This is a genomic window from Kangiella aquimarina DSM 16071, from assembly GCF_000374105.1.
Lineage (GTDB): Bacteria > Pseudomonadota > Gammaproteobacteria > Enterobacterales > Kangiellaceae > Kangiella > Kangiella aquimarina.
Map to the genome: position 1 here is coordinate 358,204 of NZ_KB893650.1, position 57,671 is coordinate 415,874.

A 57,671-nucleotide genomic window follows, 5' to 3' on the forward strand; every position below is an offset into this window, starting at 1 on the left:
TCTTCGGAAGTATCTTTACCTCGAATTACTTCGACCAATGGCATCTTGTGTACAGGGTTGAAGAAATGCATACCGCAGAATTTTTCAGGACGTTTCAGCGCGCCCGCTAATCTGTCAATGGAAATAGTCGAGGTGTTAGAGCAGATGATGGCATCCTCCGGCATCATTTCTTCGACTTCTTTTAAAACTGCTTCTTTTACTTTTGGGTTTTCCACCACTGCTTCAACGACGATATTGGTATGCTTTATTTCATCATAGCTCAGTGTTGGTTTAATGCTGGCAATGCCTTGGGCCATTTTTTCGGTACTGATTTTGCCGTATTTAACACCTTTACCGAATAGCTGGATTGCTTCATTCATACCCTGCTCAAGTGCTTCCTGACGAATGTCTTTCATAATCGCTGGAACGCCGCGTGATGCTGACTGATAGGCAATGCCGCCACCCATGATGCCTGCACCCAGTACCGTTGCTGCTTTTACATCAACATTCTTCGCTTTGGAAGCCTGTTTGGCTTTTTTCTTTAATACCTGATCGTTGAGGAATAACTGAATCAAAGAAGATGCCTGTGGGCTTTGCGCTACGTCAGCAAATGCTTCATGTTCAAACTTAATCGCTTCCGCCAATGGCATTGCTGCACCTTTTTCAATTGCCTCCACGGCCTTAACCGGTGCTGGGTAATGCGGTCCAGCCTGGCCAGCGATGTAAGCTTTTGAGGTCATAAAGGACATCGATGCTTCAATCTTATTGAGTTTTAGTGGGCCAGTTTTTTCTTTACGACGCCCTTTCCAATCTATTTTGTTCTCGATGGCTTCAATCAGCATACGCTCAGTGGCTTCGAACAGACTATCGCCATCAACTACCGCATCTACCGCCCCAACCTTCAGTGCAGCATCTGGCTTGCTTGGCTTTCCACCGGCGATCCATTCAAAGGCATTGTCTGCACCAATTACTCGTGGTAGTCGGGTTGTACCCCCGAAACCTGGAATCAAGCCAAGTTTGGTTTCCGGCAAACCAACCTGAGCATTGGTTGAAGCTACACGCAGGTCGCAGCTTAAGCACATTTCCATACCACCACCCAGCGACACACCATTAATGGCTGCTGCTGTTGGGAAAGGCAGATTTTCAAAACCTGAGAAAATGGCATTTGCCTCCACGATCCACTTCATAAGCTCTTCACGTGGTAAAGCGAATAAACTTAAGAACTCAGTGATATCAGCACCGACAATAAAAACCGGCTTACCACTGGTAACCATAGCGGCTTTAACATCTGAGTTGTCTTTTAACAGGCTAATGACTTTATTGAGTTCTTCTAAGGTATCGCGGTCAAATTTATTGACCGACTCTTTCTGATTATCAAAACAGACTTCGGCAATCCCGGTTGGGTGCAATCTGCATTGAATCGATTGACCTTCAAATATCATTCTTAATCTCCATTGCTGGCTGCCATTCATTAGCAGGAAATGCTTTGGCGGTAATTGTCTGGCAGCATAGTTGTTTAACTTAACTAAGTGCCAAAATAAAGAAAACCAGTGTACTGCTGCAGGTCAGCAGACACAATTGAAACTTCTGGTCTGACCAATCATAACGAAGTTTGCCGCCAAACGAAAGCCCCCGACTACCCTTCTGATCGGGCGTGATTTCTGGAATAATGGTGCCACTATTGATTAACCACAATCGGATACTTTATGCACGATTCTTCGTTGGCCCCTTTATTCAAGCAACATATTGATGTCGTTACTAAGCGCTATCAGAAAGCCATGGAAAACCATGACTTTGATCACCTGGTGATCCCGGCCGGCTCACAACATGGCATTTTCCTGGATGACATGTCCTATCCGTTTAAATCGAATTTCCACTTTAACAGTTTTGTGCCATTAGATGACTTGCACGATAGCGTCTTGATCATCTCAGCTGATGGCAGCCGCAAGTTATGCTACTACCAGCCTGTCGATTTCTGGCACTATGTGGCAGGCGACCCAGAAGGTTTCTGGGTAGAGCATTTTGATATTGTTATGACCCGCACCAAAGACGAAGTTCTTTCTCATATCCCTACTACAGGTAATGTTGCCTATATTGGAGAGATGGGGCGTCCGTTTGATGAAGACAATTTCGCAGCGGTCAATCCCGGTTACTTCATGAATGAGATTAACTGGCATCGTGCCATCAAGTCTGACTATGAAGTTGAGTGTGTTTCACGTGCTAATAAAAGAGCAGCATTAGGCCATATGGCCGCTCGCGACATGTTCTTTAAACAAGGCTCAGAGCTTGAAATCCACCTTGCCTACCAGTTGGCTACCGGTCATACCGAACACCAGTTACCCTACGGCAGTATTGTTGCCCTCAATGAGCACGCAGCTATTTTGCACTACACCTTATATAACAATCAGGCACCTGAGCAACACCGAACTTTCCTGATTGATGCCGGTGCTCGTTACAATAACTATGCAGCTGATATTACGCGTACTTACGCTTATGAGCAGAATGAGTTTGCTGAGCTGATTGGTGATATGGATGCTCTCGAGCAACGTATCTGCGGCAAAGTTGCTATCGGCCAGTCTTATGTCGACCTACACATCGAAACTCATCACGAAATTGCCAAGCTACTTAACAAGTACAAGTTCTGCGATATGACACCCGAGTCTATGGTAGAAGCTGGTGTCACTTCGACCTTCTTCCCTCATGGCCTTGGACACCATATTGGTCTTCAGGTACACGATGTTGGTGGTCACCAGGCCAATGTGGAAGGTGATCCAGCACCGCCACCGAAAGCACACCCATTCCTGCGTAACACTCGCGACATTGAAGTGGGTAACATCCTCACTATTGAGCCGGGTCTGTATTTCATTGACTCTCTACTAGGTGACTTGAAGCAAACCGAACATGCTAAATCGATTAACTGGGATAGAATCGAACAGTTTAAGCCTTTTGGCGGCATTCGCATCGAGGATGAAGTGCTGGTTACTGCAACAGGACCACGTAACTTAACCCGTGAACATCTGGATTAATTTCACTTGATGTCAGACACCACAAAGCAGCAACTTGCTGGTTACCGGGTGCCTCAACATAGTGTTGAGCACCCTTTTTCTTTTGAGGAAGTAATAAAAGGCAGTCGCTTCATTGCCAGGGTAGCCTTTACCCCTACGGTTGAAGACGCCAAGGCATTTATAAACCATTTTAACCAGACTGAACCGGACGCTACTCACCATTGTTGGGCCTATATTGTCGGTAATCCCGCCAGCACAACTTTAATTGCCTGCTCGGATGATGGTGAGCCAAGCGGAACCGCAGGCATGCCAATGCTTAATGTTCTACAACACAGTGATGTTGGTGACATTACTGCCGTGGTAACTCGTTATTATGGCGGCACCAAGCTAGGCACCGGAGGTCTGGCACGAGCCTATGGCGGATCGGTCAAGCAGGCTATGGAACAGATTACCCTCGGTTCTCGCATCTACACCGAGAAACTTGATCTAACCTGTGCTTATGAGCTACAAAAACAGGTAGAATACCTGCTCAAGGAAGCTCAGGCCGAAATAGTTGAAACCAATTTTTCGGAACAGGTGACTATCAGAGCAGAGGTACCATTAAACACACTGCCTGATTTAGAATCAGCCTTAGAAGCTTATATCAACCGTAATCAAATAGAGGTAACCAAAGTTACATGTTAGCGTTAAAACACTTTCACATGAGTTTGGCAGCATTGACCGTGCTTGGTTTTTTGATCCGTAGCGTCTGGTTATTCAGAGGCAGTCAACTACTACAGAAAAAAGTTGTTAAAATCCTGCCTCATATAATTGATACTTTTTTATTAGCCAGCGGTATTGTTTTGATGGTGCAAACCAAAATGTATCCTCAACACCAGCCATGGCTCACGGTTAAGATTCTGTTGATCGTTACCTATATTCTTTTCGGTATTAAAATGTTCCATGCCACCGAAAGTAAAAAGCGTTTAATATTTTTCCTTTTAGCAATCGCCAGTATTTTTGCGGTTCTGTATCTCGCTCGATTTAAACCATTGCTTTGGTAATTTAGGAGCTCACCATGATTGATCCTAAAGTTCTTGATGACATAGCCAGTAAATTGTCTGATGCCATTCCACCGTCCGTTAAAAATACCGGCGATGAATTTGCTAAACAGGCTAAACAGATACTACAAAGCCAACTAGCCAAACTAGACCTGGTCACGCGTGAAGAGTTTGATGCACAAACAAAAGTACTGCAAAGAACTCGTTTAATGCTGGCAGAGCTGGAAAAGAAACTGGCTGATATTGAGGCTAAACTTTAAGATTTTCTCAGTAGTAAAAAAGGAGCCGATTGGCTCCTTTTTTGCTTTCTATTCTTCTTCCAGTGTTTTTATCTGGCTGGCATTGGCTCTGATTTTGTAAACTTCTAATGCAGAAATTTCTTTTTTACGGGCTAATTCAAGGGCCATCTCTGCCAGGGTTACCATTCCCTGTTTTTTTGCTATTTCATTAAGCTTATTGATATCCAATGTGTCGTTAATTTCTCTTGCAACTTCCGGAGTAATGCTCAGCAACTCATACACTGAACGTCTTCCAGCAATTCCGGTATTAAAGCATTCAGCACAACCGGCACCTTTATAGAATTTGTCGTTCTTTGTAGCTTGGATTTCCTTACGAATGGATTCGGGTATTTTTTCTTCTTCCAGACAATGCGCACAATTTTTCTTAACCAGTCTCTGCGCCAGTATTCCCACTAAAGCATCTTTTAGTAAATATGGTTCAACCCCCATTTCTATCAGACGTGTGATGGTGCTTACCGCACTATTGGTATGTAGGGTACTTAATACCAGGTGTCCCGTCAGAGAACTTTCTACTGCTATTTTAGCGGTTTCGCCATCACGTATTTCCCCTACCATTATTACATCTGGATCGTGCCTTAAGATATTTCTAAGTGCTCTAGCAAATGTATAACCAATTTTGTGATTTACCGGTATTTGAGTTACCCCCTCCATTTTGTATTCAACGGGTTCTTCAACTGTGATGATATGCGGACCTTCTTTTACTTTCTCGTTAATCGCGGCATAAAGTGTCGTCGATTTACCTGAGCCAGTTGGCCCTGTCACCAGGAACATTCCATAACTAGAATGCAATAAATTGACGAATCGCTCAGTGTCCTTTTCATTAAAACCAAGCTCGGTAATATCTCGCAATCCCTGTGAGCTATCCAAGATACGAATAACAACACTTTCACCGTACACGGTTGGCATTACCGAAATTCGCATATCAATACTTTTGCCATTACCGGCATATTCTATTCGTCCATCCTGAGGTAATCTTCTTTCTGAAATATCCATCCCACCAATTATTTTGATTCGACTAACCAAAGCCTGATGTAGTGATAAGTTCAGTTTTCGAATGGGTGTTAAGGTTCCATCCATTCTATATAAAAGTTGTAGATACTTTGCTCTTGGATGAAGATGAATGTCCGAGGCTCCCTTTTCAATCGCATCAGTAATAATCGATGCCATTAAATTGATTACGCCTTTTTTCTTGCCTAGACTTTCTATTTCATTGGTGGCTAAACTTTTATTAGCATCTATACCCACACGCTCCAATTCACTTAATGCTTCCTTTTCATTTTGAAACTGTACTATGCCACTTAAATATTCTAAAAGGTCACGTTTATTTGCTTTTAATGGCTCAATATTACATCCGGCAATGAAACTCAGAACCTGCATTGCATCGATTTGCTGTGGATTGGTAAATGCTACTTCTAAATAATTATTTTTCTTAAATAATGGTAATGCCTGGTATTTAAAAAGTAGTTCCGGTGGAAATTTCCGCACCCACTTTTCGTCTATTTCTATGGTACTTAAATCAATATCCTTAATTTCACCGGTGTATCGATCTTCTTCTTTGCCAAACGTCGATCGACCATTACCCTGCAGTATATCCATATTTGTTATGTTGGCTTCTGATATGAGAATAATGAAAATATGGTTATGATGCAGACGCAGTACCTTCCAGAGTCCTTTTTCTTTTTCACAAAAAACACACTGTCCGGTTATTGTAAATTTATCACTCATCTCAACGCGATAGTTTGAGTAGTTTTGATTGCCTGTTTCTTTCTGGTATTCCTCTAGACTTTCAAAAACAGGTTTCTGGATGACAATATATTGAATCTCAGAGAATGGTGTTTTGTTATTTTCGGTTATAAATAACTGGTTTTCAAAATCAACCTGTTCTAGCTTTACATCCTGGAGTTTATTTTTCTTATCACATAAAACACTGTTGGTAGTTTGTCCATTTGTTTCAGTTAATGCATTTTCTAGCAACTGATCAAAGTTCATGCCCTTCCCCTATTTTCTTACCATTTTCCGTACTTAATTTACGCTACTTTAGCTTCCATTTCCTGATTAATATCAATATTTCTCTGTTGATCCAGCAAAATCTTTTGCTTGCGTTTTGATTGTGATTATTTATTCTGAACGAATAATTATGCATGGACTGACATTATGATACTCATTGGCGGTAATAAAGAACAACAGCATATCCAATTAAACCCCAAGATGGCTAACCGTCATGGTCTGATTGCTGGTGCTACCGGAACCGGCAAAACCGTTACTCTACAAGTCCTAGCAGAGGCCTTTTCTAATATAGGTGTTACTGTCTTTGCCGCAGACATTAAAGGTGATCTCAGCGGCATTGCTAAAGCAGCAAGTCCCCACCCTAAGATTTCAGAAAGAATAGATGCAATCCGAATACCTGAATATCAAGCTAGAGCTAATCCTGTTCTTTTCTGGGATGTCTATGGCCAACATGGCCATCCAGTACGTACTACTATTTCTGAAATGGGTCCACTTTTATTAGCTAACTTACTTGAGCTTAATGATACCCAGAGTGGTGTGTTGCACATTGCCTTTGATATTGCTGATGAACAGGGGCTGTTACTGCTTGATATCAAAGACCTCCGTTCCATGCTTAACTGGCTAAGTGATAATCGTCAGGAAGTTAGCAGGCATTATGGAAATGTGGCCGTCCAATCCGTTGCAGCTATTATTCGTAAGCTACTAGTCCTTGAGAATTCTGGAGGTGACCATTTTTTTGGCGAGCCTGCGCTTAACATCAATGACATGATGCGTTTAGACCAAAATGGTAAGGGCTATATTAATTTACTTTACAGCCGCGAGTTGATGCTAAATCCCAAGATCTATTCCACCTTCCTTCTGTGGTTGCTTTCAGAACTGTTCGAAGAGCTGGATGAAGTTGGTGATCCTGAAAAACCTCGTCTGGTTTTCTTTTTCGACGAAGCCCACCTTTTATTTGATCATGCCCCAAAAATTCTTTTGCAGCGTATTGAGCAGGTGGTTCGCCTGATTCGTTCAAAAGGGGTTGGTGTCTATTTTGTCACCCAAAACCCCACCGATATTCCAGACTCGGTGCTTGGACAACTGGGTAATCGAATTCAGCATGCTCTTCGTGCTTTTACACCTAAGGATCAAAAAGCCATTCGTGTGGCCGCAGAAACCTTCAGACCTAATCCTAAACTTAACACTGAAAATGTTATTACTCAGTTATCTGTGGGCGAAGCTTTGGTTTCAGTTCTCGATGAGAAGGGCCGACCTACACCTGTAGAACAGACCTTGATATGCCCGCCCTGTTCCAAGATAGGTCCACTTAGTGATGATGACTGGAAGTCTCTATTCAACCAATCTGTAATTAAAGGTATTTACGATACTCCCATTGATAGACAATCAGCTTATGAAGTATTACTGCAAAGGGAACAAGAGCTCGCACAGCGTCAAGCTAATGAAATGAAAGAAGCTGAAAAAATTCGTAAACAGTCTAAACCTGCCAGACGATCAAACCGTCAATCAATTGGCGAAGCCTTCACCAAAACTCTGGTTCGAACAATCAGCTCAGGGCTTGGTCGTAAAATCGTCCGTGGACTACTTGGTTCCATCCTTGGTACTAAGTAACGATTATCCTTTAGCCTCCTGATAGCAAAAAGCCCATGAAATATCATGGGCTTTTAGTTTGATAGGGCTAGGTTAATCTTTTAACAGGAAGGTTACCTTCATTACAACTCGAAAGCTTTCTACCTCCCCATCTTTAATAACAACCTGCTGCTCTTTAACCCAGGCTGCTTTAACTTGATCGAGGGTTTTATTTGCTCTGCGGATCCCTTTCCTCACCGCATCTTCGAAACTCTCAGCTGAGTCAGCAATTATTTCTGTAACCTTTGCGACTGACATAAGTACTCCTTTTTGTTTTTGATTCCTCAGTTATCTTACTCTTGCTGACCGCTATATCAATGATTTACAGCTCATTTTTGAAGGTTTAACAATTGTGCCTTGTTATTTTTTTTAATTTAATGGATCTTGTAATTATGGTTTATAAGGTACCGACCAATATGGCTGACACACTTCAAGCAAGTTCATCTTTGTTTCATTGTGTTGATTCTCCCTTTCTAATGCCGTTTGATGGTCATTTAGCTATCAATGAACTACAAACAACTCCCTCGCCAGCTTTAACAAAGGATGAATATAAGGCTCAGTTACAGAAAAACTCTGATGCCCTTTATCATCTGCAACATAAAATGTTTGCTGATAATCGTTTCTCTGTTCTTTTAATTTTTCAAGCATTGGACGCTGCTGGTAAAGATAGCACTATCAGAAAAGTCTTCAGTGGCGTAAATCCCGCAGGATTCCAGGTTCACAACTTTAAACAACCTTCAAGTCAGGAGCTGGATCACGACTTTTTATGGCGTACTTGCAAGGCTCTTCCTGAGCGAGGCAGAATTGGTATCTTCAATCGCAGTTATTATGAAGAAGTTTTAGTAGTTCGTGTACATCCTAACTTTCTTCTGCATCAACGCCTGCCTAATTTCACTACTGATAACTTGTTGCAGATTGACCAGCATACCCAGCTTTGGACCGACAGGTTTCAGTCAATAAATGATCACGAGGCGCACCTTGCCCGAAATGGCACCATTATTCTTAAGTTTTTCCTAAACGTTTCACAACAGGAGCAACACCGACGGTTTTTATCTCGTATCCACAACCCCGAGAAAAACTGGAAGTTTTCTAGTTCGGATATAGAAGAAAGTCAGCTGTGGGACAAGTATCAACACGCCTACCAAGAAGCACTATCTAATACTTCTCGACCCTGGGCACCCTGGTATGTTATTCCCGCCGACAATAAACCAGCTATGCGGGCCATAGTATCGCAGCTTGTATTAGACAATATGCAACAACTCCCCTTAAAATTCCCTGCGCTATCCGACGAGGATAGAGAGGCATTGCCAATCTACGAGATTGCTTTAAATAAACACATTTGTAATAAGTAAGTATTCACTATTGTTATGAAGTCAAAAAAAAGCCGCTAATAAGCGGCCTTTTGTTTCTGCTTTTAAATCACTCTGCTGTTAGACATCAAGGTTCGATACTGACAGTGCGTTACTTTCGATAAACTCACGTCGAGGCTCAACCTGATCCCCCATTAGTGTGGTAAACAGTTGATCGGCCGCAACGGCGTCTTCGATGGTAACCTGCAGCATGCGTCGGCTTTCAGGGTCCATGGTAGTTTCCCACAACTGTCCTGGATTCATCTCTCCCAGACCTTTGTAGCGCTGAATCGCCTGACCACGTCGCGCTTCACCCATTAACCAATCAAGAGCATCCTTGAATGACTCGATTTCCTGGATTTTTTCACCCCGTTTTACGAAGGCACCTTCTTCAATCAAGGTCTCTAGTTTTTCACCAAGTAGTGATATCTTTTTGTAATCGCTAGAGGCAAAGAACTCTGTTGAGAGTAAGTATTCACTTTCCACACCATGATGGAACATGGTGAAATGCGGAAGGTAATGCTCCAGCTCATTGTCTTTACGTATGTTAAAGATGAACCTGACCGCCCCACTTTTCTGGTCTTTATTAAGTTTAACCGACAAAGTTTCCATCCAATCTTTAACTTTGGATTCATCTTTTAGATCATCCGTTTTCAGAGTTGGATGGTAGATCATGCTGTTAAGTATGTTTGACGGATATAAGCGACCCAATCGGCGAATCGTTGTCTGTACGTCCCTATACTCGTTAACCAGGCGTTCAAGGCCTTCACCAGTAATTGGCGGCGCATCTTTACTAACATAAAGCTCTGTGTTGTTCAGTGCCAATTGAGTTAAGTAGTTTTCTAACGCCTCGTCATCTTTCAGATACTGTTCCTGCTTACCTTTTTTAACCTTATATAAAGGTGGCTGCGCAATATAAATATAGCCACGCTCAATAAGTTGTGGCACCTGACGGTAGAAGAAAGTTAATAATAGGGTTCGAATGTGCGCACCATCTACGTCCGCATCAGTCATGATGATGATTCGATGATAGCGGGTTTTATCGGCATCAAACTCTTCACGACCAATTCCGCAACCCAACGCAGTAATCAGAGTACCAACTTCCTGAGAGGATAGCATTTTATCGAAACGGGCTTTCTCTACATTTAGAATCTTACCTTTCAGCGGTAGAATCGCCTGATTCTTACGATCTCGACCCTGCTTGGCCGAACCGCCCGCAGAATCACCCTCCACAATATACAGTTCTGATAATGCAGGATCCTTTTCCTGACAGTCAGCAAGCTTTCCTGGTAAACCAGCGATATCCAGAGCCCCTTTGCGACGGGTCATTTCACGCGCTTTTCTGGCTGCCTCACGAGCTCTAGCTGCATCAATCATCTTATTCACGACAGACTTAGCTTCACCTGGGTTTTCCAAAAGGAAATCTTTCAGATGTTCACCCATTGCCTGCTCTACTGCTGTCTTTACTTCACTGGAAACCAGCTTATCCTTAGTCTGTGAGCTGAACTTAGGATCTGGAACCTTCACTGAAATAACCGCTGTTAAGCCCTCTCGAGCATCATCACCAGTGGTGTTAACCTTACCTTTCTTGTTGTAGCCTTCGTTTTCCATAAAGTTATTAAGGCCACGGGTCAAAGCTGCGCGGAATCCTGCAAGGTGAGTACCACCATCGCGTTGTGGGATATTATTGGTAAAGCAGAAAATACTTTCCTGGAAGCCATCATTCCACTGCATGGCTACTTCTACGGTAATCCCGTCTTCTTCACGCTCATGTGTGAAGTGAAAAACCTTTTCATGGATTGGTGTTTTCTTGCTATTTAAATACTCTACAAATGCCTTGATACCACCTTCATACATAAAGTGGTCCTGTTTGCCAGAGCGCTCATCAGCCAGACGTATACTAACTCCGGAGTTAAGGAAAGATAATTCACGCAGGCGTTTGGCTAGAATATCGTAGTGATACTCTGTGTTTGTGAATGTTTTATTGCTGGGTTTAAAGCGTATTTCAGTACCGGTTGTTTCAGCATCACCCACCACTTCTAATGGGGCTTGTGGCTCACCATGAACATAAGTCTGCTCATAACGCTTACCGGCGCGACGGATAGTCAGTTTTAGTTCTTCTGACAGGGCGTTAACTACCGATACACCAACGCCATGCAGACCGCCTGATACCTTGTATGAGTTATCATCGAACTTACCGCCAGCATGGAGTACCGTCAGAATAACTTGAGCGGCGGAAACCCCTTCTTCCTCGTGGATTTCAGTAGGAATACCACGCCCATTATCTTTTACTGATACTGAGTTATCGCTATGAATAGTGACATAAATATCTGTACAGTGACCGGCCAAGGCCTCATCGATAGAGTTATCCACTACCTCAAACACCATGTGATGCAAGCCGGTACCATCATCTGTGTCACCAATATACATACCTGGACGCTTACGAACAGCATCCAAGCCTTTCAATACCTTAATACTGGACGAATCGTAACTGTTATTTTCCGACATACGGATTCCTTATGATTGTTCTATTGAGCTTATTGCACATTCTTCTCTGAGGCCGTATCTATCACAGTAACAGCCCCATGTTCCACGTGGAACAACCTGACGTTATTATACCTGTTTATGAGGCTTTTGAGAGGATCTAAATGCACACAAGTAATAAATATCTGTTGGCTTGAGGGTTGTTGAGCAAGAAAATCTAGCAACATCTGTTGATGCTCTTGATCCAGCTCGGCGCCTATATCATCAAGCAAAAAAACAGGATACTGTTGCCCTCTTTCTTGTGCAAGACTTAATTGAGCAAGCTTCAAAGCAGTGGTTACCAACTTCTGTTGCCCACGGGAAAGATAGTCTGCAGCAAGCCTTTTTCCAGACATAATCTTTAGATCAGCCTTTTGAATGGTTGAGTGGGTGTAACCATGCTTTGCATCTTTTGGGTACTGTTCAATCAGTAACTGCTCTAGGTCATGGCCCTGCCAACCTTGATAAAAATGCAAGGATACATCAACGTCAGGAAGAAATGACTTGATAATGCTATTGAAAAAAGGTTGTAGGAGTTGACAGTAATCCTCGCGGTATTGATTTACCTTAATAGAAAGAGGCACCAACTGACTGTCCCATACTGCTAACTCTCGATAGCTTTTACTGGTTTTAAGTAACTTGTTTCTTTGTAATATCAGTCTTTGGCAATCTTGCCAGCGTTTAAGGAAAGAATGTTCCACGTGGAACACTCCCCAATCCAACATTTTCCTGCGACCGCTGGAACCTTTTGTTAATAACTCATAGTGTTCTGGAGCTAGAACCTGAACCGGGGCGAGAGATACTAGATCACTCAATTTGGATAATGGCTCCTGGTTCAATCGCATGTGAACATCATTATTACGAAAACGCTGTATTCCTAACTTATGACCGGAACCATGGGCAGTCAGCTCAGCGAAAAGAGTAAAAGAGTCATGATCATGATTAACAAGCTTGTTATGCCGACTGGTTCTGAATGAACGACCGTGGCCGAGAATGTAGAGGGATTCAAGAATGCTAGTTTTGCCGGCGGCATTATTGCCGTAGATAATGTTTAGCTGAGGGGAAAAATGCAGCCTCGTGGGCTGCAGATTTCGAAAGTTTTCGATAGAAAGAGATTGGATGTGCATCAAAGATGCTTACTGTTTAGCGGTAAAGAGTTATTAAAGACGCATCGGCATGACAACATATAGACTCTCGCCGCCATCAACTTCTTCTATTAATGTACTGCTATTAGCGTCTATGAAGGTTAGCTTGACCTGCGGAGTTTTTATCGTATTCATTACATCGATCATGTAACTGACATTAAAGCCAATCTCGAGATCTGTGCCCTGGTATTCGACGCCAAATTCTACTTCTGCTTCTTCTTGTTCTGGGTTGTTCGCATGCAAGCGAACCTGCTCGTTAGATAGCATAAAACGAACGCCGCGGAATTTTTCATTACAAAGAATAGAGGCTCGAGATAGGGATTCTTTAAATAACTCACGATCAGCTATAACGATTTTATCGCCATTACGAGGTAAAACCTTGTCGTATTCTGGGAAACGACCATCAACCAGCTTGGATGTAAATGAGTAATCTTCACCAATAACTTTAATATGATTAGAACCAAGATTAAGGGTGATTTTTTCTTCACTATGCTCAAGCAAGCGGGCTAATTCAGTAACACCCTTGCGAGGAATGATAGCGCTTATTTTATCTTCTGTATCAATAGAAACCTTAGCACGAGAAAGTGCAAGGCGGTGTCCATCGGTAGCTACAGTGGTTAAGCGGTCATTATCGAACTCAAACAGCATGCCGTTAAGATAATATCGGACATCTTGCTGCGCCATAGCAAACTGCGTTTTTTCTATCAGGGTTTTAAGAATTTCCTGAGTCAGCTCCAGGGAGGCAAGACTAGCGGTTTCATCCAGGTTAGGAAACTCATTAGCAGACATGGTAGAAAGACTAAAACGACTGCTTGGTGTAATTAACTTAAGACGTGTTTCTGATTGCTCAACCTTAACATTTTCACCATCACCCAGACTGCGTACGATATCTAGCAGTTTACGTGCCGGAACCGTTATTTCACCAGGCTCAAATTCCCCTTCAAGTTCAACCTGTGCTTTAAGCTCTACTTCAAGATCTGTCGCGGTTAGTGATAACTTACTATCATCAACAACCATTAGAACATTGGATAAAACAGGAAGAGTTTGTCGCTTTTCTACAGCACCACTAACTAATTGAAGTGGCGCCAGCAATTGATCCCGGCTTATGGTAAAACGCATAGAGACACCTTGTTATTAGCTGGACAGAGTCCTTAGTAAATTGGAAAAGTCTTCTTCAATATCGATGCTTTCGCCTTTAAGCTGCTCTATCTTACGACAGGCATGTAAAACCGTTGTATGGTCCTTTCCCCCAAAAGCATCGCCGATTTCGGGCAGACTATGATTGGTGAGGTTTTTCGCCAAGGCCATAGCCATTTGTCGCGGTCGGGCTATAGACCGACTGCGTCTTTGAGATAATAGATCAGAAACCTTGATCTTGTAATAGCTGGCAACAGTTTTTTGTATGTTTTCAATAGAAATCAGTTTGTCCTGAGCAGCAATCAAATCTTTAAGAGCATCTTTAACAAAATCCAGGGTGATAGCCCGCCCAGTAAACTGAGCATTTGCAATAACGCGTTTTAGTGCACCTTCAAGCTCTCGAACATTAGAACGTATCCGTTTGGCTATGAAGAAAGCAACTTCATTAGGTAGCTCAATTTTAGATGAATGAGCCTTGCTCATTAAAATTGCCACACGAGTTTCTAACTCTGGTGGCTCGACAGCAACTGTCAGGCCCCAACCAAATCGAGACTTCAGGCGCTCTTCAAGGCCTTCTACCTCTTTAGGAAATCTATCACAGGTGATAATAACCTGTTTATTCTTTTCGATCAGGTTATTGAAGGTGTGAAAGAACTCTTCCTGTGTTCGCCCTTTGTTGGCAAAAAACTGAATATCGTCAATCAGTAAGGCGTCAACGGAGCGATAAAAATTCTTAAATTTATCCATCGTGCCGGTCTGCAGTGCTTTCACCATATTGGCCATAAACCGCTCAGAATGCAGATAAACGACCCTTGCATTAGGATTTTGCTCCAAAATAGCATTACCAACAGAATGCATCAGGTGGGTTTTACCCAAACCTACACCACCATAGATAAACAAGGGATTATAAGCTTCGCCTGGATTTTCAGTAACCTGTTGCGCAGCTGCACGAGCTAACTGGTTTGACTTACCTTCAACAAAGTTACTAAAGATAAAATTAGGATTGAGGTTGTTTTGCTGAAAACCAGAGGGTGCTTGTTCAGACTTAGCAAATGATGTTGAGCGAACCTGATTAACGTTCTCAACAGCAGAACCATTAGAAGTTGAGGATACGGTTGAAGCAGAACTGCTTTGCTCAGCAGCCTGGTTTAAATTACCGACATGTAGAGAAATTTGCTTTTGCGAAGCAGAATCTTTTTGCTCAATGTATTCATTGATACGATCCAGGTATTGCTGACGAATCCAGTCAACGAAAAAAGGATTCGGTGCATACAAAGCCATCTCTGAATCTGTTTCCTTGACTTGAAGGGGCTTGATCCAAGTGTTGAATTCAGTAGCAGATAACTCTGACTGCAATTTCTGTAAACAACTCCGCCACACATTACCCATCATTATTATTAGAATCCTGAAAGTTTGCTTGTTAGTTATCGCCTCTACAATAAGAGAGACTTTTTAATCACTTCTCTTACCTGTTAGAACATATCTCCTGGGAAAAGAAATACGCTAAACAGATTAACGGTAAGTGTAGATCCAGAGAAAAAAATAATCCACAACTTTACCTATATATTTTTACTATAAAGACAAACAAGGTAATAAATATAGATAGACTTAAAACTATACAGAAAAAGCTTAACTAATAAATAAAAGGATGAAATGTGGGTATATCTTGTATAAAAAACCTTTAAATCTGTTAATACAAGTCGAATAAAGCCATTTTTGATACTTATGCAGTTTTTGATCACCGAGTTAAAGACAACTTATACAGTAAGTTATCATTTCAATAACCTGATGAAAAACAATAAAAAAAGAGACTTATCAACAACCTTAGGTAAGACTAATAATAATAATAAGATCTTTTTAAATAACTTTATTAATATTACAGGCTTAATAACTTGGTAAAAGCAAAATACGGGCAGATAATTGCTTAAAAGACCATAAAAAAAGAAAAACTAATAAAAAACCATAAAAACATGAAGTAAAGCAGTTTAAAGAAAATGAATGGTTTGATTAAAATATCCACAGAAGCCTCCAGAAAAACACAAAGTCAGCCTATCTTGTGGTTTTACTGGTTAATAAACACTAAATAGATACAACTGTATGAAAAAGGTACAGGTATGGCTTAACCTAACGACACCAGAAACAAGAATAATACTGCTAAAAGATTGTTAAATAACCTATAATAACGTTGCACAAAGGCCATAAATCCTATAGAATCTCGCGTCCTTGTAGTAAGGCTGTGTCATTTTTTTGCGGTCACCAATGTGGGTGACACGAAAAATCAGCTTAAATTTTATTGGCTAGTGGGTTAATCCGATGAAAAGAACATTTCAACCAAGCATTATCAAGCGTAAGCGTACTCACGGCTTCCGTGCACGTATGGCCACCAAAAACGGTCGTCAGGTTATCAACCGTCGTCGTGCAAAAGGTCGTAAGCGTCTAAGCGCCTGATAAGAAAAGCATTCCTTGATGTGAGCGACAAGCAGACTTGTCAAAAACAGCGTTCAGCTGACTTTCCTGCAAGTCTGCGTCTGCTCACAGCAGAGGACTACAAAAGGGTTTTTAACAACCCTGTAAAGTTAGTTTGCCCTCCTTTCACACTCCTTGCTGTACCCAATCAATACAAATGTTGCAGACTTGGTCTAATTGTGGCCAAAAAAAATGTGCGTCGGGCTGTTGATCGTAATCGATTAAAACGATTAGCTCGCGAAAGCTTTCGAAATAACCAGTCTCAGCTACCCTCTTACGACATCGTTTTATTAGCGCGCCGTGGTAGTAGTCAGTTGGCTAATAAGGTATTATTCGAGCACCTTGAACAACTCTGGATACGTTTACAGAGAAGGGTAAACAAGTGATAAATCGAGTCTTGATTGGAATGGTACGTGGATACCAGAAGGTATTGAGCCCTGTCATGGGTAATCAGTGCCGTTTTTATCCAACCTGTTCAAATTATTCGATTGAAGCTTTAGAGCAGCATGGGGCTATAAAAGGTAGTTGGTTAACCATTAAGCGAATTGCTCGTTGTCATCCCGGTTGTGAGGGTGGGCATGACCCAGTCCCTCCAGTAAACAAATAACAGTACACGCAAAGAATTAAAGAGATTGCTATGGAATCGATGCGCGGATTTTTTATATTAGGTTTTGCTATATGTAGTTTTTTGCTCTATCAGGCCTGGCAAAAAGATTATGGTCCTCAGCCTGAACAGGAAGTAAATGAGCAATTTGGTCAGTCAAATACGGTTGCTAATAGTAAAGTCGACACTAATAACCTGATTGAAGTAGTCACTGACGTATTCAAGATTAAAATTGATCGTGTGGGTGGCGATGTTGTTTATGCCGAGTTGAATGACTATAACAAAGAGCTAAACAATGAGCAGGAAAAAGCAGTCTTATTCGATTACCGAGATCGAGTCTATCAGGCGAAAAGTGCTTTATTAGGTACTGGCGCACCAGATAATCAATTACCAAGAGCAACTTATCAAACCAAGCAAAGCTCTTACTCGCTTCAAGATGGCCAAGATGAGCTGATTATCCCATTGACCTGGGCAAACGATGAAGGTGTTCTATTCACCAAAACATTTACCTTTAATCGTAACGATTACGAAATTGGTGTTCAGTATAAGGTCAATAACCAGTCAAGTAATGATCGGACCTATAATTTCGTTGCAGAATTAATTCGTGATCAGAAGCCTACTGGATTAGAAGAAAAGTCATCTTTTGGTATGTCACCATTTTTGGGTGTTGCATACTCTCCTGAAGAAAGAAAATACGAAAAGATTTCATTTGAAGATTTGGAAGAAGAGCCTATCAATGTAACCCGTCAAGGTGGTTGGATTGGCTATTTACAGCATTACTTCATATCAGCCTGGATTCCTGAACAGCAGGAAAAGATTAAGGTAACCTCAACCGTTAAATCAAACCAGGATACAATCATTCGCTTTATCCAGCCAACAGTTGCTGTTCCAGCACAAGGCGAAAAAGTGATTAATGCAACGCTGTATGTTGGTCCGAAAATCCTCAAGCGTCTGGAAGCTGCAGCGCCAGGTCTTGAGAAATCGCTAGACTTGAGTTGGGTATGGTGGATCGGCTTACCGCTGTATAAATTGATGCAGTTCTTCTACTCATTCGTTGCCAATTGGGGCGTGGCCATTATTCTCGTAACTCTGGTTGTTAAAACATTGTTATACCCATTGTCAGCAGCACAGTATCGCTCGATGGCCAATATGAGAAAATTAGCGCCCAAAATGCAGCAGTTAAAAGAGCGATATGGTGAAGACAAACAGCGTATGCAGCAGGAAATGATGAAGATGTATAAAGAAGAAGGTGCCAATCCATTTGGTGGCTGTCTTCCGATGTTGCTTCAGTTCCCAATCTTCATTGCATTGTATTACGTATTATTCGAAGCTGTTGAGTTGCGCCACGCACCATTCTTCGGCTGGATTCAAGATTTGTCGGTAGCTGATCCCTATTTTGTATTGCCGTTATTGATGGGGGGCAGCATGTGGTTGATGCAGAAGTTACAACCACAATCACCGACCATGGATCCTATGCAGCAAAAGATCATGAGCTATCTACCTGTAGTCTTTACTGTGTTCATGCTGTTCTTCCCTGCCGGTCTGGTGCTTTACTGGTTATGCAACAACTTGATATCAGTTGCACAACAGCAGTACATCACTAAGAAGATCGAAAAACAAGGTAATGCGAAAGCAAAATAACCAGTGGGTTTACAGTGAGTACTCAAGATACAATTGCAGCAGTAGCAACGCCACCCGGTCGCGGTGGCGTTGGCATTATTAGAGTATCTGGAAAAGCCTGTCAGACAATAGCAAAAACAATTCTTCGTAAACCGCTCAATATTCGTGAGGCAACCTACCTACCCTTTTATGATCTGGCCGGAAACATTCTGGACCAGGGCATAGCGATACTGTTTAAAGGGCCTAATTCATTTACAGGTGAAGACGTGCTGGAGTTACAGGGGCATGGTGGTCCTGTCATTCTGGATATGCTACTAAAAGAGGTTTTAAAAGCAGGTGCCAGGATAGCAAAGCCCGGTGAGTTTTCTGAGCGTGCATTTTTAAACGACAAACTGGATTTGGCACAGGCTGAAGCAATAGCCGATCTGATTGAGTCAACTTCCGAACAGGCCGCTCGTTCTGCCATGCGTTCGTTGCAGGGTGAGTTTTCAAATAAAGTAAACGCACTGGTTGAGTCGCTGATTCATTTAAGAATTTATGTGGAAGCTGCTATCGATTTTCCAGAAGAGGAAATTGACTTTTTATCTGATGGAAAGGTTCAGGCAGATCTTTATTCGATTCTGGATGATATAAAAAAACTCAGAAGTGAAGCGCAGCAAGGGTCGATTTTGCGAGAAGGTATGACAGTGGTTATCGCTGGTAAACCGAATGCAGGTAAATCAAGCCTACTTAATGCACTGGCAGGTAAAGAGTCCGCAATTGTAACTGAAATTGCAGGAACAACTCGGGATGTGTTACGCGAACATATTCATATTGATGGCTTGCCCATTCATATTATTGACACTGCCGGTTTGCGCGAAAGCGATGATACGGTTGAAAAAATTGGAATCGAGCGCGCCTGGCAGGAAATTGAAAAGGCCGATCAAATTATATTGGTTGCTGATGCCAGTGAAACTCGACAGTTTATCCCCCATGAGATCGATCCGGCATTTACCAAGTTTGAACAATTTAAAGAAAAGTTGTTGCTCGTTGCTAATAAGGTGGATTTGACTGAGCAACTAGAATTATCACAATCAAGTGAATATAAAGTTCTACCACTCAGCGCGAAAACGGGTCATGGAATTAAAGAGTTAAAAAACACCTTGAAGGATATAGTGGGTTTTAAACAAACATCGGAAGGATCCTTTATTGCACGTCGTCGTCACCTCGATGCAATTGAGCGTGCGTTAGAATATTGTGAAAATGGAAAGCAGCAGCTGGAAGTTTATCATGCAGGAGAATTATTAGCGGATGAGCTTCGACAGGCGCAAAATGCTCTATCAGAAATCACCGGCGAATTTACCGCCGATGATTTATTAGGACGAATTTTTAGCAGTTTCTGTATTGGAAAGTAATCTAACTTACAATAACTAAGAGGTCTGTTCCGCGGCTTGTTGCTGCAGACCAATCCGGTTCCATTTCTGCCACTTAACACTTTCCCTGTTATAGAGTTTCTGTAGACTCATGGTTAGGGCAACCAGTTCGATAAACTCAATAACATAAAGTAGCAGCCATGCTACAGGAATAAACGGGATCAGATTTCTGTGGAAACTGGATTTGGAATCGAGTTTTATCTGCATCGTTACCAACATCGAAGAAACCAGAATTACCGAGGCCAGCAACGCAAAGTCCTGACTGACAATAACGTAGCAGTAGAATAGGGATAAGAACAGGCCAACATTCAACAGCATAATCTCAGCATAAACTGCCAGCGGAAGAATAAACCAGGAAAGATAGCGACTATGCTGCGAGTTATTACTTAAAAATAACTCTTTGTGTTTTAAATAACAAAGTATACGACCGTATTTCCAACGCAGGCGTTGTTTACGTAGGCCTTTCCAGTCAGTAGGGCCTTCGGTATAAACTACCGCATCGTGAGCGTATCGAGTTTTGTAGCCATGACTTAGAATGCTCATGGAGAGATCGATATCTTCGGTAATAATCTCTTCATCAAACCCTTTGAGATTGGTCAACACATCCCTGCGATAGGCTGCGGCCGCGCCACCAATAATGTGCACGGCATTGAAGTAAGAGTCGGCGCGTTTATAGAAAAAGCCGCAAACATACTCCAACTGCTGTAACCACTCCAACGGTTTTCTTTTATTACCAACAATGATATTACCGGCCACAGCACCAACAGAAGGATCGTCAAAACGCTGAACAAACTTATAGATTGCTTTTTGATCCACAATACAGTCTGCATCAATGGTAATAATGATATTACCTTGGGCAACCTCCAGACCTTTATTAAGTGCTCGCGCCTTGCCACCATTGGTCAGTGATAAATACTTAATGGGCACTAGCTGGTTCGAGTGTTGCTCATAGTCAGCTATAAAATTTTGAACCAGTTTATCAGTATTATCGGTAGAGCCATCGTTGATTACGATGAGTTCAAAGTCATGATAATCGGAGTTAAGCACTGACTCGATGGTTTTGATAATACCAACCTCTTCATTCCACGCAGGCAACAGTACACTAACCTTATATGGGGTCATTGTAGTGTATCCCTGATTTACCGGCTGAAAGGAGTAGCGAATGGCTGCATAAATCTGAACCAATAATTTAGTGATTAGAGGTATGACTAAAATAAAAAGAAAGCTCTTAAGGCCTAATAATGTCTCAGATATAGGGCCATCAGAAACGAAAGCCATCACCAAAACAGTGGCCGATAGAAGGTAAAGGCTGATTAATATCAGCCTTAAAGTAATGGGTTGTTGCTTAAAAAAGTGAATCATATAGGTTCTATTATTTACCGAAATATGAATTAGCTTACTCAAAATTGTGAGCGATTATTGCACAACAGTTGAAGAGCACAAAGCAATATGTATGAAGCAGTTCACAATAAGCTGTGGGTCACTGTTGGCAGTGTGAAGCGCTCAGCAAAAAAGCCTTAAAATCAGTAGGATATTGAAGAAAATGCGGAACTTTTAAAGAAAATCCCGCCGTAGCGGGATTTGTTGATAGGTTTTAGGAGGTTAATCTGCCTGGTATTCGCGGCGAACCTGTAGGTTTCTTATTTCAGAAATCCTGAACGGCATCTGGAGGTAATTACCTGCTGAAACCTGAGTATTGATTCGTGCTACGGATCCTTCAACAGATTCTATGGTGCCTTTATAAGATTTCCCGCGGTAATCAAAATATGCCTGATAATTGATGTATTCACCAAGTTGGGATGGATCGGTATCTTGCAAGGTCAAACCCTGTACCGTCTCAATACTATCATCAACCACTTTAACTGGCTCATCAAGGGCCGGTAGGTCCTCAGGATTTGGTCGAGCTCCAAACAGCTGACGTATTTCATGATCGTTGATGGTCACACTCATATTCAGGCTACTCAACATCAACTGAGGTGACATTGACATCAATTGAAATGGGTCCATCGAATTATCAGGATAGCTTGAGATCTTGATGCTGCGAGGATTCTCTACGTATTCAGCGTACTGAGTATAGAATTCCTGACTTAGATAGATAGACTGGTTATATAATACGTGTTGTAAATAATCCATATGACGCTGCTGGTACTCTTCTTTAGAAATACCAACTAAGTCCGCGCAATACTCATTCAATCGATTTACATAACCATCGTTATTGAGCACCATAGTGACATTCTTTAATTTCGAGGCAAAAGAGTTTTGGGTAAAGTTATCCAGCAAAAACTCGATCTGATAGCTGCCATAATCACGGGCACTGGCATAAATTGTAAACTTCGCCTGATTAAGATTTGGATCAATGTTAATACTGGTATCCAGATCAAGTGAGATTTGACTGTAACCCATTTCATTTAAATCGCTGATTGAAACAGAGCTTTTATTGTTACAGCCGGCTAATTGCATTTCTGTTAACAGGTCTGATTCAGATGGAGACGCAAAAGCAGAAGTTGAATCCAGGTCGGAAGTTAGCGGAAACTGAAAGTTTTTAATTTTAAAGACCAGGGTGTTGGGATCTTCGGCCCACATGCCAGATTCGATGCTGCGAATAAACTTAAACGAATCAATCAGGTTACCGGTACCCACCTGAATTTCTTCGATGGTGGCATCTGTGCTGGTGCCTGGGAATGTCAGTTTTATGCCGCGGGTAACCGACTTACCGTCGGCACTAACGAAAGTGCTGTCATAGCTAGCAGAAGTAAAGGTTCTCAGGCTGGTAAATGCTTCATCAATAATTTGTTTGTTTTTATACCAGATGTAGCCGTAAGCTAGAGCTGCAGCAATTAAAAGAAATATAAATAAACGAATAAATATTTTCACCCTTTTCTCCTTCACATATTGATCAGCGGGAAAAACCGCTAAGCAAGGGTTAGCATAATTAAGTTATAACTGGCGTGGCAAACAATAGGCGCCAACATTGACCTGCTGCGCAAGCGGATAATAGCCAACAAAACCCCCAGTATCAGGATGGCCACCAGTGCAAACCAATAACCGTAGTATTCTAGTAGGTGAAAGGACATAAAGACAACTGAGGATAATGAAATTGCAGAGAAAGTCGAAAATTTACTGGATAAACCGGAAAGTAGGACGCCACGAAACAGGTACTCTTCACCGAGTGGAGCTAGAACAATAACCGAAAAAAACAATAAGCTATTCGATAAAAAACCGCCATTAGTGATCTGCTCCAGAGTTGACTCAATGCCTGACGGAGGCGTGAAATAGTGACCCACCCAAATTGCAAGAAAAGCATAAACTACCCCGCAAGCAACTGATGTGAATAGCCAAAACAGGGATAGTTTAAGCTGCGGTATGAAGGTTTGACTAAAAAATGGAGCACTCAGACGCATGAGCAATGCATAGCTGGTCAGCAGGCCGAAACAGACAGAAGTGGCTAACATAATAGCCGGAGGATCAGAACCTAATGGGAGGTCTAAAAAGAAGTAAGCCAGAAACAGGATGCTGCTGGTGGTAAAAGCTAATAGCACCAGAGTCAAACAGGTTAATATAATACTTTCCGCAAAAGGGTATTTATCGTTGCCATTGGCCAAAACAAAACTCCATCTTATTGTTTTATCAAAGTTTCTTATAATCAAATGCTTATATCATAGTGTAAACTGCAACGGATCGACAGAGGATCTCAAATTGCAGCTGACGACCTTCTTTTAATAAAAAGGGCGAATAAAGAAGTCAAAAGAAGCTTAAAACTGTTCAAAAGTTAAACAAATGTCGGTATGATCTCGCTCCCTTATTGCATGGGTTAGTGCGTAGGGTTGTTGTGTTAATTTTGCAATATCAAGTATAGACCAGAGAAAATTGAATTATGCGTTATCCAGAAAATTATTCAGTCATTGTTATTGGTGGCGGTCATGCAGGTACCGAGGCGGCATTAGCTTCTGCACGCATGGGCGTAAAAACCTTATTATTGACGCATAATATTGAGACGTTGGGTCAGATGTCATGTAACCCGGCAATCGGGGGCATTGGTAAAGGTCATCTGGTTAAAGAAATAGATGCACTGGGCGGTGCTATGGCACAAGCCATTGATCGTGCAGGTATTCAATTTCGAACTTTAAATGCCAGCAAAGGGCCTGCGGTACGAGCCACTCGTGCCCAAGCAGACCGTGCGCTTTATAAAAGTGCTATCCGAGAAATACTTGAGAACCAGCCTAATTTAACGATTTTCCAGAATGCAGTTGTTGATCTGATTGTTGAGCAGAATAAGGTTATTGGTGTTAAGACCCAGATGGGCCTGGATTTTTATGCGCCAGCGGTTGTTTTAACGGTTGGAACTTTCCTCGGTGGTCTTATTCACATAGGGATGCAAAACCACTCAGGCGGCCGTGCCGGTGATCCGCCGTCTATCGCGTTGGCTGAGCGCCTGCGTGAACTGCCTTTCCGGGTTGATCGCCTTAAAACGGGTACACCGCCGCGTATCGATGCTAAAAGTGTTGATTTTTCAGTAATGGAAGAACAACCCGGCGATAACCCAGTACCAACTTTTTCCTTTATGGGTACAGCGGACCAGCATCCTAGACAGATATCCTGCTGGATAACTCATACCAATGAATCAACCCATGACATCATTCGTGGCGGCCTTGACCGCTCACCGATGTATTCTGGTGTGATTGAAGGTGTTGGTCCACGCTACTGCCCTTCTATCGAAGACAAGATCATGCGCTTCAGTGACAAAAACAGTCACCAGATTTTTGTTGAGCCGGAAGGTTTAAATAGTCATGAACTCTACCCAAATGGCATCTCGACAAGCTTACCGTTTGACGTTCAGATGAACCTGGTACGTTCAATAAAAGGGTTTGAAAATGCTCATATTACTCGTCCCGGTTACGCCATCGAGTATGACTATTTTGATCCGCGTGATCTGAAGGCTTCACTGGAAACCAAGTTTATTGAGGGGCTTTTCTTTGCCGGACAGATCAATGGAACCACCGGATATGAAGAAGCCGGTGCTCAAGGTTTGATTGCCGGTATGAATGCGGCACTTCAGGTTCAGGGTAAAAACGCCTGGTCACCACGTCGTGATGAAGCTTATATTGGTGTCTTAATTGATGACCTGATCACGCGCGGTACACAAGAGCCATACAGAATGTTTACCTCGAGAGCAGAATATCGTCTGATACTACGCGAGGATAATGCTGACTTACGACTAACAGAGAAAGGTCATGAGATAGGCTTAATTGATGATTCACGCTGGCAGGCTTTCAGTGAAAAGAAAGAAGCCATCGAGCGTGAAACTACCAGAATACAGAACCTGGTGGTACAACCGGATAGCGCCGCGGGACAACAACTTAATCAACAACTGGAAAAACCTTTAAGCCGCGCCTACAAAGGTGAGGAGTTATTGCGTCGACCCGATATTACCTATGCAGGTTTGATGGCGCTTCCGGGAATGCTTGAAGAAAAAGTCGCTGATAAGGTTGCCGAACAGGTCGAGATCCAGATTAAATATTCGGGCTACATTGATCGCCAGAAAGATGAAATTGAACGTAGTCTGCGTAATGAAAATACGGCGTTACCGAAGGATCTCGATTACAGCCAGGTAAAAGGTTTGTCCAACGAAGTGGTTCAGAAGCTGATGAACATCAAGCCTGAAACCATCGGTCAGGCTAGTCGTGTGTCGGGTGTCACTCCTGCGGCTATTTCATTACTACTGGTTCATCTAAAGAAACGACAGCAACTAAAATCGGCTTAACGATTTCATGAACATCAATGAGGGCTTCTGCCCTCACATACATAATATGAATTAAAACGACATTTAAAGAAGAATCAACTTGTGAATCCAGAATTATTCAAGCGACAAGAAAATTTTAATAAGAAATGTCAGGACATTGGAATTACATTAACCAATGATAAAAGTGAGCGCTTACTAAACTATCTTTCTCTGCTGCTCAAATGGAATAAGGCTTTTAACCTGACGGCTATTACCAATCCAGAAGAAGCACTCAACCTTCATTTATTGGACTCGGTGTCTGTCTCACCAGCGATTTCGGACTACGAAACCTTGCTGGATGTGGGTACAGGCGGTGGCCTGCCAGGCATACCGTTGGCAATCATAAACCCGGAAAAACAGTTCACATTACTGGATACCAACAGTAAAAAAACCCGTTTTCTGAAACAGGTTGTCTACGAGCTGGGCTTAACCAATGTGACGGTTATTAATCAGCGAGTACAAGACTTTAAGAATCAATCAGGGTATGCTTGCATTCTTTCGCGGGCTTTTGCCAGCCTGGTTGATATTGTGCAATGGACCGAACATCTGCTGGCAGCGGACGGCCACTGGTTAGCCATGAAAGGTCAGTATCCTCAGCAAGAGCTCGATGAATTGCCAGAAACGACTGAGCTGGTCAGTGCACAGGAAGTCAAACTACCCGGTGTTAATGCCAGTCGTTGGTTTATCTATTTAAAACAGAAGCAGTCAGCAAGCTGCAAAAAATAGAATAAAGAGGTGAAGCGTGGCGCATGTAATTGCCATTACAAATCAAAAAGGTGGTGTTGGTAAGACAACAACTAGCGTGAACCTTGCAGCGTCGTTAGCTGAAGAAGGTAAGCGTGTGCTCTTGATTGATATGGATCCGCAAGGTAATGCGACCATGGGTTCAGGCATTGAAAAGGGTGATTTAGAGTTATCAGTCTATGATGCCTTGATGGAGCCAGCAGAAGCCAAGAGTCATATTGTGGTTTCAGAAGCTGGTAAATTTGACGTACTGCCTGCCAATGCTGATCTGACTGCTGCCGAAGTTCATCTGTTGCAACTGGACGATAAAGAAAAACGGTTACGCAAAGTGATTCAACAGATTGATGCATATTATGATTATGTGTTGATTGACTGCCCCCCTTCTCTGAACATGCTGACTCTGAACTCTCTGGTTGCGGCCAACTCGGTCATTATTCCGATGCAATGTGAGTACTATGCGCTGGAAGGTTTGTCGGCCCTGCTAAATACTATTGGGCAGGTTCAGGATCACATTAATCCTGAGCTGGAAATAGAAGGTATCTTGCGAACCATGTATGACCCCAGAAACCGTTTGTCGCTAGAAGTGTCTCGTCAATTATTCAATCATTTTGCAGATAAGGTCTATCGGACAGTAATTCCCCGCAACGTACGTCTGGCGGAAGCGCCCAGTTTTGGTGTTCCAGTTATGTATCATGACAGGTCATCAAGTGGCTCAAAAGCTTATCTAGCTCTTGCCGGCGAGATTATTCGTAGAAATAAAGTGGCCGCGAGCTAAACGTAAAGAATATAAGGGTGAAAGATAACAATGAGTAAGCGTGGATTAGGAAAAGGATTAGATGCTCTGCTTGGTGGAGCTATTAATAAGCCAGCCAAAAAGTCTGGAGATGGGTCAGCAAGCGTTGCTTTAGAATCAGAGCATCATTTAAGAGAAATGCCCATTGAGTTTTTACAGCCTGGCCAGTATCAGCCCCGCCGAGTAATGACCGAAGAAGGTCTGGATGAGCTGGCAGACTCAATTAAAGCTCAGGGAATGATCCAGCCAATCGTCATTCGACCTATCGGCAATCAAAAGTACGAAATTATTGCTGGTGAGCGTCGCTGGAGAGCAGCTCAAAGAGCTGGTTTGCACGAAGTACCGGTCATTATCAAAGAAGTGCCCGATGAAGCAGCCATTGCTATGGCGCTGATTGAGAATATTCAACGTGAAGATCTCAATGCCATGGAAGAGGCATACGCCCTGCACCGTCTGATGCAGGAATTCGGTCTGACTCACCAACAAACCGCCGACGCGGTGGGTAAAAGCCGAACCACGGTGACCAACCTGCTGCGCTTAATGCAGCTCAGCGAACACTGCAAAACCTTATTGGAGCGTGGCGATCTGGAAATGGGTCATGCACGAGCGTTGCTATCTCTTGAACCAGCCAAACAGACTGAAGCTGCCAAGACAGTGGTCGCTAAGGCATTGACGGTTCGTGAGACGGAAAAGCTGGTGCGAAATATCAATGAGCCGAAAAAGAAAGTGAAAGCGGCGGAAAAAGATCATCATATTCAATCACTTGAGCAGCAACTAGCGGAAAAAATCGGGGCCAGCGTGGCTATCAACCATGGTAACAAGGGTAAAGGAAGCCTGGTTATTAATTACCATAGTCTGGATGAATTAGATGGCATACTACAACATCTAGGCATAAAGGAAGACTAAAACACAAGGTTTAGGTAGATTAGTTCTATTTATGAATAAGGGGCTGCAAGCCCTTTAAATTTTGTGTTTTTTCGCTGAGGTTTGGTTGATTAAAGGGCACTAAATCTTTATACTTGCCGCCCGAATATGTGGTGAACCTATGCAGTTTTGCAGGGTGGAAGGGCAGCTCCTTATGAGTGAATCATTAGCTAAGCAGGGTCGAAAGCAGGCCTACAAGATGGTTCTACTCCAATTAGGTATTAGCATAGCTTTAGTATTAATTGGCTTGCTGATTTCCTGGCGAGTGAGTGTGTCTTTGGGTGTAGGAAGCCTGATAATGGTTATCGCACACTTTGTTTTCGCCACCATAGTATTTAGAAGATCAGGGGCTCAGGCAGCAGAAGCAGTTAATAAAGCTTTCAAAATTGGTGAGAGCTTGAAGATATTGCTGACCCTTGGGCTGCTGATTTTTGCTTTAACAGAATTACCGGTGCACCCACCATCACTATTGATCGGTTATGCGATTATTGTGTTTTCACAGTGGTTTGCGCCCTTAATCATTAAATCGTCTTAATTAAGACCAGATGACAAAGAGAAGGCTTCAGAATGGCTTCATCAGAAAATGTTGATAGTGTTGGTTACATTAAGCACCACTTGCAAAATCTCCAAGTGTGTAAAACAGATGATGGCTGGATGTGGAATAATGAGCTAGCTGATCAAGGTATTACTAACGCTTGTGAAAACGCAGGCTTTTGGACCTTTAATGTAGATAGTTTATTCTTTGCCTTTATTTTAGGCGCCCTCTTTTGCTTTTCTTTCTGGCGCGTGGCGAAAAATGCCAAAATTGATAATCCTGGACGCTGGCAGTCAATGGTTGAAATGATTGTAGAGTTCGTGGATAAAAGCGTTAAAGATACTTTCCATGGTCGTAACCCATTAATTGCACCACTGGCCCTGACCATATTTGTATGGGTTATTCTTATGAATATGATGGACTGGGTGCCAGTTGACCTTCTTCCTTGGGTTGCAGAGCAAACTAACGTCCATGTTCTAGGCAATGAGCCTCATACTTCTTACTTGAAGTTCCTACCGACGGCTGATGTGAATATTACATTCAGCTTATCGATTGGCGTATTCCTGATGATATTGTTCTACAGCATTAAAGTGAAAGGCATTGGCGGCTTCCTTGGTGAATTGACGTTGCATCCTTTCTCCAGCAAGAACAAGTTTGTACAAGTACTATTAATCCCTGTGAACCTGCTAATGGAAACCATTGGACTGGTAGCTAAGCCAATTTCACTGGGTCTGCGTTTGTTCGGAAATCTATATGCGGCAGAATTGCTGTTCATCTTGATCGCAATCCTGTTCTCAACTGGTGTAGGTGGTTTTATCGGTGGCTTCATCAGCTATATGGGCTGGGCTATCTTCCACATCCTGGTCATTCCGTTGCAAGCGTTTATTTTCATGATGTTGACGATCGTGTATTTAAGCCAGGCACATGAAGATCACTAGTAACAGTTTTAAGTTTTAATTTTAAGTTTAGTTTTTAACATTTAACCATTTCTCGATTGGAGGAAAACAATGGAAACTTTGTTCGCGTTCACAGCATTAGGTGTGTTGTTGGTATTAGGTCTTGGTGCTCTAGGTACTGCGATTGGCTTCGGTCTTCTTGGTGGTAAATTCCTTGAAGCTTCAGCTCGTCAACCAGAACTAGCTCCTATGCTACAAACCAAAATGTTCCTAGTTGCGGGTCTTCTTGATGCGGTAACCATGATCGGTATTGGTATCGGTATGTGGTTCACATTCGCAAGCCCATACGTTGGTCAATTGCAATCATTGATTGGTTAATTAAGACAACCGAACGATTACTTTGACTAACCAACTAGAGGGGGAATAGACGTGAATGTAAACGCTACCCTAATAATCAATATGATTTTCTTTGCCGCATTTGTGTGGTTCTGCATGAAGTTCGTGTGGCCGCATATCATGAGTGCGATCAAAGAACGTCAGGATAAAATAGCTGAGGGTCTGGCTGCTTCTGAAAGAAGTCAAAAAGATCTGGAGCTAGCTCAAGAAAAAGCTGCTGAATTGTTGCGTGAAGCTAAGCAACAGTCTGCAGAGATTGTTGACTCTGCCAAAAAACGTCATGCTGAAATTGTTGACTCTGCTAAAGACGATGCTCGTTCTGAAGCTGAGAAAATCAAGAATGGCGCTATGGCTGAGATTGAGCAAGAAGTTAACCGTGCTCGTGAACAGCTTCGCTCAAAAGTAGCTACCTTGGCTGTAGCTGGTGCTGAGAAAGTAATCGAGCGAAATATCGATGAAGCTGCGAACAACGATTTGTTCGAAAAGCTGGTTAAAGAGTTATAAGGGTTAACTATGGCTGAGCTGACTACTATTGCAAGACCATACGCAAAAGCAGCATTCGAATATGCTCTTGGCGCTCAGACTGTATCTGAGTGGGCAAGCATGTTAGATTTTGTCGCTCAAGCCGTTAGCAACAATGACGTGGCCAACATTATCAGTAACCCTTCCCTTTCTGCTGAGCAAAAAGGTGAAGTGATTTTGAAAATAAGTGAAGGTCAGATAACTGATAAAGTTGAAAACTTTATTAAGTTGCTTGCAAGAAACCATCGTTTAGAAGCTTTGCCAGCGATAAAAACTCGTTTTGATGTATTGAAAGCGGATTTTGACAAAGCGGTTGAAGTAGAAGTAACTTCTGCGACAGCGTTGAGCGATGATCAATTGCAACGTTTAACTGAAAAGTTAACGGCAAAACTTGGTCGTAAAGTTAATATTCAAACACAAGTAGATTCGTCCATGATTGGTGGTCTGGTTATTAAGGCTGGCGATATGGTAATTGACGGATCCGTACGCGGTAAGCTCAACAAGCTTTCCGAAACGCTAAGAGCTTAGTGAGGAAGAAGCATGAGTGTGCAACTGAATCCATCAGAAATTAGCGAGCTAATTAAAAAGCGAATCGACTCTTTTGAAGTCGTGAGCGAAGCTCGCAATGAAGGTACTATCGTCAGTGTATCTGACGGTATTTTACGTATTCACGGCCTAACAGACGTTATGGCTGGTGAAATGATTGAATTGCCTGGCGGTAAGTACGGTATGGCCTTAAACCTTGAGCGCGACTCTGTGGGTGCGGTTGTTCTGGGTGACTATACCGATATCGTTGAAGGCATGACTGCTAAATGTACTGGCCGTATTTTGGAAGTACCTGTTGGCCGTGGTCTATTAGGCCGTGTGGTTGACGCTTTGGGTAATCCAATCGACGGTAAAGGTCCAATTGATAATGACGGCTTCTCACCTGTTGAGAAAATTGCACCAGGTGTAATTGAGCGTCAATCAGTTGATCAGCCAGTACAAACGGGTATTAAATCAATTGATGCCATGATCCCGGTTGGTCGTGGTCAGCGTGAGTTGATTATTGGTGACCGTCAGACTGGTAAAACTGCGATTGCAGTGGATGCTATTATCAACCAGAAAGGCACAGGCGTAATTTGTGTGTATGTAGCGGTTGGTCAAAAAGCTTCTACCATTGCTGGTATCGTTCGTAAGTTAGAAGAGCACGGCGCGATGGATCACACCATTATCGTTGCTGCATCTGCTTCTGATTCTGCAGCGTTGCAATTTATTGCTCCGTTTGCAGGCTGTACCATGGGTGAATACTTCCGTGACCGCGGTGAAGATGGCTTGATCGTATATGATGACTTGACTAAACAAGCATGGGCTTATCGTCAGATTTCATTGTTGCTACGTCGTCCTCCAGGTCGTGAAGCATATCCTGGTGATGTTTTCTACTTGCACTCGCGTCTTCTAGAGCGTGCAGCGCGTGTTAACGCTGACTATGTAGAAAAATTCACAAATGGTGAAGTTAAAGGTCAAACTGGTTCATTGACGGCATTGCCAATCATTGAAACTCAGGCTGGTGACGTATCTGCATTCGTACCAACCAACGTAATTTCGATTACTGATGGTCAGATCTTCCTAGAAACTGACTTATTCAACGCAGGTATCCGTCCAGCGGTTAACGCAGGTCTATCAGTATCTCGTGTAGGTGGTGCAGCACAGACTAAAATCATCAAGAAGCTTGGTGGTGGTGTTCGTCTTGCATTAGCTCAGTATCGTGAACTTGCAGCATTTGCTCAGTTCGCATCGGATCTTGATGATGCGACTCGTGCACAGCTAGAGCATGGTCAGCGTGTTACTGAATTGATGAAGCAGAATCAATATGCTCCATTATCAGTAGCTGAAATGGCTGTATCTCTATATGCAGCTGAGAAAGGCCACTTGAAAGATGTTGAAATCAGCAAAGTAGGTGATTTTGAATCTGCATTGTTAGATTACTTCAAGAACCAGCACGCTGACTTGTTGAAAGAAATCAATGAAAAATGTGATTACAACGACGAAGTTGCAGGCAAACTTGAAGAAGCGGTAACCAAATTTAAGGCTACCCAAACTTGGTAAATACATCAGGGTGCTGTGCACCCTTTTGTGCTTTCACCAATTAATTAGATTAAGACTGGAAACATACTATGTCAGGCGCTAAAGAGATTCGTACCAAAATAGGGTCGATTAAAAATACGCAAAAAATTACTTCAGCAATGGAAATGGTTGCTGCAAGTAAAATGCGTAAAGCGCAAGATCGTATGGCGGCTTCTCGTCCTTATGCCGAGAAAATCCGCAACGTGATCAAGCACATTGCACAAGGTACTCCAGAATACCGACATGCTTATATCTCTGAAAGAGATGTAAAACGTGTTGGATATATTGTCATATCCACTGACCGTGGTTTATGTGGTGGTTTGAATATTAACTTGTTCAAAGCTGCATTAAACGATATGAAAACCTGGTCTGAACAGGATATCGAAATTGACTTGTGCCTAATCGGCAATAAAGCGACATCTTTCTTCCGCAAGTTCGGTGGTTCAGTTGTTGCTAAGACTTCGAACCTGGGCGACACCCCTGAAATCGAAGATCTGATTGGTTCAGTTAAAGTTATGCTTAAAGCCTACGATGAAAAGCGAATTGATCGTTTGTTCGTTGTGACTAATGAGTTTGTTAACTCAATGACACAAAGCCCGGTGGTAGAGCAATTGTTGCCACTACCTGCTGGACAAGACGATGAGCTAAAGCATCACTGGGATTATTTGTATGAACCAGAAGCTAAACCTTTGTTGGATAAATTGATGGTTCGTTTCATCGAATCACAAGTGTATCAGGCAGTGGTTGAAAATATCGCATGTGAACAGGCGGCAAGAATGGTTGCAATGAAAGCAGCATCTGATAACGCCGGTGACCTTATTGATGACCTTGAGTTGGTATACAACAAAGCTCGTCAGGCTGCGATTACTCAAGAGCTTTCTGAGATTTGTGCAGGTGCGGCTGCGGTATAACGCAATAATTTATTGAAAAGTTTTTAAAGCTTAAGATTGAGGAAATCAATATGAGCACAGGTAAGATTGTAGAAATTATCGGCGCGGTTATCGACGTTGAATTCCCGCGTGATAGTGTACCAAAGGTATACGACGCATTAACCGTTCAAGAAACTGAGCTGACTCTAGAAGTTCAGCAACAGTTAGGCGACGGTGTTGTTCGTTGTATTGCGATGGGTTCATCAGATGGTTTACGTCGTGGCTTAGAAGCAACGAATACTGGCGCGCCAATTCAGGTACCTGTGGGTAAAGAAACCCTCGGCCGTATCATGGACGTGCTTGGTAACCCAATCGATCAGAAAGGTCCTATCGGTGAGCAAGAGCGTATGTCTATTCACCGTAAAGCACCTAAGCTGGAAGAACTTGCGCCTGCAAACGAATTGTTAGAAACCGGTATTAAAGTAATCGACCTGGTTTGCCCTTTCGCGAAAGGTGGTAAAGTTGGTCTATTCGGTGGTGCTGGTGTTGGTAAAACCGTAAACATGATGGAGCTTATCCGTAATATCGCGATTGAGCACTCAGGTTACTCAGTATTTGCCGGTGTGGGTGAGCGTACTCGTGAGGGTAACGACTTCTACCACGAAATGACAGATTCTAACGTTATCGACAAAGTATCATTGGTTTATGGCCAGATGAACGAACCACCAGGTAACCGTCTACGTGTTGCATTGACTGGTTTGACAATGGCTGAGAAATTCCGTGACGAAGGTCGTGACGTACTATTGTTCATCGATAATATTTACCGTTATACACTTGCAGGTACTGAGGTATCAGCACTTCTAGGGCGTATGCCTTCAGCAGTAGGTTATCAGCCAACTCTAGCCGAAGAGATGGGTGTTCTTCAGGAGCGTATTACTTCAACAAAGACTGGTTCGATTACATCGATTCAGGCGGTATACGTACCTGCGGATGACTTAACTGACCCTTCTCCAGCTACTACCTTCGCTCACTTGGATGCGACAGTTGTATTGTCACGTCAAATCGCTGAGCTAGGTATTTACCCTGCAGTTGACCCACTTGACTCAACTTCACGTCAGCTTGATCCATTAGTGATTGGTAGCGAGCATTATGAAGTTGCTCGTGGCGTACAGGGTGTATTGCAGCGCTATAAAGAGTTGAAAGATATTATTGCGATTTTGGGTATGGATGAGCTATCTGAGGAAGATAAGCAAACTGTTGCCCGTGCTCGTAAAATTCAACGTTTCTTGTCACAACCATTCTTCGTAGCAGAAGTATTTACAGGTTCACCTGGTAAATACGTTTCGCTAAAAGACACCATTGCTGGCTTTAAAGGTATTTTGAACGGTGAATACGATCACTTACCTGAGCAAGCATTCTACATGGTCGGTTCAATCGAAGAAGCGGTTGAAAAGGCGAAAAATATTTAATCCAGCCCTAAAATTAGGGGGACCTAATGGCAATGACAGTACATTTGGATATCGTTAGCGCCGAGGAATCAATCTTCTCTGGTAAAGTTGAGCGATTGATTGCAAACGGTGACTTGGGTGAGCTTGGTGTTGAGCCAGGCCACGCCCCTTTGCTAACGTCCCTGAACCCAGGGCCAATCAAGGTCACGTTACCAGGTGGCGAGGAAGAGTTTTTCTTTGTATCTGGTGGTATGCTTGAAGTTCAACCACACGTTGTCACAGTACTTGCTGATACGGCAGTTCGTGCAGAGGATGTGGATGAAGCGAAAGCTCTGGAAGCGGAAAAAATGGCTCGTGAAGCACTTCAGGATCAAAGCTCAGAGATTGAATACTCTAAAGCAGCGGCTGAACTTGCAGAAGCGGTAGCCCAGTTAAGAACATTACGTGCTATTCGCAAGAAAACTGGCAAGTAAAGCTTAATAAAATCCGAACTAAAGGTGGCTTTGCCACCTTTTTTTATGGGTAACTCAAAAGAATTGAATTAGTTTAAATAATTAGAAGTAGAATGCTTCAAAATCACTGTTTAATGGTAAAATGCGCGCTTATTTAGGAAATATGACTATATTATGGGTTTAAGTATCGTAATTTTGGCAGCGGGTAAAGGAACTCGCATGCAATCAAACATGCCAAAAGTGTTGCACAAAATTGCCAGTAAAAGCATGCTTCAGCATGTAATTGATGCTGCGCAGCAGCTGCAGCCTGAACAAATAATTGTGGTCGCTGGTCATGAGATTGAGCAGGTTAAATCCAGCATAGCTGAACAGGATATTATTATTGCTGAACAGTCTGAGCAATTAGGTACGGGCCATGCGGTAGATCAGGCGTTGCCGCTCGTTTCTGAGGGCAACCAGGTTCTTGTGCTTTATGGTGATGTTCCACTGATTCAAAAAGAAACTCTTAAACAGCTAATAGATGCGCAGCCAAAGGATGGTATTGGACTGCTAACTGTGAAGCTGAAAGATCCATCTGGTTATGGACGAATTATTCGAAACACTGATGGACGGGTAACCGCCATTGTTGAGCAGAAAGACGCAACCATGGATCAGCTGGCAATAAATGAAGTAAACACAGGTATTATGTCGGTTGGCAGTAGCAAGCTAAAACAATGGCTAGCAAAAATTGATAATAATAATGCTCAGGGTGAATATTACCTGACAGACACCATTGCAATGGCTGCTGATGAAGGAGGCGTCAGAGCCTGTCACCCTTCTTCAGCAATCGAAGTTGAAGGTGTCAATAGTCGTATCCAGTTAGCGCAGCTAGAAAGAGCTTTCCAGCAGCATCAAGCCGAACAGTTAATGAATGAGGGTGTTACCTTAATCGATCCAAGTCGTTTTGACGTTCGTGGCAATCTGATTTGTGCAACCGATGTTGTAATTGATGTTAATGTCATTATTGAAGGTGATGTCACAATCGGTCGGGGAAGTCAGATTGGCGCAAACTCAATCATTATCAATTCTAAGATCGGCGCCGACTGTATCATTAAGCCCAATAGCGTTATTGAAGGGGCCATCATTGAGTCGGATTGCTCGGTGGGTCCTTTTGCAAGAATTAGACCAGGTACGCAGCTATCACAAGGTGCCTTTATCGGTAACTTTGTAGAAACAAAAAATACAGTAATGGGTCAAGGAAGCAAGGCAAGTCACCTGAGCTATATCGGGGATGCTGAGGTCGGAACAGGTGTAAACATCGGTGCCGGGGTAATTACCTGTAATTATGATGGTGCCAATAAATACAAGACTATTATTGAAGATGATGCATTCATTGGTTCGGATTCCCAGCTGATTGCGCCAGTTACCGTAGGCAAAGGAGCGACCATAGGTGCTGGCACTACTGTTACAAAAGATGTTGCAGCAGGTGAACTTTGCATTAGTCGTGTTGCCCAAAAACACATTGAGAGTTGGGCGCGGCCTGTAAAAGAACAGACTAAGAAAAATTTAGAGGAAAAGAAATAATGTGTGGCATTGTTGGTGCAATAGCGCAGCGAGATGTAAGCCAGATTTTAGTAGAAGGTTTGAAGCGACTGGAATATCGTGGATACGATTCAGCCGGTCTTGCAATTTATAATGATAATGAAATTCAGCGATTAAGACGTCTGGGTAAGGTATCGGAATTACAGCAGGCCTTGAATGATACACCTCTACCAGGCGGGCTGGGTATAGCGCATACTCGTTGGGCAACCCATGGTGAGCCGAGTGAACGAAATGCACACCCTCACATGTCGGAAGACAATATTGCACTGGTTCATAATGGCATTATTGAAAACCATGACGAGTTACGTGATGAATTAAAAGCCAAAGGCTATACATTTTCATCAGATACCGACACAGAAGTTATGGCTCACTGTTTGCATGAAGAATTAAAGACAAGTTCTAGCCTTCTGGAAGCTTTACAGAAAACTACCAAAAAACTTGAGGGTGCATACGGAACGGTTGCTATAGACGCAAACGATCCAAATAAAATGGTTGTAGCGCGCTCGGGTAGCCCACTTGTTATCGGTAAGGGCATTGGTGAATACTTCGTAGCATCTGATCAGTTGGCGCTATTACCAGTTACCCGTGATTTCATCTATCTTGAAGAAGGTGAAGTGGCCGAGGTTCGTCGCGATGGCGTAACGATATTAGACAGTAATGGAAATCAGGTTGAACGTGAATTCGAAACGTCTGATATTCAGCATGATGCGGTAGATAAAGGCCGTTACCGTCACTTCATGCTTAAAGAAATCTTTGAGCAGCCCCAGGTAGTCAACGACACCCTTGAGGGGCGTCTGGTCAATCATAAAATTATCATCGAAACGCTGGGCGCGAATGCCAATAAAGTATTTGCTGATACCCGAGCAGTACAGATTATTGCCTGTGGCACCAGTTACCATGCGGCACTAGTTGCAAAATATTGGATTGAAGATTACTTGAATATTCCATGTCTGGTGGAAATTGCCAGTGAGTACAGATATCGAGAAACAGCCGTATTGCCCAATAGCCTGTTTATAACTATTTCACAATCAGGGGAAACGGCAGATACCTTGGCTGCACTGAAAAAAGCAAAAGAACAAGGCTACCTCGGGACTTTAACGGTATGTAACTCCCCTGCTTCTTCAATGGTGCGTGAGTCTGACTTTACATTGTTGACACGTGCCGGAACAGAGATTGGAGTGGCTTCAACTAAAGCTTTCACTGCCCAGCTTGTTTCTTTGATGCTATTGATGGTTACCATCGGTAAGGCACAAGGTATGGATGAGGCAAAAGAAAAGTCGATTGTCGATGCGCTGGAGCATTTACCTAATGAAATCCAGTCAGCTTTGGAACAGGCAGAAGCAATTGAAGATTTGTCAGAAGCATTTGCCGAAAAACATCATACCCTTTTCTTGGGCCGTGGCCAGCAATACCCAATTGCTATGGAAGCAGCTCTGAAACTCAAGGAAATTTCTTATATTCATGCTGAAGCCTATGCTGCTGGCGAGTTAAAACATGGCCCTCTGGCTCTGATCGATAAAGAAATGCCTATTGTCGTAGTTGCTCCAAAAGATAATTTGCTTGAGAAACTGAAGTCAAACATTGAAGAAGTACGGTCAAGAGGCGGTCAACTCTTTGTTTTTGCCGATGAGTCAGCTAATATTCAGAGTTCTGATGGTATAACCGTCTTTCCAATAAAGAGTCAGTACGCAATAACTGCGCCAATGGTGTATACAATCCCGATGCAGTTATTATCTTATTATGTAGCTGTAATTAAAGGTACAGACGTAGATCAGCCACGAAATCTGGCTAAATCTGTAACCGTAGAATAACCGGAGACATCAATGAAATTGAAAACATTATTTGGTGCTGCATTAGCACTATTCGCATTAACCCAGGTAGCTTGTGCAGAAGCAAATACTGCTAGTGAAGCAAAAGAAGGAAAAGATTACTCGATTATTTCTGGTGCAAAAGGCGTTAATAAACCAGAAGTCATGGAATTCTTCTCATATACCTGCCCACACTGCTACAACGTAGAAGGGTTTTTGCATAAATGGGAACCAACCAAACCTGAAGAAGTTGAGTTTAAACAAGTACCGGTGTTTCTACCTCAGGTACCACATTTGACCTATGGCTACTACACAGCAGAAGTGTTAGGTGTTCTGGATAAAGTCCATCCAGCTATCTTTAATCAATGGCATGCCCAGAAAAAAATCGTTAAATCGAAAGAAGATTTAATTCCGATTTTCCAGGCTGCTGGTGTATCTCAGGAAGAATTTGAAAAAGCCTACACCTCATTTGCTGTGGAAAGCAAAGTTCAGCACGCTAAAAAACTAGCTCGTGAATTCAAGGTGATGAGTTTCCCAATGTTCGTGGTGAATCAGAAATACAAAATTGAGAGCTACGAAAAGCTGGATTATATGTTGAGCAAATTCCCAATCGAAAAAGCACAATAATTTATATTCGAGTTATAATAAATGCCGGTTCGCCGGCATTTTTTCTATAGGCAGATAATTAATGGCAAAAGGTAAAGCAGTTACTTCCAGCCCAACAAAGGTTTTCTTGATCCGGAGCATGATTCGAATATTTTCGGTGCTACCGATTTTTGTTGGACGCTGGATTGCATATTTGTTTGCCAAGATAAGTCGTTGGAGCAAAAGTCGAGCCTATGTAACCAGTAAAACTAATATAGGGCTTTGCCTGCCAGAACTGACTAAAGAACAGCAGCAGGAAATCATTCATCAGAGTTTGATTAATACAGGACGATTGTTTACTGAAGCGGCCAAAGTTTGGTGTAAAAAAGACGCAGAGAAATGGCTCGATAATATTTATGGAGAAGAAGCGGTTAAGGCGACTTTAGAAAGTGGCAAGGGTGTTCTTATCACGGGAGCGCATCTTGGAAATTGGGAAGTAGCCCTGTACTACTTAGGTAGTCGCTATAAGTTTCATTGTATGTACCGCCCTCCTCGACAGCTGGAAATGGACGAAGTCATCTGTAAGGGTCGATGCAAGAACGAAACCACCATGGTTAAAGGTAACAGCAAGGGCGTACTACATCTTATAGATGTATTACAACAGGCCGAAGTTGCCGCAATTCTGAGCGATCAGGAACCCGGTCGTCGCGCTGGTGTATTTGTTCCTTTCTTTAATCACCCAGCGTTGACCATGACTCTTGTGCAAAAAGTACAACAGAAAAGCAATGCAGAAGTCTATCAGATTGCTGCAATCAGAAATGAAACAGGAAAATTTGATATTCATCTGGAGCCACTAAATATGGATCCAAATCTTGATGAATTAATCTATGCAGAAAAAGTTAATCAGCACCTGGAAAACATCATTAGAAGATTCCCAGAACAGTATCAGTGGTCTTATAAACGGTTTAAAACTACCGAAGATGGCTCAAAAAATATTTATCGAAGATAGAAAAATTAACGACGCCAGAAATAAGGCGTGAATAAAACAAGTAAGGTAAATATCTCAAGACGGCCTAAAAGCATCGCAAAGCTAAGCACATATTTTGCCAGATCACTTAAGCCGCTATAGTTCACAGCCACATCACCTAATCCTGGACCCAGGTTATTCATACAGGCCGCAACGGCGGAGAATGCAGTAATTTGATCCAAGCCATCAGCAAGAAGAATAAGCATAAGTAGAACAAACAGCACAACGTAAGTAGCAAAGAACCCCCAAACGGCCTGTACAACCCTGTCGCTTACTGACGTCTTGCCAAGCTTTATCAGGAAAATTCCATTGGGGTGTACCAGACGTTTAATTTCACGCATACCCTGTTTAAATAGCAGTAGGACACGAATCACTTTCATGCCGCCACCCGTAGAACCGGCGCTGGCACCGATAAAGCTGGCAAAGATCAGTAATACTGGTAACAGAGTCGGCCATGCGGCGAAGTCTGCACTGGCAAAGCCAGCTGTGGTGGCAATAGAAACCGAGTGAAAAATACTTTTAACCAAAGCATCATCAAAGTCATATTCCTGATAATAAAGAAGGACAGCTGTACAGCTCAAAATAATAACCAGTAATATGCCGAAGTAGCCTTTAAATTCCGGATCTTTAAGGTAAGGTCTGATGGTCAGGGTACGCACAGAAATAAAATGAAGAGCAAAGTTTATCCCGGCAAGAAACATAAAGAAGGCACAAATCAATTCTATGGCGTGACTGTCGAAAAAGCCAATGCTGGCATCGTGGGTAGAAAAACCACCGATAGCTACCGTCGAAAAACTATGGGCTATCGCATCAAAAGCGGTCATTCCAGCAAGCCAATAGGCCAGAGCACAGGCGATGGTAATGCCTAAATAAATATACCATAGGGCCTTGGCAGTACCGGCGATTCTTGGTGTTAATTTATTATCTTTCATAGGCCCAGGCATTTCTGCACGATATAGCTGCATTCCCCCAATGCCCAACAAAGGCAGGATAGCTACGGCTAACACGATGATACCCATGCCACCTAGCCATTGAAGCTGTTGGCGATAATACAGGATTGAGTGTGGCAGATCATCAAGGCCACTAATGACAGTTGCACCAGTGGTAGTTAGACCTGAAAAAGATTCAAAAATAGCATCTGCTAAGCTTACAGGTAGAGACTGGGCCAATATAAAAGGCACCGCACCAAATGTGCTCAAAACCGTCCAGAATAGAACAACAATTAAAAAGCCATCACGAATTTTGAGCTCTGCACGTGCTTTTCGCTTTGGCCAGAAAAGGATAAAGCCGGTAATAAGCGATAGTAGAAATGTACTGATAAAAGCACTACCACCGCCATCTTCATAGATGGCAGAAACAACCGCAGGAGGCAGCATGGTCAGACTGAAGACCATCAGCAGTATGCCAAGGATGCGAATGATGGTAGCGTATTGCATGGCGTCAGTCCTGACTAGAAATAAGTGACATTGACTTGAAAAAGACGCTCAACGTCGTGGATATAGGCCTTATCTACCATGAACAGTACAACATGGTCATTTTCACGAATAATGATGTTTTCATGTGCGATGAGAACCTGGTCGTCACGCACGATGGCACCAATGGATGTTCCTGGCGGCAAAGGTAATTCGCCAATGGTTCGGCCTACTACCAGCGAGCTTTGTTCATTGCCTTTTGCAACCGCTTCGATAGCTTCAGCAGCACCGCGACGTAAAGAATAAACGTTAGATACCAGTCCGCGACGGATGTGTTTTAACAGACTGCCGATGGTGACCTGTTGTGGAGAAATGGCGATATCAATCTGATGGCCTTGAATCAGATCCACATAGGCAGTGCGATTGATTAACACCATAGTTTTGCGAACGCCAAGTTTTTTTGCCAGTAGAGCCGACATGATGTTAGCTTCATCATCATTGGTCACCGAGATAAACAAATCAAAGTCACCAATATTTTCATCTTTTAGCATGTCTTCATCAGACACATCGCCCTGTAAAACGAGCGTGTCGTGCAGGACGTCGGCCAGTTCCTGAGCTCGCTCAGGGCTACGCTCAATAATCTTGACCTGCATTTTACTTTCAAGAGCTTTAGCGAGACCCTCACCAATATTACCGCCGCCGGCAATCATCACGCGAGTGTAATTTTTTTCTAGCCGTTGCAGCTCGCTCATCACCGAGCGGATATGTTTTTTGGCTGCCAGGAAAAAGACCTCATCGTCAGCTTCGATGATGGTGTGACCGGTCGGCACAATAGGTGCGCCTCTACGGAAAATGGCAGCAACCCGTGTATCAACGTTGGGTAAATGGTGCTTCAATTCTGATAAGGCATTACCTACCAGAGGGCCGCCATAGTAAGCGCGAACGGCGACCAGACGCACTTTACCTTCGGCAAAATCCAGCACCTGAAAGGCTCCGGGATTTTCAATCAGACGGGTAATATATTGAGTGACCAGTTTTTCCGGGCTGATAACCACATCCACCGGAATATGATTATCTTTAAAGATGATGTCTTTATTGTGGTAATTGGGTGAGCGAATACGGGCGATTTTAGTGGGAGTTTGGTACAGGCTGTGTGCAATCTGACAGGCGATCATATTGACTTCATCGCTGTTGGTAACAGCAACCAGCATGTCGGCATCTTCGATACCGGCATTATAGAGCACATCAGGATAGGCGCCATGACCTGTAATGGTTCTCAGATCCAGGTGATCCTGGATATCGCGCAAACGCTTGCTATCAGTATCGATCAGCGTGATGTCGTTATCTTCGCCTTCCAGATTAAGCGCCAGGGTTGTGCCTACCTGTCCGGCTCCGAGAATGATGATTTTCATAACGACAATTAAGATCCTTGCCTTATTATTCGCTTAACTTTGCCTATGCTAACGCTATAAGCATCTGATCTAAAGGGTTTTTTGTTTAATTCGTGGCTTTTTCCAGCAGTGCGTAATAAAAGCCATCCATTGATAATTGACCTGGAATCAGCTGACATCCCGTTTTTGAGTGTGATAATTGTTGGATTTCTGAACTCAAAGGTAACAGCTTGGCATCAGAATGGCTTTCGAGAAAACGATCGATTTGCTGCTCATTTTCCTGCGGTAAAATCGAGCAGGTAGCATATAAAAGATGACCGCCAGGCTTTAACTTGGACCATAAATGCTCGAGGATTTGTTGTTGAAGATGAACAAGCTGATCGATATCGTTTGCTTTGCGCAGCAGCTTGATATCTGGATGGCGGCGAATGACGCCGGTAGCACTGCAGGGAGCATCCAGTAATATCGCATCAAATTGCCCATCGGTAAAGTTGCTGTCAGTTAGATCCTGACAATCCACTTTGGCCCGAAGTTGCAAACGCAACAGGTTCTCTGAAATTCGCTGACAGCGGTCATGGTCAATATCACAGGCGGTCAGTTCAATAGAGTCAAAGAGTTCTAATAAATGGCAGGTCTTGCCGCCTGGTGCGGCACAGGCATCCAATACTGTACTATTGGGTGTTGGCGATAATATAGCCGCTGCCAGCTGTGCTGCAGCATCCTGCACTGACACATAACCGTCAGCAAAGTGTGGTAACTGTTCAACATTCACCGGATGTTCTAGTACTAGGCCATTGGCTGCAATCGGGTGAGCAGTGGCAGACAAACCCTGTTCCAGCAGTTGTTCAAGGTAGCGATCGCGACCAATTTTCTGGCGGTTAACCCTAAGTGTCATCGGAGCCTGCTCGTTAATGGCACTCATCAATGATTCCATCTGGCCTTTATAATAGGGCTTCAGCATTGATATGAGCCAATCAGGCAGTGCGAATTTGGTATCCCAGTTTGAATCAACTTTGGCGAGCAAGTCTGCTTCCTGTCGGATAAAATTGCGCAGAACACCGTTAACTACATTGGTAGCCCAGTTTTTCTTAAGCTGTTGGCACACCGAAACGGTTTCTGAAATAGCGGCATGATCAGGTACTCGACTGAATTCGAGTTGATAAAGGCCAATGATAATCAGGCATAGCAGATCGCGATCTTTGGGCTTGAAAGGTTTTTGCAGTAACTGGCTGGCTATTGCTTCGAGTCGGATAAAGTAGCGACAGCTGCCTAATACCAGTGCGCGAAAGAAACCATTATCAGAGCCCTGTTCAAAGCTTATGCTACTGAGCACATCGTTAGCCGACCGGCCTTCAAAGGCAATCGCGTGTAACGCCAGACAGGCCTGCTTGCGCAGCTGCTGACCAGTGTAAACCTGTGGGTTTGGTGCTACTGACACTATTTATCCTTGGCTAAGTGAAAAGCTGTCTGGGTGAATGTAAAAACGTCTTTTTACAGACTAACAAACTGATTATCTGGAGCAAATAACTGCTGGTTTTTTGGCGCATTCAGCAGATCTTTAGCCGACATTGCTCGTGAGCCAGGTAGCTGCAGTTCGGTCAGTAAGAGGCAGTCCTCGCCACAACTGATTAGAATGCCATCGGCATCTGCCTGTAAAATGGTTCCAGGTGCTGCGTCTACTTTTTTATGGACAATGTAAGCCTGCCAGAGTCTGACGGTCTTATTTTCCAGCTGGCTGTAAGCTACTGGCCAGCTATTAAAGGCACGAATGGTACGCTCAAGCTCTTCAGCACTGAGCTGCCAATTAATTTGCGCTTCTTCTTTGCTCAGTTTATGGGCATAAGTTGCCAGCTGATCATCCTGCGGGGTAGCTTGAAGTTTATTATCTGCGATTTCATCCAGTGCTTGAACCAATAACTGCGCGCCCATGTCTGCCAATCTGTCATGCAAAGTAGCGCCAGTGTCTCGATCGCTAATCGGTGTGGACGCTGTTATTAGCATCGGGCCAGTATCCAGACCGGCCTCCATTTGCATGATGGTGATGCCAGTTTCTTTATCACCTGCCTGGATCGCTCTTTGGATGGGAGCAGCGCCCCGCCAGCGCGGTAGTAGAGAGCCATGCACATTGATACAGCCAAGTTTTGGAATATCCAGCACTTTTTGTGGCAATAAGAGCCCATAAGCTACAACTACCATGATATCCGCCTGATAACTGGCCAGCTGAGACAGGGATTCTTCAGACTTAAAGTTCAACGGTTGTTCGACAGGAATATGGTGTTGCAGAGCTAACTCTTTGACCGGACTCATAGTGACTTTTTTGCCACGCCCGGATTTGCGATCGGGTTGTGTATAAACGGCAACTACTTGGTGGTGGCTGTTAAGAACTGCAGCCAATGAACTGGCTGCAAAGTCCGGCGTTCCGGCAAAGATGACTTTCAGAGATTTAGGCATGTAAGTACTTACTACTTTTGTTTTTGCTGCTTTTCAAGCATTTTACGAATTCGATTACGCTTTAAAGGCGAAAGGTAATCGACGAAGAGTTTACCTTCGATATGATCATTCTCATGCTGAATACAGACTGCTAAAAGCTCACCTGTGTCAATTTCAAAGGGCTTGCCATGACGGTCAAGTGCTTTGACTACAATCTCATTAGCGCGCTGGACCTTGGCGTAAATACCAGGAAAAGAGAGGCAGCCCTCTTCCATTTCCTCAACCCCACGTTTTTCGACGATTTCTGGGTTGATGAAAACCAGTGGCTCGCTTTTATCTTCGGACACGTCGATCACGAAAAACTGCTTATGGATATTAACCTGAGTAGCGGCCAGGCCAATACCTGGTGCTGCATACATGGTCTCAAACATATCATCAATCTGCTGCTGCAGCTCGTCTCCAAAGTCAGTAACAGGCTTTGCCTTGGTGCGTAAACGAGGATCGGGGAACTCTAAAATCTCTAAAATAGCCATTGATTCTGTCAATCTGTGTCATCAGGGATTCAGATCATAATAAATTAAGGCGACAAAGACCATTTTAAAGAGTAAATCAATGCGATAGTGCTTAAAATTATGATTAGACTGTGATTAAGTTGTAGTAATGTGATAAGAAATGTTGATAAGATGATGATCCTTTTAGACTTTGACCTTGTCAGATAAGGCCTGTGGGGCATCAACAGGGTCAGGTTTTGGCTATTTCCTATTGCTTTTTTTCGAGGTATAGTAAGCGCAATAGGATCCGATATCAGTTAATTACAAAGGAAAGCCATGAAAAAATTAATAATTGCTTTGACTGCCTCGGTAGCGGTCTTATTTGGGGGGATCGCGCAGACAGCCGAGTTGCGTGACAATCATCCAGACACTTATGTGGTCCAGAAGGGCGATACCTTGTGGGATATTTCGGCAACTTTCCTGACCGATCCTTGGTTGTGGCCGGAAATCTGGCATGTTAATCCTAATGTCGAGAATCCTCATTTAATTTATCCTGGCGATATCCTGAAGTTAGTTTATATCGACGGTAAGCCATACATCGTTAAAGCAAGCGATGGCACCATTAAGTTGCGCCCTGAAGCACGAGTTCTTTCTGAAGGAGAAGCAATTACTACAATCCCACTAAGTATGATCAAACCTTACCTTATCGATGAGATGGTTGTTGAACCTTCTGTTTTCGATACGGCTCCTTATGTTGTGGATTTGGAAGAAGATAGAAAAATTGCTGGTGCTTATGGTGATCGACTATATATAAGAGGTATAAGTGCTGGTTCTGGTGGTTCATTTGGAATCTATCGTAAAGGTAAGGAATATCGCGATCCAGAAACGGACGAATTGTTGGGCGTAGAAGCTCGCTATCTGGCAAATGGCAATATTACCCGTGAAGGTGATCCGTCGACTTTGACAGTTAAAAAGTCAAAGCTAGAAATATTAAAGGGCGATGTGGCGCTTCCACGTAATGAAAATCCATTGCCACCGGTTTATGCTCCTCGTGCTCCAGAAACTGATATCAAAGCACAGATTATTTCTGTGTATGACGGCGTTACTCAGATTGGTCAATACAATGTAGTAACCCTAAACAAGGGTTCGCGTGATGGCTTAGAAGAGGGTCATGTATTAAGCGTATATCAACGTGGTAAAAAGATTCATGATGAAATCGCCGCCCAACGTGGTGGAGATGCTGAAGTCACTCTACCAGAAGAGCATGCTGGTACTTTGATGATTTTCAGAACCTATGACAAAGTCAGCTTAGCTCTAATTATGAATGCAACGCGTCCGATTCACTTGTTTGACGTTGCACGCAATCCATACTAGTTTTTCAAAACTGGTTATTTGAAAAGTATTTAAACTTAAAGTTAACAACTCAAGAGATCTCATCACCAAGGACGGTGGTTAAACATTATGGAACAACTCGAATTGCGCCACTGGTTGGCGCTTTCTCACATTAATATTGGTGCAAATAAGCTATTGGCATTTTTAGAGGCCGGAAATTCGCTTGCCCGATTATTTGAATTATCCGATCAATCATTACAAGAGCATGGATTTCGTCCTGGATTAGCTAAAAAGTTAGGCTTGGTAAGTGACGAGTTAATTGAACAGGACCTGGAGTGGTTTGACTCCGATCGTAAACATCTGATTCCCATTACCAGTAAAGATTACCCAGCATTATTGAAAGAAATTCCCGATCCACCCAAATTACTGTTTGTCCATGGGGACAAGGGTTTATTAAAAGCGCACCAGATTGCGATTGTCGGTAGTCGAAACCCCACCGCACAAGGTAAAGAAAATACACGTGAGTTTGCAAAAACGTTGGCGGGTGCTGGGGCAGTCATCACCAGCGGAATGGCTCTAGGGGTTGATGGAATTGCTCATCAGGCGGCTCTGGATAAGGGGCAGCCAACCATTGCGGTTGTTGGAACCGGTCTGGATAGAATCTATCCGGCGCGGCATAAGGATTTGGCTATTAAGATAAGTGAACAAGGGGCTCTGGTATCTGAGTTTGCATTGGGCACACCGGTCAAAGCGAGTAATTTTCCAGTACGAAACAGGATAATCTGCGGTATGAGCCTTGGAACCCTGGTGGTTGAGGCAGCGATTCGCAGTGGTTCATTGATAACGGCAAGACTGGCAATGGAACAGGGTCGAGAAGTGTTCGCAATTCCAGGTTCCATTCATAATACTCTGGCTAGAGGTTGTCATAGTTTAATCAAACAGGGCGCCAAATTAGTCGAAACGGCAGAAGAAATTATCGAAGAATTGGGGGCGCTGGCAGCCTGGCAAACCGAACATAATCAGCAAGATGCACCACAAGAGTTTGTTTTAGAAAAGGAATATCAGGACATGCTTGAGTTTGTTGATGATAGTACCACCAGTGTCGACACCATAATTCAGCGTAGCGGACTTGAAATAGAGGTAGTCAGCCATATGTTATTGTTGTTAGAATTGAATGACTACATAGCTAGTGTGCCCGGTGGCTATCAGCGTGTTCGTTAAGCAACAGTACAGCAACTATGTAGTATATCTAGCTTTACTCTAGCTTTTTAACCTGGCCTGGCCAGTAACCACAGAAGAGAGCTAAATGAAAGAAGACGTACTCGACGTACTACTCTATATCTTTGAAAACTTCCAAGACGAAGAAAGCAATCATATTCTCGCCAATGACTCACTCATTGAAGCCCTAGAAGACGTTGGTTTTACCGATGGTGAAATCAAAGGGGCTATCGATTGGCTTGATGGTTTGGTTGAAATCACGTCTGAGTCCAGTAAATCTGAAGATTTAGCGACTGATTCCATGCGCGTATTTTCGCCACAGGAGCAGTTGTTAATGTCGGCAGATGCCCAAGGCATGATCCTGTACTTTGAGCAGCGTGGGATTTTAGATCCTCAGGCTCGCGAAATGGTCATCGATCGTATGTTGGCGCTGGGTCCACAAGAAGACGTTGAAACCGAACTGGATCGCCTACGCTGGGTGGTCATGATGGTTCTGTTTAATTTACAGGATCGAGATGCCGAGTTTGCCTGGGTAGAAAATCTGGAAAGTAGATCTGAGCCTCATTAATCAGTTTATCAAGACTCATTAGAGTCTCGGACTACACCACAGCGGCCATCTGCCGTACACCTCTTTCAAAAGTAGCCACTGACTACTCAACTGACTTTTAATCTCTTGAATTCGAAGCAAAGACTGTTTTACCCTATCTTTACAGGCCGTTGACGCAAATTAATACTCTGTTGGCGTAAGATAGCAGCAATATTAGCAACCACTGATAAACCTATGATGTCACTTTCTATCGGCCCAATTAGCCTGCCCTTTGATCGGTTTTTAATTCTCGTCTGTCTGGCAATAACCTTTATTGTGGGTGCCTTTGCAGCAAAGAAAAGTAAGATCTCTATTGATGGTAGTATTGCCGGTATCTTTCTGCTTTCTATGCTTGCCGCACGGATCAGTTTCGTGATCCAGTACTGGGCGGAATACCAACAAGATATTTGGTCAGTGATTGATATCCGAGACGGTGGTTTTGATGCCTGGGCGGCAATCATCGTTGGCCTGGTGTCCTTAATTGTTTTTGCCTGGAAACAGCCGAAGGCACGCAAAGCATTAATCAAAGCTTACTTGGTTGGAGTTTGTGTATGGGGAATCACTACTTTCACTTTGCAAATGCTGAATAATACTGCTCAACAGTTGCCCACGATAATGGTCCAGCAATTGGATGGAGTTGCGGTAGATTTGAATAAGGTTGAGCAAGGCAAGCCAAGAGTGATCAATCTTTGGGCTACCTGGTGTCCACCCTGTCGACGAGAAATGCCGGTATTACAAGAAGCACAGCAGGAGATGACTGATGTTGGTTTTGTGTTTGTTAATCAAGGCGAGCATTCTGAAGTCATTGAGCAGTTTCTAAGTCGGGAAGATCTTGCTTTGAGTAATGTCATGGCTGACACACGAGGTGTATTAGGCTATCAGATAGGAAGTAGAGCATTACCAACAACTTTGTTTATTAATGCGCAAGGCAAACTGGTAGATGCGCATCTGGGTGAATTATCTAAGGCCAGCTTGAAAGCAAAATTAGAAAAAATAGAAAAGTTGGAAGTCGAACAGTCAGAGCAGTACAACGAGTAACGGTATCGCTTTATGATTCTGATGGGTTCGGCTAAAAAGCCTACACAAAGCATGAACAAGCCAGTAAAATTGACGTTAATTTCAATGACCAGCCACTAAGTCGAAAGGTTTGGAGCGTATCAACCTTGGTTACAATGAGGTCAACTCTTCATACACTTCGTTTAGGACTTTCAGTTAGGACTCTCAATTAGGACTAGGTTTGGCCTATATCAATACTTTCAAATTGCATGCTGCCGCCCGAATTATTGGTCAGGGAGGCGTTATTGCTTATCCAACCGAGGCTGTGTATGGCCTGGGTTGTCATCCGTCGGCCACCAAGGCCATCCAGAGAATTCTCAATATCAAGCGACGCCCTTGGCAGAAAGGCCTGATTCTAGTGGCCTCAAGAGTCGAGCAGATTGAGCCTTACCTTAGTGAAGATGGACTAAAACTGATAGACTGCTTTCAAGAAAACCATAGGCGTCCAGTGACATGGTTGTTGCCGGTCAAGCAAGAGGTGTCTCCCCTGCTACGCGGTGAGCATAACAAAATTGCCATTCGACTGAGCGATAACCCTTATGTCAAAGCTCTGTGTGACGAAGCAAGAAGCGCTCTGGTTTCAACCAGCGCAAACCGAACAGGTCAATCAGAAATGAGAACCGCAGAAGAGGTTCGCAGTAAGCTTGGTGCTGAACTGGATATGATCCTTGTTGGTACCACTGGTGGCCATAAGCGACCTTCATCAATAATAGACGCCCAAACCCGAGAAGTATTAAGAGCTTAAGAGTAATACATGCAAAATATCAATATCGAAGAGGTTCAACAGTATTTGTTGAGCTTGCAAAAAGACATTTGCCAGCAGCTAGCCGAAGAAGATGGTGAAAAAGACTTTATCGTAGACGAATGGCAACGACCTCAAGGTGGCGGTGGCCTGACTCGGGTTATGGAAAATGGCGCCATCATTGAAAAAGGGGGCGTTAATTATTCCTATGTTGAAGGCACCAATATGCCAGCTTCGGCTACCGCACATCGTCCAGAGCTGGCGGGCAGAAGTTTTAAGGCAATGGGTGTCTCATTAGTGATTCATCCTCAGAATCCACACGCACCGACGTCACATATGAATGTCCGCTTTTTTATTGCTGAAAAGGAAGGCGAAGAGCCGATCTGGTGGTTTGGTGGAGGCTTTGATTTAACGCCTTATTATGGCATCAAAGAAGACTGCATCTTCTGGCATCAGCAAGCGAAAGCAGCCTGTGAGCCATTCGGCACCGAGGTTTACCACAAATACAAACAATGGTGTGATGAATACTTTTATCTGAAACATCGTGATGAGCATCGCGGCATTGGTGGTCTGTTTTTTGATGACTTGAATAGCGAACAGACGGGCTGGGATTTTAAACAGTGTTTCGACTTTATGCAGTCCGTGGGCGATCACTACATCAAGGCCTATCGCCCTATTTTAGCAAAACAGAAAAACAAACCTTTTACCGAAGCTGAGCGTGACTTCCAGCTTTATCGCAGAGGCCGTTACGTAGAATTTAATCTGGTTTGGGATCGTGGCACCTTGTTTGGCTTGCAGACAGGTGGCCGTACCGAATCGATTCTCATGTCGTTACCCAGCGAGGTACGCTGGCGCTACAACTGGCAGCCAGAAGCAGGCAGTCGCGAAGCGGAACTGACCGAGTATTATTTAAAACCCAAAGATTGGCTCAACCAATAAGTTGAGAATAAGGTAGAAACTATGAATAGCGGATTTTTCCCAAGTCGCCGGTTACGTCGAATCAGAGCGCAGGCATTCAGTCGCGATCTGGTGCGTGAGAACAGCATTTCTGCAAAGGATTTAATTTATCCAGTATTTGTATTGGAAGGTAACAATAAGAAAGAAGCAGTGGCTTCGATGCCTGGTGTTGAGCGAAAAACCTTGGATTTGTTGCTTGAGGAATGCCAGGAAATCGTCGATCTGGGAATTCCGGCAATTGCCCTGTTTCCAGTAATCGATGCTGCCAAGAAATCTCTGGAAGCTGAAGAAGCCTATAATCCTGAGGGACTGGTTCAAACAACGGTCAAAGCCATTAAAGCTCAATTCCCACAGTTAGGCGTGATTACCGATGTTGCACTCGACCCTTATACCTCGCATGGTCAGGACGGCATCATTGATGACAACGGCTATATATTAAATGACATCACCAAAGAGGTATTGGTTAAGCAGGCCTTAAGTCATGCGGCAGCGGGAGCGGATGTGGTGGCTCCTTCGGATATGATGGATGGTCGAATTGGTGCGATTCGCGAGGCGCTGGAAGCGTCAGACTATGTGAATACCATGATTCTGTCCTATGCGGCTAAATATGCCTCCAGTTTCTATGGGCCGTTTCGCGATGCTGTAGGCTCAGCGGGTGCTTTGGGGAAGGCGGATAAAAAAACCTATCAGATGGATCCGGCCAATTCTGATGAAGCATTGCATGAAGTGGCACTGGATATTGAAGAAGGCGCGGATATGGTGATGGTTAAACCGGGTATGCCGTATCTTGATATCGTCCGTCGCGTCAAAGACGAATTTAAAGTACCGACTTTTGCTTATCAGGTGAGTGGTGAGTATGCCATGATCAAAGCGGCCGCCGCCAATGGCTGGCTGGATGAAGAACAAATCGTGATGGAAGCCATGATGAGTTTCAAACGTGCTGGATGTGATGGCGTACTGACTTATTTCGCTAAAGATATTTGCCGCTATTTAACCAAGGCATAAGCGAGAAGAACTCGAGTGTTAATTCTGGACGCCATTATCCCCATTGCCCTGGTGGTGATTATTGGCGTTCTGTTGGTGAAGTCCGGTTATGTAAGCGATGCATTCTTCCCGGAACTTTCAAAGCTGGTTTTTCGGGTCTTTGTTCCAGTATTTCTGTTTGTAAGTGTTTATCGCAGTGGTTTACAGGATGTTGGGCAGACACTGGTTGCCTATTTTGTTCCTGTTCTGGTGGTTTTTGTCGCGGTAGCGCTATTGATGAACCACCGTATGGCACTAACTTCTACCTTCTCCAATAATGTGCTGGTTGGTATCCCAGTGATACTGTCGGTGGCCGGTGAACAGGGCTTGACCATAACTCTGGCCGTGATTTCAGCGCATAGCCTGATCCTGTTCAGCGCTTTTTACCTATTTTCGACCAAGGTCAATGTTACCCCATCTAAGTTTAAAGCCAGTCTGAGCCTGTTCAGTAATCCAGTCATTATTGGTCTGCTCTTGGGATTGGCTTTTAATTACTCTGGAATCGAATTGCCCGCTCAGTTGATGACCCCACTTGAGATGGTCTCAGATGCCGCTTTACCTCTGGCACTGATCATTCTAGGCAGTTCGTTGGCGCAGATGGGTAAGATTCAAGCATCTCTGATTCAGAAAACGGTATTAATCACTGCCATCAAGCTCATTGTATTACCATTGGTGGTGTACAGTTTTGGGCGCTGGGTGATGGAGCTTAACGATGTGACTCTAATCTCGTTGGTGATATTGGCTGCCTGTCCGACCGGGATCAGCGTCATGCCATTTGTTGAGGCCGTTGAGACGGATCGTCAGGTAGCCCATAGCACCATCGCTATTTCAACGTTGCTATCAGTGATTTGTATACCAATTACCATTTGGTTGGTTCAAGGCTAGAGTCAACCTGCTAGCTTTTGTATGATGACTTATCCCATTATTCAGGAATCTATCATGCTTAGAACAATTAAAATTTCATTGTTATTGATAGCGTTAATCACGCTAAGCTCCTGCAAAACTACGGATGTTCAACGCGTATTGGATACTTTAGGCGGAGCCAACCAGCCATTATCAGAGCGAACAGTTGTTGCGGGTTTAAAAGAAGCCCTGGAAGTTGGCACTGAAAATACCGTATTTAAAACCAATAAAACAGGTGGTTTCAGTAATAACCCATTGATTAAAATTGTGGTGCCAGAGCAGTTCAGCGATGTAGCAACCAAAGTCAGGCAGATTGGGCTTGGTTCTTATGTGGATAAGTTTGAACTGCAGATGAATCGAGCTGCTGAGCAGGCATCTGGTGAAGCCAAGCAAGTATTTTTTTCTGCAATATCAGGCATGACGGTTCAGGACGCCTGGGGAATATTACGCGGTGGTGATAATGCTGCAACTCAGTATTTTAGAAATAAAACCGCACGCCAGCTAGAACAGAAATTCGCCCCCATCATCAGTAATAACATGCAAAAAGTGGGTTTTTATAGCGATTACCGTCGGCTGTTAACCACCTATGACAATATTCCATTCACCGATAAGCCCAACCTTGATATCGAAGATTATGTTATGGAAGAAACATTGGATGGCTTATTTACCCTGGTTGCTCAGGAAGAGGCCAAAATCAGACGTGATCCAATGGCAAGAACCACAGAGTTACTGCAGAAAGTGTTTGCACAGCAATAAATAAAAGGCCAGACCACTGGCCTTTTTTATGCATATCAGGTATTTATGGTGTTTTCTAAACCTGATTGGAAGTTGTTTTGTCTTACCCCCACCAAAGAATCACCATAAAGGCAACCGATGGCTTTGAGCTATCGGCCATGATCTATCCAGCTCACAACCAAACCGAATCCAAGAAGTATCTGATAATAGGATCTGCTTTTGGTGTCCCTCAGCAATACTATAAGCATATCGCTAATTATTTCGCTGAGCAGGGGATCAGTTGCCTGACTTTTGATTATCGAGGAATTGGTGAATCGAAAACCGGACTTATGCCAGCTCAAGAGATGCTGATGCAGCATTGGGGAGAGCTGGATCTGGAGGGTGTCATTCAATATGTAGAACAAAACAATCGGCCTGAACAGCTTTACTACCTTGGTCATAGTGCAGGTGGACAAATTCTGGGTTTAGCACCCTCTTCCGATAAATTTAATAAAGTTATCTTGGCAGCTACTGGAGTTGGCGCCTGGCGGGCATGGCTAGGAGCTCAGAAATATGTATTAGCTGCCATGTGGTACGGCTTAATGCCACTGATGATGATGTTTCAGCGAGGCAACTTTTTCCACTCTAAGATGCTAGGTCCAATACCAGTACCAAAGCATGCCGTAAAGCAATGGGTCGAATGGGCAAAATCAGAAGACTATCTGTTCACGCCAGAGCATGATTTGGACTTAACAGGTTATGAGAAAATCAAAGCCGATATTTATGCTATAACCATTTCTGATGACTGGTATGCCCCGCAATCTTCAAGAGATGCATTGTTGGCACACTACTCTAACAGTCATCGAGTAACGCAATACATACTGCCACAAGATGTCGGCCTGAAAAAAATTGGACACTTCGGGTTGTTTCGGAAAAAGCAGGAAATCGTTAGCGGAATATGGCAACCTATAATCAATTTTTTAAACCAGTAGGCATGGATTATGACAGAGAGAAATAAAAAGAAAGCGGAAGAGATTGAAACCTGGAACTTCGTTTTCCCAAACCAAAGTAATCCTTATGGCAATATGTTCGGTGGTGAATTGCTTGCGATTATGGATACAACTGCAGCCATGGCAGCTATTCGTTATGCAGAAAAAACGGTATCAACCGCATCTGTTGAGCGAGTGATATTCAAAAAGCCGATTTTCGTAGGTGACCGAATAAAGACTGTTGCAAAAGTGGTTCTGGTAGGAAGAACATCGATGATGGTACGAACGGATGTATTTGTCGACAAAGGTGGTGACGAGGGTGATGTCTTGAGTACAACGGCGCACTTTACGTTAGTCGCATTTGACGAACAGCGAGTGCCTGCAGAAGTACCGGAGCTTGTTATTGAAACAGATAAAGAAAAGAAACAGAGTGAACTGGCGCAACAGATAAAGGATCATGTTGGTAGACGTGAAGTAAGAATTAAAGAAGTTGTGGAGAAATGGAAATGATAAAGAAAATAATAGCTGGATTAGCGCTATCAATTGCAGTTATTGCAAGTGCAGAAGATAGGATTGTTATTGGTGATACAGAAATTACAATTCCACAAGTGGAAGGATTTCAGAGTATTGGTCCAAGCCATTTGATGTATGACATCATGTTGAACTTTGTTCCTCCATCCAACGAATTGCTCGATATAAAAATAACAAACAGCGATATCGATGCTGAAATAAGAGGTATGGAGCCGGAATATAATCGCTATATTGTTATGCAAACCTACATCCCAACAAAAAATAGAGCTGTGTCCAAAAAAGAGTTTGAGCAATTAAGAAATTTTTTGGACAACCAGTATGAAGAAATGACCAAAGCAATTCAGTCTCAGGTTGATGAGCTAGCGGAAAAAGGGTCAAAGAAAGTAAGCAATAAATATTCTGTTGAGATGGCGACAAAAATAACTGATAACGTTCCGCTAGAGGTTTTTCATAATCAAGGATATCGGTTTTCAGCCATGAACCTAATGACAGGAAATGTGATGGTAGATGGTCAATCGGAATCAGTTAGCACTACCATGGGATTAAATGTACTACACGTTAAAGAAAAGATTATTTATCTATATGTTTATGAGGAATCTGACTCGGAATCGGCTCGTGACTGGGTAAAGAAAATGTCTACAGATTTTAGTAATACAATAATCGAGCAGTAAAAGAGTAGAATAAAAAAAGGCTACCTAGGTAGCCTCGGATTAATTACTTCTTATTTGATTAGGTGGACTAATTAAGTGATTAGTTGGTTGGCGGGGGCCTGTGTCCTTGTGAGTAAAACGCTCGTAATAGGACTGTTTGGTTAGACAATGCTTCTCTTTCATTTTCCAGCCGGGTTTATTTTGATAAAAACAAATTTTTTGTTCGGACGATTCAGTATCGACAGTATTTGCAGAGAGCGTATTACTCTTTGTTGTTGAGCAAGCAGCAAGTCCAAGAGCTACTAAAGACACAAAAATAACTTTTTTCATAGAAATATCCTTTAAGTAAAAAGTCCAAGAATAATAAGGGTAGCTAAAGAGAAGTGATAAATAAAGATAAGATTGTCACAATCTTGTACTGATATATGAGTTAGTGCGCGCAAAAATAAAAATTCTATTTGATTTATCATTATGAAAGCTAGCAATATGGAATTTTATGACGTATTAAGTAAATAAGGAGAACACGATGAAGAAATTAATCAGTTACTTTGTGATCTCAGTATTTC

57 protein-coding genes (2 of these 57 only partly in view) are annotated in these 57,671 nt (G+C 43.1%); 41 read left to right on the forward strand and 16 right to left on the reverse strand.

The window, feature by feature from the left end; translation table 11 throughout:
- On the reverse strand, positions 1–1,421 hold the 5' portion of the coding sequence (fadB, locus tag B158_RS0101780; protein WP_018623611.1) for a fatty acid oxidation complex subunit alpha FadB. Its footprint begins 736 nt before the window's first position; the window shows 1,421 of its 2,157 coding nt (coding positions 1–1,421); its start codon is at positions 1,419–1,421; the stop codon falls past the left edge of the window.
- Between the two features lie 264 nt (positions 1,422–1,685).
- On the opposite strand from fadB, the gene pepQ reads away from it, so the two are divergent.
- From pepQ to ubiK, 4 genes are read left to right on the forward strand one after another with little or no spacing between them, the layout of a single operon-like run.
- Positions 1,686–3,005, forward strand: a complete 1,320-nt coding sequence (gene pepQ / locus B158_RS0101785) for a Xaa-Pro dipeptidase (RefSeq protein ID WP_018623612.1) — start codon at positions 1,686–1,688, stop codon at positions 3,003–3,005.
- Between the two features lie 9 nt (positions 3,006–3,014).
- Entirely contained in the window at positions 3,015–3,668 is a 654-nt protein-coding gene (locus B158_RS0101790; protein ID WP_018623613.1) for a YigZ family protein, read from the forward strand.
- Entirely contained in the window at positions 3,662–4,027 is a 366-nt protein-coding gene (locus tag B158_RS0101795; protein ID WP_018623614.1) for a SirB2 family protein, read from the forward strand. The genes B158_RS0101790 and B158_RS0101795 overlap by 7 nt, the downstream gene beginning before the upstream one ends.
- Positions 4,028–4,041: 14 nt before the next feature.
- Entirely contained in the window at positions 4,042–4,284 is a 243-nt protein-coding gene (ubiK, locus tag B158_RS0101800) for a ubiquinone biosynthesis accessory factor UbiK (RefSeq protein ID WP_018623615.1), read from the forward strand.
- Between the two features lie 48 nt (positions 4,285–4,332).
- On the opposite strand, the gene B158_RS0101805 is transcribed toward ubiK, so the two are convergent.
- A complete protein-coding gene (locus B158_RS0101805) occupies positions 4,333–6,312 on the reverse strand; it encodes a GspE/PulE family protein (protein WP_018623616.1) in 1,980 nt (659 codons plus the stop codon).
- Positions 6,313–6,477: 165 nt separating this feature from the next.
- Here B158_RS0101805 and B158_RS0101810 point away from each other — a divergent pair, with 165 nt between their 5' ends.
- The gene (locus B158_RS0101810; RefSeq protein ID WP_018623617.1) at positions 6,478–7,941 is read left to right on the forward strand and encodes a helicase HerA-like domain-containing protein; all 1,464 of its coding nucleotides are present in this window, start codon (positions 6,478–6,480) and stop codon (positions 7,939–7,941) included.
- Between the two features lie 72 nt (positions 7,942–8,013).
- On the opposite strand, the gene B158_RS0101815 is transcribed toward B158_RS0101810, so the two are convergent.
- Entirely contained in the window at positions 8,014–8,217 is a 204-nt protein-coding gene (locus B158_RS0101815) for a dodecin family protein (protein WP_018623618.1), read from the reverse strand.
- Between the two features lie 158 nt (positions 8,218–8,375).
- Here B158_RS0101815 and B158_RS0101820 point away from each other — a divergent pair, with 158 nt between their 5' ends.
- Positions 8,376–9,311: a PPK2 family polyphosphate kinase gene (locus tag B158_RS0101820; protein ID WP_051082507.1), complete on the forward strand. Its 936-nt coding sequence runs from the start codon at positions 8,376–8,378 to the stop codon at positions 9,309–9,311.
- Positions 9,312–9,389: 78 nt separating this feature from the next.
- On the opposite strand, the gene gyrB is transcribed toward B158_RS0101820, so the two are convergent.
- From gyrB to dnaA, 4 genes are read right to left on the reverse strand one after another with little or no spacing between them, the layout of a single operon-like run.
- Positions 9,390–11,816, reverse strand: a complete 2,427-nt coding sequence (gene gyrB, locus B158_RS0101825) for a DNA topoisomerase (ATP-hydrolyzing) subunit B (protein WP_018623620.1) — start codon at positions 11,814–11,816, stop codon at positions 9,390–9,392.
- Positions 11,817–11,845: 29 nt separating this feature from the next.
- The gene (gene recF, locus B158_RS0101830; protein WP_018623621.1) at positions 11,846–12,958 is read right to left on the reverse strand and encodes a DNA replication/repair protein RecF; all 1,113 of its coding nucleotides are present in this window, start codon (positions 12,956–12,958) and stop codon (positions 11,846–11,848) included.
- Positions 12,959–12,991: 33 nt separating this feature from the next.
- Entirely contained in the window at positions 12,992–14,095 is a 1,104-nt protein-coding gene (gene dnaN, locus B158_RS0101835; protein WP_018623622.1) for a DNA polymerase III subunit beta, read from the reverse strand.
- Between the two features lie 15 nt (positions 14,096–14,110).
- Positions 14,111–15,505, reverse strand: a complete 1,395-nt coding sequence (gene dnaA, locus B158_RS0101840) for a chromosomal replication initiator protein DnaA (protein ID WP_018623623.1) — start codon at positions 15,503–15,505, stop codon at positions 14,111–14,113.
- A gap of 921 nt (positions 15,506–16,426) precedes the next feature.
- Between dnaA and rpmH the strand changes: the two genes are divergently transcribed.
- The 5 genes from rpmH to mnmE are packed head-to-tail and all read left to right on the forward strand — an operon-like array spanning position 16,427 to position 20,197.
- Positions 16,427–16,561: a 50S ribosomal protein L34 gene (gene rpmH, locus B158_RS0101850; protein WP_018623625.1), complete on the forward strand. Its 135-nt coding sequence runs from the start codon at positions 16,427–16,429 to the stop codon at positions 16,559–16,561.
- Between the two features lie 20 nt (positions 16,562–16,581).
- Positions 16,582–16,965, forward strand: a complete 384-nt coding sequence (gene rnpA, locus B158_RS13280) for a ribonuclease P protein component (RefSeq protein WP_026309188.1) — start codon at positions 16,582–16,584, stop codon at positions 16,963–16,965.
- Positions 16,962–17,186, forward strand: a complete 225-nt coding sequence (gene yidD, locus B158_RS0101860; RefSeq protein WP_071989647.1) for a membrane protein insertion efficiency factor YidD — start codon at positions 16,962–16,964, stop codon at positions 17,184–17,186. Before rnpA ends, yidD begins: the two co-directional genes overlap by 4 nt.
- 30 nt (positions 17,187–17,216) lie before the next feature.
- Entirely contained in the window at positions 17,217–18,824 is a 1,608-nt protein-coding gene (gene yidC, locus B158_RS0101865) for a membrane protein insertase YidC (RefSeq protein ID WP_018623627.1), read from the forward strand.
- A gap of 14 nt (positions 18,825–18,838) precedes the next feature.
- On the forward strand, positions 18,839–20,197 hold the full coding sequence (gene mnmE, locus B158_RS0101870) for a tRNA uridine-5-carboxymethylaminomethyl(34) synthesis GTPase MnmE (protein WP_018623628.1): 1,359 nt from the start codon (positions 18,839–18,841) through the stop codon (positions 20,195–20,197).
- A gap of 15 nt (positions 20,198–20,212) precedes the next feature.
- Here the strand turns inward: mnmE and B158_RS0101875 are convergent, their stop codons facing one another.
- The 3 genes from B158_RS0101875 to B158_RS0101885 form a co-directional block, all read right to left on the reverse strand.
- Positions 20,213–21,337 (reverse strand): glycosyltransferase, encoded by a 1,125-nt coding sequence (locus B158_RS0101875; RefSeq protein ID WP_228127051.1) that lies wholly within the window; start codon positions 21,335–21,337, stop codon positions 20,213–20,215.
- A 480-nt stretch (positions 21,338–21,817) separates the two neighbouring features.
- Positions 21,818–23,089, reverse strand: a complete 1,272-nt coding sequence (locus tag B158_RS0101880) for a hypothetical protein (RefSeq protein ID WP_018623630.1) — start codon at positions 23,087–23,089, stop codon at positions 21,818–21,820.
- Between the two features lie 38 nt (positions 23,090–23,127).
- Entirely contained in the window at positions 23,128–23,817 is a 690-nt protein-coding gene (locus B158_RS0101885; protein ID WP_018623631.1) for a CPBP family intramembrane glutamic endopeptidase, read from the reverse strand.
- A 272-nt stretch (positions 23,818–24,089) separates the two neighbouring features.
- Here B158_RS0101885 and mnmG point away from each other — a divergent pair, with 272 nt between their 5' ends.
- The 17 genes from mnmG (at position 24,090) to B158_RS0101970 (ending at position 40,662) form a co-directional block, all read left to right on the forward strand.
- On the forward strand, positions 24,090–25,976 hold the full coding sequence (gene mnmG / locus B158_RS0101890; RefSeq protein WP_018623632.1) for a tRNA uridine-5-carboxymethylaminomethyl(34) synthesis enzyme MnmG: 1,887 nt from the start codon (positions 24,090–24,092) through the stop codon (positions 25,974–25,976).
- A gap of 81 nt (positions 25,977–26,057) precedes the next feature.
- Positions 26,058–26,720, forward strand: a complete 663-nt coding sequence (gene rsmG, locus B158_RS0101895) for a 16S rRNA (guanine(527)-N(7))-methyltransferase RsmG (protein WP_018623633.1) — start codon at positions 26,058–26,060, stop codon at positions 26,718–26,720.
- 16 nt (positions 26,721–26,736) lie between these two features.
- On the forward strand, positions 26,737–27,513 hold the full coding sequence (locus tag B158_RS0101900; protein ID WP_018623634.1) for a ParA family protein: 777 nt from the start codon (positions 26,737–26,739) through the stop codon (positions 27,511–27,513).
- A 24-nt stretch (positions 27,514–27,537) separates the two neighbouring features.
- Complete coding sequence (locus tag B158_RS0101905; protein ID WP_026309190.1) at positions 27,538–28,437, forward strand: ParB/RepB/Spo0J family partition protein; 900 nt, start codon at positions 27,538–27,540, stop codon at positions 28,435–28,437.
- A gap of 172 nt (positions 28,438–28,609) precedes the next feature.
- Positions 28,610–28,990, forward strand: a complete 381-nt coding sequence (locus tag B158_RS0101910; RefSeq protein ID WP_018623636.1) for an ATP synthase subunit I — start codon at positions 28,610–28,612, stop codon at positions 28,988–28,990.
- A gap of 32 nt (positions 28,991–29,022) precedes the next feature.
- Positions 29,023–29,928, forward strand: a complete 906-nt coding sequence (gene atpB / locus B158_RS0101915) for a F0F1 ATP synthase subunit A (RefSeq protein WP_018623637.1) — start codon at positions 29,023–29,025, stop codon at positions 29,926–29,928.
- 69 nt (positions 29,929–29,997) lie between these two features.
- Positions 29,998–30,264 carry a F0F1 ATP synthase subunit C gene (atpE, locus tag B158_RS0101920; protein ID WP_018623638.1) on the forward strand — a complete coding sequence of 89 codons (267 nt, stop codon included), beginning with the start codon at positions 29,998–30,000 and terminating at the stop codon, positions 30,262–30,264.
- A gap of 51 nt (positions 30,265–30,315) precedes the next feature.
- Positions 30,316–30,786, forward strand: coding sequence for a F0F1 ATP synthase subunit B (locus B158_RS0101925; protein WP_026309191.1), 471 nt, complete (start codon positions 30,316–30,318; stop codon positions 30,784–30,786).
- A gap of 9 nt (positions 30,787–30,795) precedes the next feature.
- Positions 30,796–31,332: a F0F1 ATP synthase subunit delta gene (locus B158_RS0101930; protein ID WP_018623640.1), complete on the forward strand. Its 537-nt coding sequence runs from the start codon at positions 30,796–30,798 to the stop codon at positions 31,330–31,332.
- Positions 31,333–31,344: 12 nt separating this feature from the next.
- Positions 31,345–32,892, forward strand: a complete 1,548-nt coding sequence (gene atpA / locus B158_RS0101935; RefSeq protein WP_018623641.1) for a F0F1 ATP synthase subunit alpha — start codon at positions 31,345–31,347, stop codon at positions 32,890–32,892.
- 68 nt (positions 32,893–32,960) lie between these two features.
- Positions 32,961–33,821, forward strand: coding sequence for a F0F1 ATP synthase subunit gamma (gene atpG, locus B158_RS0101940; RefSeq protein ID WP_018623642.1), 861 nt, complete (start codon positions 32,961–32,963; stop codon positions 33,819–33,821).
- 50 nt (positions 33,822–33,871) lie between these two features.
- Positions 33,872–35,248, forward strand: coding sequence for a F0F1 ATP synthase subunit beta (gene atpD, locus B158_RS0101945; RefSeq protein ID WP_018623643.1), 1,377 nt, complete (start codon positions 33,872–33,874; stop codon positions 35,246–35,248).
- A gap of 26 nt (positions 35,249–35,274) precedes the next feature.
- Positions 35,275–35,700, forward strand: coding sequence for a F0F1 ATP synthase subunit epsilon (locus B158_RS0101950; RefSeq protein WP_018623644.1), 426 nt, complete (start codon positions 35,275–35,277; stop codon positions 35,698–35,700).
- A 153-nt stretch (positions 35,701–35,853) separates the two neighbouring features.
- Complete coding sequence (gene glmU / locus B158_RS0101955) at positions 35,854–37,242, forward strand: bifunctional UDP-N-acetylglucosamine diphosphorylase/glucosamine-1-phosphate N-acetyltransferase GlmU (protein WP_018623645.1); 1,389 nt, start codon at positions 35,854–35,856, stop codon at positions 37,240–37,242.
- Entirely contained in the window at positions 37,242–39,071 is a 1,830-nt protein-coding gene (gene glmS, locus B158_RS0101960) for a glutamine--fructose-6-phosphate transaminase (isomerizing) (RefSeq protein WP_018623646.1), read from the forward strand. Before glmU ends, glmS begins: the two co-directional genes overlap by 1 nt.
- A gap of 12 nt (positions 39,072–39,083) precedes the next feature.
- Positions 39,084–39,695: a thiol:disulfide interchange protein DsbA/DsbL gene (locus tag B158_RS0101965; RefSeq protein ID WP_018623647.1), complete on the forward strand. Its 612-nt coding sequence runs from the start codon at positions 39,084–39,086 to the stop codon at positions 39,693–39,695.
- Between the two features lie 61 nt (positions 39,696–39,756).
- Complete coding sequence (locus tag B158_RS0101970) at positions 39,757–40,662, forward strand: lysophospholipid acyltransferase family protein (protein WP_018623648.1); 906 nt, start codon at positions 39,757–39,759, stop codon at positions 40,660–40,662.
- A gap of 5 nt (positions 40,663–40,667) precedes the next feature.
- Here the strand turns inward: B158_RS0101970 and B158_RS0101975 are convergent, their stop codons facing one another.
- The 5 genes from B158_RS0101975 to def form a co-directional block, all read right to left on the reverse strand.
- Entirely contained in the window at positions 40,668–42,116 is a 1,449-nt protein-coding gene (locus B158_RS0101975) for a TrkH family potassium uptake protein (protein ID WP_018623649.1), read from the reverse strand.
- 14 nt (positions 42,117–42,130) lie between these two features.
- Positions 42,131–43,504: a Trk system potassium transporter TrkA gene (gene trkA / locus B158_RS0101980; RefSeq protein ID WP_018623650.1), complete on the reverse strand. Its 1,374-nt coding sequence runs from the start codon at positions 43,502–43,504 to the stop codon at positions 42,131–42,133.
- 85 nt (positions 43,505–43,589) lie between these two features.
- Positions 43,590–44,921, reverse strand: coding sequence for a 16S rRNA (cytosine(967)-C(5))-methyltransferase RsmB (rsmB, locus tag B158_RS0101985; RefSeq protein WP_018623651.1), 1,332 nt, complete (start codon positions 44,919–44,921; stop codon positions 43,590–43,592).
- Between the two features lie 53 nt (positions 44,922–44,974).
- The gene (gene fmt / locus B158_RS0101990) at positions 44,975–45,934 is read right to left on the reverse strand and encodes a methionyl-tRNA formyltransferase (protein WP_018623653.1); all 960 of its coding nucleotides are present in this window, start codon (positions 45,932–45,934) and stop codon (positions 44,975–44,977) included.
- 11 nt (positions 45,935–45,945) lie between these two features.
- Positions 45,946–46,446: a peptide deformylase gene (gene def, locus B158_RS0101995; RefSeq protein ID WP_018623654.1), complete on the reverse strand. Its 501-nt coding sequence runs from the start codon at positions 46,444–46,446 to the stop codon at positions 45,946–45,948.
- Between the two features lie 294 nt (positions 46,447–46,740).
- On the opposite strand from def, the gene B158_RS0102000 reads away from it, so the two are divergent.
- The 12 genes from B158_RS0102000 to B158_RS0102055 all read left to right on the forward strand — a co-directional run bounded on the left by B158_RS0102000 (position 46,741) and on the right by B158_RS0102055 (position 57,126).
- Positions 46,741–47,778 carry a LysM peptidoglycan-binding domain-containing protein gene (locus tag B158_RS0102000; protein WP_018623655.1) on the forward strand — a complete coding sequence of 346 codons (1,038 nt, stop codon included), beginning with the start codon at positions 46,741–46,743 and terminating at the stop codon, positions 47,776–47,778.
- An 87-nt stretch (positions 47,779–47,865) separates the two neighbouring features.
- Positions 47,866–48,957 carry a DNA-processing protein DprA gene (gene dprA / locus B158_RS0102005; protein WP_018623656.1) on the forward strand — a complete coding sequence of 364 codons (1,092 nt, stop codon included), beginning with the start codon at positions 47,866–47,868 and terminating at the stop codon, positions 48,955–48,957.
- A gap of 85 nt (positions 48,958–49,042) precedes the next feature.
- Positions 49,043–49,522 (forward strand): DUF494 family protein, encoded by a 480-nt coding sequence (locus B158_RS0102010; protein WP_018623657.1) that lies wholly within the window; start codon positions 49,043–49,045, stop codon positions 49,520–49,522.
- Positions 49,523–49,735: 213 nt separating this feature from the next.
- Positions 49,736–50,578 (forward strand): TlpA disulfide reductase family protein, encoded by an 843-nt coding sequence (locus tag B158_RS0102015; protein WP_026309193.1) that lies wholly within the window; start codon positions 49,736–49,738, stop codon positions 50,576–50,578.
- A gap of 199 nt (positions 50,579–50,777) precedes the next feature.
- On the forward strand, positions 50,778–51,341 hold the full coding sequence (locus tag B158_RS0102020; protein ID WP_018623659.1) for an L-threonylcarbamoyladenylate synthase: 564 nt from the start codon (positions 50,778–50,780) through the stop codon (positions 51,339–51,341).
- A gap of 9 nt (positions 51,342–51,350) precedes the next feature.
- Complete coding sequence (hemF, locus tag B158_RS0102025; RefSeq protein ID WP_018623660.1) at positions 51,351–52,277, forward strand: oxygen-dependent coproporphyrinogen oxidase; 927 nt, start codon at positions 51,351–51,353, stop codon at positions 52,275–52,277.
- A 21-nt stretch (positions 52,278–52,298) separates the two neighbouring features.
- On the forward strand, positions 52,299–53,300 hold the full coding sequence (gene hemB, locus B158_RS0102030) for a porphobilinogen synthase (protein WP_018623661.1): 1,002 nt from the start codon (positions 52,299–52,301) through the stop codon (positions 53,298–53,300).
- 15 nt (positions 53,301–53,315) lie between these two features.
- Positions 53,316–54,203, forward strand: coding sequence for an AEC family transporter (locus B158_RS0102035; RefSeq protein ID WP_018623662.1), 888 nt, complete (start codon positions 53,316–53,318; stop codon positions 54,201–54,203).
- A 54-nt stretch (positions 54,204–54,257) separates the two neighbouring features.
- Positions 54,258–54,977: a DUF4197 domain-containing protein gene (locus tag B158_RS0102040; protein WP_018623663.1), complete on the forward strand. Its 720-nt coding sequence runs from the start codon at positions 54,258–54,260 to the stop codon at positions 54,975–54,977.
- Between the two features lie 77 nt (positions 54,978–55,054).
- Complete coding sequence (locus tag B158_RS0102045) at positions 55,055–55,927, forward strand: alpha/beta hydrolase family protein (protein ID WP_051082508.1); 873 nt, start codon at positions 55,055–55,057, stop codon at positions 55,925–55,927.
- A gap of 9 nt (positions 55,928–55,936) precedes the next feature.
- A complete protein-coding gene (locus B158_RS0102050) occupies positions 55,937–56,434 on the forward strand; it encodes an acyl-CoA thioesterase (protein ID WP_018623665.1) in 498 nt (165 codons plus the stop codon).
- Entirely contained in the window at positions 56,431–57,126 is a 696-nt protein-coding gene (locus B158_RS0102055; RefSeq protein ID WP_018623666.1) for a hypothetical protein, read from the forward strand. The genes B158_RS0102050 and B158_RS0102055 overlap by 4 nt, the downstream gene beginning before the upstream one ends.
- 39 nt (positions 57,127–57,165) lie before the next feature.
- Here the strand turns inward: B158_RS0102055 and B158_RS0102060 are convergent, their stop codons facing one another.
- Positions 57,166–57,435, reverse strand: coding sequence for a putative periplasmic lipoprotein (locus B158_RS0102060; protein WP_018623667.1), 270 nt, complete (start codon positions 57,433–57,435; stop codon positions 57,166–57,168).
- Positions 57,436–57,631: 196 nt separating this feature from the next.
- On the opposite strand from B158_RS0102060, the gene B158_RS0102065 reads away from it, so the two are divergent.
- A protein-coding gene (locus tag B158_RS0102065; protein WP_018623668.1) for a hypothetical protein crosses the window boundary here: on the forward strand, positions 57,632–57,671 show its beginning. 398 nt of this gene lie beyond the right edge of the window; 40 of the gene's 438 nt are visible here — the first part of the coding sequence; it begins with the start codon at positions 57,632–57,634; its stop codon lies off the right edge, out of view.

Bases quoted from the DNA above. Each gene is read 5' to 3' on its own strand.
- atpB (WP_018623637.1), top strand. From the start codon at position 29,023: ATGGCTTCATCAGAAAATGTTGATAGTGTTGGTTACATTAAGCACCAC.
- B158_RS0101930 (WP_018623640.1), top strand. From the start codon at position 30,796: ATGGCTGAGCTGACTACTATTGCAAGACCATACGCAAAAGCAGCATTC.
- atpD (WP_018623643.1), top strand. From the start codon at position 33,872: ATGAGCACAGGTAAGATTGTAGAAATTATCGGCGCGGTTATCGACGTT.
- B158_RS0101810 (WP_018623617.1), top strand. From the start codon at position 6,478: ATGATACTCATTGGCGGTAATAAAGAACAACAGCATATCCAATTAAAC.
- B158_RS0101805 (WP_018623616.1), bottom strand. From the start codon at position 6,312: ATGAACTTTGATCAGTTGCTAGAAAATGCATTAACTGAAACAAATGGA.
- dnaN (WP_018623622.1), bottom strand. From the start codon at position 14,095: ATGCGTTTTACCATAAGCCGGGATCAATTGCTGGCGCCACTTCAATTA.
- hemF (WP_018623660.1), top strand. From the start codon at position 51,351: ATGCAAAATATCAATATCGAAGAGGTTCAACAGTATTTGTTGAGCTTG.
- B158_RS0102000 (WP_018623655.1), top strand. From the start codon at position 46,741: ATGAAAAAATTAATAATTGCTTTGACTGCCTCGGTAGCGGTCTTATTT.
- B158_RS0101975 (WP_018623649.1), bottom strand. From the start codon at position 42,116: ATGCAATACGCTACCATCATTCGCATCCTTGGCATACTGCTGATGGTC.
- gyrB (WP_018623620.1), bottom strand. From the start codon at position 11,816: ATGTCGGAAAATAACAGTTACGATTCGTCCAGTATTAAGGTATTGAAA.
- B158_RS0101875 (WP_228127051.1), bottom strand. From the start codon at position 21,337: ATGACCCCATATAAGGTTAGTGTACTGTTGCCTGCGTGGAATGAAGAG.
- fmt (WP_018623653.1), bottom strand. From the start codon at position 45,934: ATGCCTAAATCTCTGAAAGTCATCTTTGCCGGAACGCCGGACTTTGCA.
- B158_RS0102055 (WP_018623666.1), top strand. From the start codon at position 56,431: ATGATAAAGAAAATAATAGCTGGATTAGCGCTATCAATTGCAGTTATT.
- atpG (WP_018623642.1), top strand. From the start codon at position 32,961: ATGTCAGGCGCTAAAGAGATTCGTACCAAAATAGGGTCGATTAAAAAT.
- B158_RS0102010 (WP_018623657.1), top strand. From the start codon at position 49,043: ATGAAAGAAGACGTACTCGACGTACTACTCTATATCTTTGAAAACTTC.
- B158_RS0101950 (WP_018623644.1), top strand. From the start codon at position 35,275: ATGGCAATGACAGTACATTTGGATATCGTTAGCGCCGAGGAATCAATC.
- recF (WP_018623621.1), bottom strand. From the start codon at position 12,958: ATGCACATCCAATCTCTTTCTATCGAAAACTTTCGAAATCTGCAGCCC.
- B158_RS0101790 (WP_018623613.1), top strand. From the start codon at position 3,015: ATGTCAGACACCACAAAGCAGCAACTTGCTGGTTACCGGGTGCCTCAA.
- B158_RS0101795 (WP_018623614.1), top strand. From the start codon at position 3,662: ATGTTAGCGTTAAAACACTTTCACATGAGTTTGGCAGCATTGACCGTG.
- def (WP_018623654.1), bottom strand. From the start codon at position 46,446: ATGGCTATTTTAGAGATTTTAGAGTTCCCCGATCCTCGTTTACGCACC.
- B158_RS0102050 (WP_018623665.1), top strand. From the start codon at position 55,937: ATGACAGAGAGAAATAAAAAGAAAGCGGAAGAGATTGAAACCTGGAAC.
- dnaA (WP_018623623.1), bottom strand. From the start codon at position 15,505: ATGATGGGTAATGTGTGGCGGAGTTGTTTACAGAAATTGCAGTCAGAG.
- rpmH (WP_018623625.1), top strand. From the start codon at position 16,427: ATGAAAAGAACATTTCAACCAAGCATTATCAAGCGTAAGCGTACTCAC.
- glmU (WP_018623645.1), top strand. From the start codon at position 35,854: ATGGGTTTAAGTATCGTAATTTTGGCAGCGGGTAAAGGAACTCGCATG.
- B158_RS0102060 (WP_018623667.1), bottom strand. From the start codon at position 57,435: ATGAAAAAAGTTATTTTTGTGTCTTTAGTAGCTCTTGGACTTGCTGCT.
- B158_RS0101820 (WP_051082507.1), top strand. From the start codon at position 8,376: ATGGCTGACACACTTCAAGCAAGTTCATCTTTGTTTCATTGTGTTGAT.
- pepQ (WP_018623612.1), top strand. From the start codon at position 1,686: ATGCACGATTCTTCGTTGGCCCCTTTATTCAAGCAACATATTGATGTC.
- B158_RS0101970 (WP_018623648.1), top strand. From the start codon at position 39,757: ATGGCAAAAGGTAAAGCAGTTACTTCCAGCCCAACAAAGGTTTTCTTG.
- atpE (WP_018623638.1), top strand. From the start codon at position 29,998: ATGGAAACTTTGTTCGCGTTCACAGCATTAGGTGTGTTGTTGGTATTA.
- B158_RS0101815 (WP_018623618.1), bottom strand. From the start codon at position 8,217: ATGTCAGTCGCAAAGGTTACAGAAATAATTGCTGACTCAGCTGAGAGT.
- hemB (WP_018623661.1), top strand. From the start codon at position 52,299: ATGAATAGCGGATTTTTCCCAAGTCGCCGGTTACGTCGAATCAGAGCG.
- dprA (WP_018623656.1), top strand. From the start codon at position 47,866: ATGGAACAACTCGAATTGCGCCACTGGTTGGCGCTTTCTCACATTAAT.
- ubiK (WP_018623615.1), top strand. From the start codon at position 4,042: ATGATTGATCCTAAAGTTCTTGATGACATAGCCAGTAAATTGTCTGAT.
- B158_RS0101965 (WP_018623647.1), top strand. From the start codon at position 39,084: ATGAAATTGAAAACATTATTTGGTGCTGCATTAGCACTATTCGCATTA.
- B158_RS0102040 (WP_018623663.1), top strand. From the start codon at position 54,258: ATGCTTAGAACAATTAAAATTTCATTGTTATTGATAGCGTTAATCACG.
- trkA (WP_018623650.1), bottom strand. From the start codon at position 43,504: ATGAAAATCATCATTCTCGGAGCCGGACAGGTAGGCACAACCCTGGCG.
- atpA (WP_018623641.1), top strand. From the start codon at position 31,345: ATGAGTGTGCAACTGAATCCATCAGAAATTAGCGAGCTAATTAAAAAG.
- glmS (WP_018623646.1), top strand. From the start codon at position 37,242: ATGTGTGGCATTGTTGGTGCAATAGCGCAGCGAGATGTAAGCCAGATT.
- mnmG (WP_018623632.1), top strand. From the start codon at position 24,090: ATGCGTTATCCAGAAAATTATTCAGTCATTGTTATTGGTGGCGGTCAT.
- yidC (WP_018623627.1), top strand. From the start codon at position 17,217: ATGGAATCGATGCGCGGATTTTTTATATTAGGTTTTGCTATATGTAGT.
- B158_RS0102015 (WP_026309193.1), top strand. From the start codon at position 49,736: ATGATGTCACTTTCTATCGGCCCAATTAGCCTGCCCTTTGATCGGTTT.
- B158_RS0101910 (WP_018623636.1), top strand. From the start codon at position 28,610: ATGAGTGAATCATTAGCTAAGCAGGGTCGAAAGCAGGCCTACAAGATG.